This window comes from Vibrio sp. A1-b2, from assembly GCF_021726015.1.
Taxonomy (GTDB): domain Bacteria; phylum Pseudomonadota; class Gammaproteobacteria; order Enterobacterales; family Vibrionaceae; genus Vibrio; species Vibrio diazotrophicus.
The window spans coordinates 316,187-373,857 of the sequence record NZ_JAKKCI010000004.1; the positions used below are offsets into that span (position 1 = coordinate 316,187).

Sequence of the window (57,671 nt, forward strand, 5' to 3'; positions counted from 1 at the left end):
GTCAGGGAAAAGAGCGACTTCGTGCTCGCTGAACTGTTCAATTTCATGAAGCAGTTTCAGTGCTGTTTGTGGGTCAGGCACCGCTAACAATGTGTGTCCTGAATGACCATTCGCTATTTCAGCGATGGCTAATGCCAAACTGGCACCTTTCAGGTTACCTATGTGCTTTTTGTCTCCGGCAGTGGATGCCGGATTCAAAGAGAGTAGTGTATTTTTAGTCATGGAAACGCTTATGTTTTATCTCTATCCAAAGAGCGCTGACGCAGAAGTTTTTGCTGTTGATAGAGGGCTGCTTTGATCAGCAAGTCTTGGTCAGTGTCGCGTAGTAAATCGTATTTTACGGTGACGACTTTATCAGCATCGTGTTCTTCAATGCTATGGACAGTGGCGTAGCAATAAATTGCCGCTGCAGGATGTTCTATAAATAGCTTGATGCGCAGCTTAGTACCCACCACGGGTGCTTTATCGGTTAAGTAGGATAACTGGCTTGCCCCAAAAGAAGTGGTTTGGTGGCGTAGCTCTGGTTCATCTTGTTGGGACAACATGAAGGTTAATAACAGATTCAGCTTTGAGTTCTGAGTATCCAGCAACTGGACAACATGTTTAAAGTCACTGTTTTTGAGCTCCAGTTTCGCAGCATCATTGAGTTGGTCCAACTGACTGAACTCGCTGGCAACGACAAATGGCGCGGGGATCTCAGCAACGAAATGCTCATAAGAAGGAAAAACGAAATCGTCCGACATTGGCTCGACATTGATAGTGAGTGCATGATGTACAGTGAAAAATTCTTGATCTGTCATATAAGTTCCTTCTTTTCTTTGTTGATTATCGCCATACCGACCAAGTAATCAAGTTATGCCTGTCCATCGGGCGCAAATAATTGTTTTTCTCGTAAATGTTGGTTTTTCTTAGCAGAGAGAAGTTCGCGGATTGAATGTTTGTCTTCCTCATCAATAATTTGCGCTCTTACATAGATTTGGCAAAGAAAAGCTACAACCTTGGCGGGTTTATAGTTACAGTATCGGCATCTTATTTTATTGGTTTTTATTATGTTTCATCCGATATCGACCTTTATCGGCCTGCGTTATCTCAGAGGACGCTCCGGTGATAGGTTCAGTCGATTCGTGTCTTATATGTCTACTGCTGGTATTACGATAGGCGTGATGTCTCTGGTTACCGTTCTTTCCGTCATGAATGGTTTTGAAGCTCAGCTTAAAAGTCGCATTCTTGGCGTTTTGCCACAAGCCGTTGTTTCTCAAGCTCAAGATAAAACGACGCTAACAGAACAAGCTCCTGAATTTATTACTCAGCTATCTACTCAGCGTAGCCCTGAACCCATTGTCCGCAGTGAAGCGGTCATACAGAGCCCGTCTCAATTAGCTGCTGGGCTCATGGTTGGGATTGAGCCTAGTGACAAAGATCCAATCATGGATTATCTGATTGCTGGAAGTCTTTCGGCGCTTAAAGCGGGAGAGTACCAAGTGTTTTTGGGCCATACACTGGCTCGCAATCTCAACGTATCACTGCACGATAAAGTCAGATTAATGGTCACCAGTGCCAGTCAGTTCACTCCTCTGGGACGTCTTCCAAGCCAGCGCAATTTTACTGTTGCGGGAATTTTTAACACGGGTTCCGATGTTGACGGGCAATTAATGATTACCCATATCAGTGACGCCGGAAAACTGCTGAGATTTAACCAAAACACGGTATCGGGATGGCGTCTGTTTTTTGAAGACCCATTTGTCGTCGGTGAGCTTGCGAACACCAAGCTACCAGAAGGCTGGCATTGGACAGATTGGCGTGAGCAGCGTGGTGAACTTTTCCAAGCCGTAGGGATGGAAAAGAACATGATGGGCTTAATGCTTGGACTGATTGTCGGTGTAGCGGCTTTTAATATTATTTCAGCCCTGATTATGGTGGTGATGGAGAAACAGGCCGAAGTTGCGATTTTGAAAACACAGGGCATGACAGACCGCCAAGTGTTGGCGATTTTCATGGTTCAAGGAGCCAGCAGTGGTGTGATTGGTGCCATCGTAGGTGGAACCTTAGGCGTGTTGCTGGCGAGTAACCTGAATACCATCTTGGATAGCTTGGGTGTAGCTCTGTTCTCGCTGGGTGGCGAGCTGCCAGTGGTGATCAATCCAACCCAAATTTTTATTGTGGTGGTATTGGCGATATGCCTGAGTCTTCTAGCGACTTTATTCCCGTCTTACCGTGCATCATCTGTTAAACCCGCTGAGGCTTTACGTTATGAATAACCTTTTACGTTGTCACCAAGTTTGCAAAACTTACCAAGAAGGCGAACTACAAACTCAGGTATTAAAAGGCGTCAGCTTCGATATTCAGCGTGGGGAACTCGTCTCAATTATCGGTTCTTCCGGCTCGGGTAAAAGTACCCTGTTACACATTCTCGGTGCGCTTGATGATGCATCCGAAGGAAGTGTTGAGTTTCTTGGGCAAGATCTGACAAGTTTACATTCCAACAAGCAGGCGAAAATTCGCAACAAGCACCTGGGGTTTGTGTATCAGTTCCATCATTTATTGGCAGACTTTTCTGCTTTGGAAAACGTGGCTATGCCGCTTCTCATTGGTGGGATGAAAGTTTCTGAAGCGAAAGCGTCGGCGCAAGCCTTGCTGGAACGAGTAGGGCTGAGTCACCGTTTAGAGCATCGTCCTTCGGAATTGTCTGGTGGCGAACGTCAACGTGTTGCGATTGCTCGAGCATTGGTCAACAAACCTGATCTAGTGTTGGCTGATGAACCGACGGGTAACTTGGACCACACAACGGCATTGTCTATTTATGATCTGATGCGTGAACTGAACAGAGAATCAGGAACCGCTTTCCTAGTCGTCACCCACGACGGAGAACTGGCGGCGAAAATGGATCGCCAGATGCACATGAAAGATGGCTTATTGCTTGATGTGGAGGAGGCGTAGTGTTCTCTTCACTATCAATGTTTATAGGAGGCCGTTTTAGTCGTGCAAAACAGCGTAATAAAATGGTTTCCTTTATTTCTCTTTCTTCAACTATCGGTATTGCGGTGGGTGTTGCGGTGATTATTATCGGTCTCTCTGCAATGAACGGCTTTGAGCGTGAATTGCAAAACAGAGTGCTGTCTGTGATCTCACACGGCGAGTTTGAAGGTGTCCGCCAGCCGATTAATAACTGGCAGGACATCGTTAAAAAAGCTAATGAAAATTCCGAAGTAGAGGCTGCTGCGCCTTATGTGAAGATGACTGCGTTGGCAGAAAAAGGTGCTCAGCTCAAAGCCATCGAAGTTCGAGGTATTGATCCGCAGATGGAGCGAGCGGTATCCAGCCTTTCTCAATATGTGACGGATAATGCGTGGCAAGATTTTACACCTGGTCAGCAACAAGTGATTTTGGGCAAAGGCGTTGCCGATAAATTGGATGCTAAGGTTGGCGATTTCATCACCTTGATGATCCCTAGCTCTAACAGCGAAAACAGAGTTCAAGCACCAAAGCGGGTTCGAGTAAAAATTGCAGGGCTTTTGGCCTTAAATGGACAAATTGATCACAGTCTGGCACTTTTGCCGATTGAAGATGCGCAGCAATATTCAAACTTAGGCGATGCGGTTACCGGTGTTTCAATCAAAGTGCGCAATGTGCTGGCAGCAACGAATGTGGTGCGAGAAGTGGGGACGACGCTAAATGAATACGTCTACCTTCGAAGCTGGCAACAAAAGTTCGGTTTCCTTTATCGCGATATACAAATGGTACGCAGCATTATGTATTTGGTGATGGTGTTGGTGATTGGTGTTGCCAGTTTCAACATCGTTTCGACACTGATGATGGCAGTAAAAGACAGAGCCGCAGAAATCGCGATTCTTCGCACCATGGGCGCGAGCGATGGTTTGGTTAAACGCATATTTGTTTGGCAAGGCGTGTTTTCTGGTGTGCTTGGCGGTGTTGTCGGCAGTGTGTTAGGCGTGCTGGTGGCTTTAAATCTCACACCTATGGTGAAAGCTCTAGAGTCATTGATTGGCCATCAATTTTTATCTGGAGATATCTACTTTGTGGACTTCTTACCGTCGCAAGTGATTGCCGGAGATGTTTTCTTAGTGTCAGGGACTGCAATTGCCTTAAGTTTGTTGGCAACTTGGTATCCTGCCTCCAGAGCGAGTAAGCTCAATCCGGCCTCTGTTCTGAGCAGCAAATAAAACGCCAGCGTTAGCGATTTTAGCTAGACGATGGAAAAGCAAAAAAGGACCGAAAGGTCCTTTTTTCATGTTCGCGCTACATTCATTTCATTGCTGAGCAATAAGCTCATCTCAAGTTAGAACGTCCGTTATTTTCTCTTTAGGTTTTCAGGTTATTTTTGTACGTCGTCTCTGCCAGCTTCTTACTACAGAGTAACGCCATAAGCCACGAATACCGAAATAGCCAATCACTGATGCCACAACTGCGCAAACCGCGCATCCCAACAGGAACGGTGGAGCAATAGTGCCCATTTGGTGTGCCAGAAAATCCCAAGACAGTTCAAAATGAAAATTCTGTGGCGGGATATTGAGTAACCAAGCGCCAAGCTTATAGGCGATATAGAAAATAAACGGCATGGTAATTGGGTTTGTAATCCATACCAAAGCAACAGATAACGGTAGATTAACACCCAAAGCGATGGCTATACCGGCGGACATGATCATCTGACTCGGTAATGGAACAAACGCCATGAAGAGACCAACAGCAAACGCACCCGCTGCTGAGCGTCGATTAAGACACCACAAGTTAGGGTTATATAGAACATTGCCAAAAATTTTTAATGCCTTTTGACGCTTAATAACGTCATGGTTAGGCATAAATTTTTTGATGAATTTTCTTGGCATAGGGAACCATGACTCTCTTATCGAAAAATTGGACGCTTGCTTCGTTTTCGCTCACTGTTTTGTCATCGCCCTATTGGCCTTATATGCCAGATTTGGGTTTTGCGCTATTTTGCCCACTTTTTATCATTCTTAGTGTCCGATTCACTAAGCTTAGAAGATGGGGCGGAATCGTACTCGCTTTGCTAGTGATAATAACACATGGCAACGTAGTAAAAACTCAATCCAGTAGCATTTTTCAAGCAGGGCTGGATATTACCATAAAAGGAAAAGTTGACAGCTTTTTTAAACAAATAAGTTATGGATACGAAGGTTCTGTTGCCGTACATCAAATAAATGACCATGTTGTCACTACATGGCTCTCTCCTCGTATTCGCTTAATATCACCTTTGCTGTTGCAAATTGGCGATCACTTTGAATTTGCAGTTAAAGTGAAACCTGTTGTTGGCAGATTGAATGAAGTTGGATTTGATGTTGAATCCTACTCTTTAAGCCAAGGTTGGGTAGCTAGGGCATCGGTAGTTAACAATTCCCGCTTTCAGATTAGCTCCGGATTAAGTCTGCGAAACTGGATTTACGACTCGGTTCAAAAACAAATATCAGATAGCCCATTTAAGGGAATGATAACCGCCCTAATGTTCGGCGAACGCTCTGGGTTGAGCCAAACAGATTGGATGCAACTGAGAAACAGCGGGTTGATTCATCTGGTGGCGATTTCAGGTCTGCATATAGGTATTGCATTCGGGATAGGGTATGTACTTGGCCTAGGTGTATCAAGACTCCATCCTATGTTCGTGTGGTTTCCTTTTATTTTGGGTGCATCCTTCGCGATGAGCTATGCGTGGCTTGCTGGCTTTACGTTGCCGACGCAGCGAGCACTGATTATGTGTCTGCTCAATGTGCTGCTTATTGCCTTACGGATTCATGTATCTGTATCTCGACGAATTTTACTTACGCTAGCGGCAGTCTTGATGGTTGACCCGTTTGCTTCTTTAGCAAGCAGTTTCTGGCTTTCGTTTATTGCCGTTTGTATTGTGATTTATCTCTGTTCAATTACCGCACACTGGACACAGTGGTGGACGCGATTTATCGCAGGGCAGGTGATGTTGGTGTTGATGATGGCACCTGTAAGTGTTTACTTCTTTGGTGGAGTAAGCTGGGTATCAACCCTGTTCAATATGGTTTTTATTCCTTGGTTCTCTTTTCTTATCATTCCTGTACTTTTTGTGGCGGTAATTGCTACTTGCCTTGATTTCCCTTACAGCGGCGGTTTGTGGCAACTCGTCGACTTTTCGTTTCAGCCACTGGCGCATGCGCTCCCTCACGCGACTTCAGGTTGGATTAACATCAGTGAATGGCTTCTTCAGTTGATGCTGGTTTTGACACTAGTTTGGCTACTACGGATGGTTGTAAGCCGTTTTAGCCAGATCTTGCTAACGATAATTCTGATCTCAACCTTGTTGTTTAGAACTCCGTCATATGACTGGCGGATGGATGTGCTCGATGTTGGTCACGGTCTGGCTGTTTTGATCGAAAAAGACGGGAAAACCTTGCTTTACGATACGGGAAGTAGCTGGGAGAACGGCAGCTATGTTCGTTCTGTGATTGCACCGCTGCTTGCAAAAAGGGGAACAGACACGATTGATGCAGTGATATACAGCCATTTCGATGATGATCATGCCGGTGGCAAAAAGGATGTCGACCAGCTACTTCTACCTCGCAATGTGTATTCCAGTCAGTATATCGAACACGCTTTGGCATGCGTGCGAGGTGAAGAGTGGCAGTGGCAAGGTCTGCATTTCTCTGTGTTATGGCCGCCAAAGCGAGTCGAGCGAGCCTTCAATCAGCATTCATGTGTAGTCCGCGTTTCAGATATGAAGCATGCTCACAGCGTATTGCTTTCGGGGGATGTTACTGCTGTTGGTGAATGGTTACTGGCTCGAGATAATGCGATGTTGCAAAGTGATGTCATGATCGTTCCTCATCATGGCAGCAAAACCTCTTCTACACAGGCATTTATTGAGCGTGTTTCACCCCAAATAGCGATTGCATCGTTAGATAAAACGAATCGATGGAATCTTCCTCACCCTGATATCGTCGACAGGTACACCAGTTTGGGGTCTGAATGGTACGACACAGGAGAGAGCGGCCAGATAACCTTGAAATATAGAGCAGAAAGTCGTCACTTATTCACTCTTCGGCAGGATGGGATTATCCCTTGGTATAGGCAGATGCTGCGTAAAGAGGTAGAATGACGACCAATATTGAAATAAGAATAAGCACTTATATGTCACTGAATACCGACGAAACAACATGGCAAACATTTAAACGCTTGTGGACTTACATCCGCCTTTACAAAACAGGGCTATATGTCGCTGTCATTGCTTTAATTGTGAATGCCGTTTCTGATACCTACATGATTTCTCTACTGAAACCTCTTCTTGACGAAGGTTTTGGTGACGTTGAATCTAATTTCTTACAAGTAATCCCGTTTATTATTCTTGGTGTTATGGCTGTTCGAGGCCTGAGTGGATTTGTTTCTTCCTACTGCCTAAGCTGGGTTTCCGGTAATGTGGTCATGCAAATGCGCCGCGCTATTTTCCACCATTTCATGCACATGCCAGTCACTTTCTTTGATAAAGAACCAACCGGTAGCTTATTGTCACGTATTACTTACGACTCTGAACAAGTCTCTGGTGCAACTAGCCGAGCTTTAGTGAGTATCGTGCGTGAAGGTGCAAGCATTATCGGTTTACTCACACTGATGTTCTGGAACAGCTGGCAGCTTTCGTTAGTACTGATCGTTGTTGCCCCGATAGTTGCTATGGGTATCCGTTTCGTTTCTAAGCGTTTCCGCAAGATTTCTAAAAATATGCAAACCACGATGGGTGATGTTACATCGTCGGCAGAGCAGATGCTGAAAGGCCATAAAGTTGTATTGAGCTACGGTGGTCAGGCTGTAGAGCGCGAACGTTTTGATGAGGTGAGTAATCGCATGCGCCAGCAAACCATGAAGATGGTTGCGGCACAATCGATCGCTGATCCTGTTATTCAAATGATTGCGTCGTTAGCGTTAGTGACCGTGTTACTACTCGCCAGCAATGACAGCATTCGTGCTGAACTGACTCCGGGTACTTTTAGTGTTGTTTTCTCAGCGATGTTTGGTTTGATGCGCCCTTTAAAAGCGTTAACCAACGTGACATCAGAGTTCCAACGCGGTATGGCAGCAAGTGCAACACTATTCAACCTTATGGATCTTGAAACCGAACGCGACAACGGTACTTTCGAAACGGACAAGGTTCGTGGCGAGATTGCAGTGAAAGACGTAACTTTCACTTATTCTGGTAAAGAAAAACCAGCGCTATCACACGTCAGTTTTGATATCCCGCAGGGTAAAACGGTCGCTCTGGTGGGGCGCTCTGGTTCGGGTAAATCGACTATAGCGAACCTGTTTACACGTTTTTACGATGTGGACTCCGGTGTGATTGAGTTAGATGGCCATGATGTTCGTGATTTCAAACTAACTAACCTGCGTAAGCACTTCGCTTTAGTGTCGCAGAACGTGCATTTGTTCAACGATACCATTGCAAACAACATCGCTTATGCAGCAGAGGGTGAATACACCCGAGAGCAAATTGAAGAAGCTGCTCGTTTAGCTCATGCAATGGAGTTTATTAATGGTATGCAGCATGGCCTAGATACCATTATTGGTGAGAACGGAACAAGCTTATCCGGTGGTCAGCGTCAGCGTATTGCTATTGCGCGTGCACTGCTGCGTGATGCCCCAGTGTTGATTCTGGATGAGGCAACATCAGCGTTGGATACCGAATCTGAGCGTGCTATTCAAGCTGCGTTGGATGAGCTGCAAAAGAACAAAACCGTACTGGTTATTGCTCACAGACTTTCTACCATCGAACAAGCAGACGAAATCTTGGTTGTTGATGAAGGTGAAATCATTGAACGCGGTAAACACGCTGAATTGATTGAAAAAGATGGTGCTTATGCACAACTGCACCGAATTCAATTTGGTGAGTAGGCTCAAACTGTGATTGAAAAAATCTGGTTTCAACATCATCCGATTCGTTTTCTCTTATGGCCACTTTTGTGGCCATTAAGCCTTGTGTTTAAAGCGATAAGCCGCTCTCGCAGAAAGGCATTTCAATCCGGAAAGAAACAGAGCTACAAGGCACCAGTGCCTGTTGTTATCGTCGGCAATATTACTGCTGGTGGTAATGGTAAAACGCCCGTGGTTATCTGGTTGGTCGAAACGCTTCAACGCTTAGGTTATAAACCCGGTGTGGTTTCCCGAGGCTATGGAGCGAAAGCGCCTTCTTATCCGCTGATGGTCTCAGATAACACGTCGACAGCCCACTGTGGTGACGAACCCAAGCTTATTTATCAACGCACCAAAGCGCCTGTTGCCGTTGACCCCATTCGCTCTAATGCTGTGAAAGCACTGCTGAAAGAAAACATCGACATTATTATTACCGATGATGGCTTGCAGCATTACGCATTGGATCGTGATATTGAATTTGCCGTTGTTGATGGCGTGAGACGATTTGGCAATGAGCAGCTACTGCCTTTGGGTCCACTTCGTGAGCCTGTGTCGCGTTTGAAAGAAGTGGATTTTACGATTACTAACGGCGGAACCCCTCTCGCGGGTGAAGTGGCTATGACACTGCAACCTGACTTGGCGGTAAATATGGTCACGGGAGAAAGAGTGCCTGTGAACACATTGTCAAACATCGTAGCTTGGGCGGGTATTGGGCATCCTCCACGCTTTTTTAACACCTTAAAAGAGCTAGGTGCTAAACCTGTAGTAGAACACGGATTCGCTGACCACCAAGACTTTGATTCCTCACAGCTGTTTGCATTAGCAACACGTGGGGATCATGTGGTTATGACAGAAAAAGACGCTGTAAAATGTGCTGCGTTTGCCAAAGAGAACTGGTGGTATTTACCAGTCTCAGCGCAGATCTCTCATCATGATGAGCAGCATATTGTGGAAACTATTAAAGAGGTTATGGAACAGTATGGATCACCGTCTGCTTGAAATCGTTGCTTGTCCTTTATGTAAAGGCAAGTTGACTTACGATAAAGATAAACAAGAACTCATTTGTAAATTTGATCGTCTTGCTTATCCAATCAAAGAGGGCATTCCTGTTCTCCTTGAACCGGAAGCTCGTACTATGTCAATGGACGAGGGACGATAATGTCATTTACCGTTGTTATTCCTGCTCGTTATCAGTCGACGCGTTTACCGGGTAAACCGCTCGCGGATATTGGTGGTAAACCTATGATCCAATGGGTTTATGAGCAGTCTCTTTTGGCGGGTGCTGAAAGAGTGATTATCGCAACTGACGATGCTCGCGTTGAACAGGCGGTTAAAGCGTTTGGCGGTACGGTGTGTATGACTTCTCCAGACCATCAGTCAGGCACTGAGCGTTTGGCTGAAGTGGTTGCATTAATGGGCATTGAAGATGACCACATCATAGTCAATGTGCAAGGTGATGAACCCTTGATTCCACCCGCTATTGTTCGTCAGGTTGCGGATAATTTGGCGGCGAGCAACGCTCCTATGGCAACACTGGCGGTTGAAATTGATCACGAAAGTGAAGTGTTCAATCCCAATGCAGTAAAAGTGGTAACGGATAAAGACGGGTACGCACTCTACTTCAGCCGTGCAACGATTCCATGGGATCGTGATAACTTTGCTTTGCAAGACAAAACCATCTTGCAACCTTTAATGCGCCACATTGGTATCTACGCTTATCGTGCTGGTTTCATTAATACCTATATCAACTGGCAGCCTAGCCAGCTTGAGAAAATTGAATGTTTAGAGCAGCTACGTGTGCTTTGGTATGGTGAAAAAATTCACGTCGCAGTCGCGCTGGAAGCGCCTCCTGCGGGTGTCGATACTCCTGAAGATTTGGAGTTAGTACGCAGTATTGTGGCGAAGCAGTCGTAAGCAATCAGAATAAGAAAAGCCCCAGATGAGAGTCTGGGGCTTTGTTCGTTATATAGAACTATTTACTTTTACAACTACTTACTTTTTACAACTAATTGTTAGGTTAGATGTTTTAGTTGTCGCAACGATAATCACTATTCGTGATCACCTTTTTTAGGACAGGTTGCGAGGATTTCTCTTCTTCCAGTGTCTTTTACCTCCTCTAATTTGACTTCAAAACCCCATAGGCGATGCATGTGTTTTAGTACCTCCTCGTAGCTTGGGTCTAAAGGAATTCGGTCGTGGGGGACATACTGCAGTGTGATGGAACGGTCTCCACGAACGTCGACGCTGAATACTTGGATGTTCGGTTCCAAGTTACTCAGATTGTATTGAGCAGCGAGCTTCTCCCGTATCTGTTGATAGCCGCTGTCATTGTGGATGGCGGTGACTTCAATGAAGTTCTTCCTGTCGTCGTCGGCAATGGCGAACAGTTTGAAATCACGGATAAGTTTCGGTGATAAATATTGGCTGATAAAGCTTTCATCTTTGAAGTTGTGCATAGCGAAATGCACCGCTTCTAACCAGTCTGTCCCTGCCAGTTCAGGGAACCATTCGTAGTCTTCGTCGGTTGGGTTTTCACAAATTCGTTTAATATCGGTAAACATTGCAAACCCTAGCGCATAAGGGTTGATACCACTGAAATAGCGGCTGTTGTATGGCGGTTGTGCCACAACACTAGTATGGCTGTGCAGAAACTCTAGGATGAACTTGTCAGACACTAATCCTTCATCATATAAGTGATTCAAAATGGTGTAGTGCCAAAACGTAGCCCAGCCTTCATTCATTACCTGTGTTTGTTTTTGCGGATAGAAATACTGGCTAATTTTACGCACGATACGGACGATTTCACGCTGCCATGATTCAAGCAGTGGTGCGTGTTTTTCGATGAAATAGAGAATGTTCTCTTGTGGTTCACTCGGGAAACGCGGTTGGTCGTCTTCCGCTCTCGCTTTCTGTGGGACGGTGCGCCAAAGGGCATTCACCTGAGACTGCAAATACTCTTCACGTTCTTCTTGGCGCGCTTTCTCTTCGGCGATGGAAATTTTTTCTGGACGTTTGTATCTGTCGACACCGTAATTCATTAGTGCATGGCACGAATCTAATAAGCGTTCTACCTGATCAACACCATATTTCTCTTCACATCCGGCAATGTAATTTTTAGCAAACAGCAGGTAGTCAATAATTGAACTTGCGTCGGTCCATGTTTGGAATAGGTAGTTTCCTTTAAAGAAAGAGTTATGCCCGTAACAGGCGTGAGCCATGACCAACGCTTGCATGGTTACGGTGTTTTCTTCCATCAGATAGGCTATACAAGGGTCGGAGTTGATGACGATCTCGTACGCCAATCCCATTTGTCCATGCTTATAGTTTTGTTCGGTATGGATAAACTTCTTACCAAATGACCAGTGGTTGTAATTGATAGGCATACCAATACTGGAATAGGCATCCATCATTTGTTCAGAAGTGATGACTTCAATTTGGTTCTCATAGGTATCCAGTTTATAAAACTCAGCGACACGTTTTATCTCTGTGTGGTACTGCTCTAGGATGTCAAAGGTCCAATCCGGCCCATCAGGCAGAACTTTCGATTTGGTTGCGCGTTTCTTCGGCGCAGCATTTGACTTATTTTTTGTAGCATTGGTTGTCATACGCGCTCCCCCCTATGCGGTTTCCTTCTGGAATAGTTCCCTAAAGACAGGGAAAATATCCTCCACACTGCGAATGTTCTTCATAGCAAAATTACCAAAGGCTGGCTGCAGTTTTTCATATTCGTGCCATAAGGTTTGATGCGACCGACGGGTAATCTCGATATAGGCATAGTACTGACAGTAAGGTAGCAGTTGTTTGGTGAGCAACTCTTTACAGCGTGGCGAATCATCCGCCCAGTTATCACCATCGGAAGCTTGTGCACCGTAGATATTCCATTCACCAAGCGGATATCGTTCTTCAATGATCTCATGCATCAGCTTAAGTGCACTGGAAACAATGGTGCCGCCAGTTTCTTGGGAATAGAAGAATTCTTGTTCATCCACCTCTTTCGCTTGAGTATGGTGACGAATGAACACTACTTCGACGTTTTTGTATGTTCGAGTCAGGAACAGATAGAGCAATACGTAAAAGCGTTTCGCAATGTCTTTGGTGGCTTGGTCCATAGAGCCAGAGACGTCCATCAAACAGAACATAACCGCTTGGCTAGATGGAATAGGGCGTTTTTCGTAATTTTTGAAACGCAAATCGAAGGTATCAATAAAAGGCACGCTTTCAATTTTGGCGCGCAGTTCTTCAATCTCTTTTTTGATCCGTTTTTCTTCTAGAAGCAGAGCAGGTTCCGCGACTTTAATTCGTTCTAACTCTTCTTCCAATTCTTTCATTAAACGACGTTTATTGGCGGTCATCGCCGTGCGGCGTGCCAATGATTGTTGTAGCGAACGAACAATAGCAATGTTGGAAGCTGAACCCGCAGTCTGGTATCCAGCTCGATGGGTTTTCCACTCCGTTATCTTATTGATTTGGTTTTTTTCGAGATTCGGCAGTTCGAGGTCTTCGAACAGAATATCCAAATATTCGTCTTTGGAAATCTGGAATACAAATTCGTCCTCGCCTTCACCGTCTTGGTTGGCTTCTCCTTCACCTGACCCGCCGCCTTGACCACCTCCGCGAGGGCGTTCTATCTTGTCACCGCGTATGAATTGGTCATTGCCTGGGTGTACACGCTCACGCATGCCTCCCTGACCTTGATGAAAGACAGGCTCTTTGATGTCTTTATTTGGTATAGAGACATCTTCCCCAGTTTCTGTGTTCGTGATTGAACGGCGGTTTACCGCATCGGAAACCGACTCTTTAATCTGTTCTTTATAACGGCGTAAAAAGCGTTGTCGGTTCACCGCGCTTTTGTTCTTACCGTTTAATCGTCTATCGATGAATTGCGGCATGAGTCTTCCCCCGTATACGTCACCTGAATAGCTCCCCCAACGAGGCATCCTGTCCTTGGATGCCTGCTGAGTTGGATTTCAGATATACCCTTTACAACAAGTTCTGTGGGTACAGACAGTGTTTAAGAAGATTTACGTACGCGTAAATACCACTCAGACAATAGTCTTACTTGTTTTTCGGTATAACCTTTCTCCATCATGCGAGCGACAAAGTTGTCGTGTTTTTTCTGATCTTCAGAAGAGGTTTTCGCATTAAAGGAGATAACAGGTAGTAGTTCCTCAGTATTCGAGAACATTTTTTTCTCGATAACGGTGCGCAATTTTTCGTAGCTGGTCCAAGCTGGGTTGTTACCATTATTATTCGCACGTGCACGTAATACGAAGTTGACGATTTCATTTCGGAAATCCTTCGGATTACTGATCCCAGCGGTTTTTTCGATTTTCTCCAGTTCGCCGTTGAGTGAAGCTCTGTCAAACAGTTGTCCAGTTTCCGGATCGCGGTATTCCTGATCCTGAATCCAGAAATCCGCATAAGTGACGTAGCGGTCGAAAATGTTTTGGCCGTACTCAGAGTAGGACTCCAAATATGCGGTTTGAATTTCTTTACCGATGAACTCGACATAACGCGGTACTAGGTAGCCTTTCACAAACTCTAAGTAACGGTCAGCCGTTTCCTGTGGGAACTGCTCACGCTCTACTTGTTGTTCAATTACATAGAAGAGATGTACAGGGTTTGCCGATACTTCACTGTGGTCGAAGTTGAATACGCGAGAGAGAATCTTGAACGCAAAACGAGTGGAAAGCCCCGACATGCCTTCATCGACACCTGCGTAGTCACGATACTCTTGGTAGCTTTTCGCTTTTGGATCGGTGTCTTTGAGTGTTTCACCATCGTAAACCCGCATTTTCGAAAATAGCGATGAGTTTTCAGGAATTTTCAAACGCGAAAGTACGCTGAATTGAGCAAGCAGATCAAGTGTACTTGGTGCGCATGGCGCTTTGGAAAGCTCACTGTGCTCAAGCAGTTTTTGGTAAATTTTAACTTCTTCGGAAACACGCAGACAGTAAGGAACCTTGACGATATAAACACGGTCTAGGAATGCCTCATTATTTTTGTTGTTACGGAAAGCCTGCCATTCAGATTCGTTAGAGTGGGCGAGTATCATTCCGTCAAACGGTAAGGCTGAAAGACCTTCTGTACCGTTATAGTTCCCTTCTTGTGTCGCGGTGAGTAGAGGGTGAAGCACTTTGATTGGCGCTTTAAACATCTCTACGAATTCCATTAAACCTTGGTTCGCGCGGCACAATGCTCCTGAATAGCTATAAGCATCAGGATCGTCTTGAGAGAAGTGTTCTAACTGACGAATATCGACTTTACCTACCAGTGAGGAAATATCTTGGTTGTTTTCGTCACCCGGTTCGGTTTTCGCTATTGCGATTTGATCCAAGATTGAAGGGCGAACTTTAACCACTTTAAACTTGGTAATATCGCCACCAAACTCGTGTAAGCGTTTTGCTGCCCACGGTGACATGATGGATTTTACATAGCGTTTTTCGATACCGTATTCTTGTTTTAGAAGTTCTCCATCTTCGTTGACATCAAATAAGCAGAACGGGTGATCGTTCACAGGGCTGCGTTTGCCATTTGCCGAAAGGACATAAATAGGCATTTGCTGCATCAGTGCTTTGAGTTTTTCAGCAAGAGAAGACTTACCACCACCCACAGGGCCGAGTAAGTAAAGAATTTGTTTACGTTCTTCTAAGCCTTGAGCGGCGTGTTTTAAGTAAGACACGATTTGTTCTATGGCATCTTCCATACCGTAGAAGTCTTGGAAAGTTTTGTATCTGGAGATAACTCGGTTTGAAAAAATACGGCTTAATCGAGGGTGTTTTGAAGTATCTACCATCTCGGGTTCACCGATGGCGAGCAACAGGCGTTCGGCCGCATTTGCGTATGCGCTTTTGTCTTCTTTACATAGATTTAAGAACTCTTGAATTGTTAGCTCTTCATCCTTGGCTGCTTCATAGCGTGCCTGAAAGTGGTCAAAAATACTCATAGTAAGTCCCCTCTAAAAATGTCAAACAGACATACAACCGCTTTAAAACATAAATCCCTAACAATTTAAGACTAGTTTGCTATTCGCTATTTTGCTTAGAGATTATGCATTTATTTCAAATTAGTGATGATAAAAAGAAATTTCGAATTTGATATTTGCAGAAGAAATGTTTTGTGCTTGTCGCGTCAAATGTGGTTCATGAATGAGACGTTCAAACGGTTTTAAAGGTTAAAAATCACAATAGTTCTCATCTTTATTGTCAATGGGTGCATAGGTTCGTATGATGTCACTCAATGGATTGCATACCAATGGACATAACTATCACTATGAATAAGTTCTACTTTTCTGCGTTTGTTGCTCTCTCTTTGACAATGGCACTTCCTGCTCAAGCGCAACCTGATCAATGGTCGTTAGGCGTCGCAGCGGCGTATTCACCAGCGGTCTATAAAGAAACACCATCGAATCAAACGGTTATTCCTGTTATCGGCTATGAAGGCGAACACTTGTTTCTACGTGGCTTCAGTGCGGGTTACCGAGTACTGCCTATGAGTTCTCCGCAAAACTTCGTTTTCAAACTGATGTATGATCCGAGAACTCTCAAACCGGGAGACTCAGACAATGCGCAAATTCAAATGTTGGATAAGCGTTCCTCAACGATTTTAGGCGGTGTCAGTTATCAATTGAGAACTCCGGTTGGTTTACTCGAAACCTCTGCTGCGACAGACATCGGTGATACACATAATGGTTTATATGCAGAAGTAGCGTTGCGTTTCCCACTGCGTTTTAGTAACTGGGGAGTGACTCCGGGTATTGGTTACTCATACAACTCAGATAAGCTGAATAACCATCTCTATGGTGTTTCTAGTGAAGAAGCGGCACGTAGCGGATTGCCTGAGTTTGAAGCGAAGTGGGACGGCCAGTACTTTATTGGCGCGTCAGCCTACTGGAATATCATTGATACAGTGAGAGTGAACGGCAACGTTCGCTATACGAATCTGGAAGGGGATATAGAAAAAAGTCCGATCATAGAAAGTGGTATTAGTACTACCGTTTCTTTTGGTATTGCTTACCTTTTCTAAGCCCGAAATTTTGATATAAGTAAGGCGGACAGAGTCCGCCTTACTGCATTTTAAATTAGTATTTTTAACCGATGGTTAGCTCTTAACTATGCGTTAAAGATCTGACGCAGTTCATTTGCAGACAAATGGTACTGACGTGGGCAGTGACGCCATGTCGCCAGCATGCGACGATATTTGTCAGCCATTGGCATCTGACTGTTGAAATGGTGGTCGCCTTTGTCAAATTGAGGATAAAGACCTTCAGAATCGACTAAGAAGCGAACGTAGTTAACCAACTGGCCTTCTGTTGCAATGTCGTAGCCTAAGAAATTCAAACGACGTACATCAACGTCTTTTCTCGCTTCTTCACTGAGCATTTTGTGTGATTCTTGCATTGCGTGATACATCTCCATGATGTCGATAACTTCACGACATTGGGCATCACTTAAACAACCAAACTCTTTATTTAATTCACACATTTGGAGTTCATAACCGCGCTCAACAATGGTTTGCATACGCTTGTATTTTGCTGAGTTTGAAGGGTCAAGCTGAGACATTAAGAAGTATTGGTTTGAAAGAATAAGACGTTGAGCGTTAGTCATTTCCATAGCTGGCCTCACTAAAATTGATTATTTTTTTGCTGAGGTTAGGTTAACAGTAATGCATTAATCTGAAACATGATCTCAACACTGTTTTAATAGAGATAGTACATAAAATATGCAGAGGTGTGACTATTTTTTGTGATGATGATTGTAGATATAGTCCCGATCAGAGAACACTCTCAGCCACTCAGGCTTAAACACCGAAAGTATTGCCAGAGCCATACCGTTAAGCAGCCCTTCAGGGAAGGCAAGTAGAGGTACAAAGATAAGATAGTTGTCTAATATGGTTTTCCAGTCGTGGTTACCCAGATTGAGTTGATAACCCGCATTGATGGCGAGGTGTAAACTTCCGGTCAAACCGCCGTTGAAAAATCCTGCGACAAAAATGAATACAAAAATGTTGCGTGGCAGATAGTGATAGCTTAACGAGAATATGGCATAGGAGATCAAAATCGGAACCAAGCTGGAGAGCAATAAAAACTCAGGCAGACCAAACAGCGCCAGTTTCCCCACGATGACCAGAGCAAAACTGACCGGAATGGTCAGCATGAAAGCGCTTCTCCAACCGAACATCATGGTCAGTGTTGTGAGTGCTAAGAAATGGATTTGGAGACCATCTTTGACACTGGCTTGCGCTGACCAAAGTAACACAAGGGCAAACATCACGGCATAGGTCAGATGCTGAAAGGATTTTTCAGTTTTAAACTTCGGCAAAAAAGCGTGCTGTACATCTCTGAGTGAGATGGTGAAGAAGATAACAACGATAGCTAGCGCGACAAGTTCTTGTAACTGCAAAATAATCCCTCAGTGTTGAATTTATCCTTTAATGCATTTCATCGTGTGAGACAGATATTAAAATGCCAACCGGTTATGGTTGGCATTTTTAACGAATCGTCACCGAGTTTGAATCAGTATTTTACGTTTGAGTGATATTGCTCAAGGATAGATACAATTCTATCCATGGTTTCCTTACTTGGAGGCTCTACACCTTCAAGTGGGTACTCTTCTCCCATCGCTTCCCACTTGTGAGCACCAAGTTTGTGATATGGAAGCAGCTCAATCTTCTCAATGTTGTCCATATCCTTAATGAACTCACCCAGTTTATGGGCTGATTCATCATCGTCGGTATAGCCGGGAACAATCACGTAGCGCAACCAGGTTGGTTGATTAATCTTGTGCAGGTATTGAGCAAAATCGAGAGTACGTTTGTTGGATACACCCACTAAATCTTGGTGGATGTCATCATTGATCTGTTTGATATCGAGCATCACAAGATCAGAGACTTCAAGAACTTCATCGATCACAGGCGTAAATTTACGGATATAACCGTTGGTGTCTAGGCATGTGTGTATGCCCTCAGCTTTCGCCGCTCGGAAGAAGTCTCTGACAAACTCAGGTTGAAGCATGGCTTCGCCACCAGAACACGTAACACCACCGCCAGAGGCATTCATAAAATGACGGTAAGACTTCGCCTCGTTGATGATCTCTTCAACAGTAACCACTTTGCCTTCGTGTGTGTCCCAAGTGTCACGGTTGTGACAATACTTACAACGGAATAAGCAACCCTGAAGAAAAACGATGAAACGAATTCCTGGGCCATCAACCGTACCGCAAGATTCGAATGAGTGAATTCGACCAGAAGTAGACATGTGTTGCTCTCGATTGTGTAATTTAGTCGTCATTTTATTACAAATAGTGTGGATTAAATAGGATTTCCTTATTCCATTCAGAGTTGTAATAAATAGTTTAAAAAAAAATCGAAATTGCTGAAGATGGGTGTTATAAAAAAGATATAAGTGACAAAAATGTAAACGAAACATTACGACACTTTAGCCCGTAGTATCTTGAAGTCTAAAGTCACAGGATGGTGACAAGGAAGATTAGCATGGATGTACTGAAATTATCTCAGAAGCAAAAAATCACACTTTTTATTATTGTTCTATGTATTGGCTTTGTTAGCCTTGGTCTTTATACCGCAATGAGCTTGTCCGGTATGGGCTCACAATATAAGCAGAGTTCGGACATTACGTCTGGAGCATTGGCTATGCACTCAACCCAAGCCGATCTTCTTGCTTTGGCCTCCGAAAAAGAAAGTCTCACCGCAGATCAGGTTTCTCAAGCTAAGGAAAAGTTAAAAGGCTTGATGGAACATGTTCAGACAGATATCACTTTTCTTCAGCAATTAAACTTCAATGAAGAGTCTCAGCAACTGCTACAAGTCACCTCACAATTTGAACAGTCACTCTTACCTTGGATGGAGCTCAAATCTGAATTGGGTTTCAACGTCGAAGAGGGCAAACTGGGTGAGCTAAAACAACTGGCGACCACCATAGAAGCGAAAATCGCTGAAACAGGGATGGTGACCATCAACTCGGATTTCCAAGCCGTAGTCAAAGCGCAACAAAACTATCTTCTTCAGCCAAGTGAACAAAACCTAAAGCTATTTAATCGTGCTATGGCCGGCTTTATAAATATGTCGAAAAGCTACTCAATGCTTTCTCTCTATGAAAAAGAAGTGGCGAATTTCAAAGAAACTTTTTTACGTGTCAGTGAACTTTCACAATTGGTTAATGAGCAGCAAGAGCAATTGTTTACCAGTGAGTCTCAAGCGAAAAGTCTTATAGAAAACTTATCAAAGCAAATTGGTGACATTAGTGAGACATATCAGCGTCAAGCCGAGCACGCCGGAGTTCAAACTCAGTGGTCTGTGCTGGTGGCTTGTGCCGTCTTAGCGGTGATAACTATTTCGATTTTTGTCATGCTAAGTATCTCTTTGACTCGTTCACTATCGCAAACCAAAGCGGTGATGGAACGCCTGTCGCAAGGTGATTTGTCACAGCGAATGCCTATATCGAATAATCCTAATGATGAGTTTAACCAATTGGCAGTAGCGATTAACCAGAGTTGCGAACACTTAGGGGAGTTGGTCAAAGCTGTTCAGCAGCGAAGTGAAGCGTTATCAGGAGATGCGGCACAACTAAACTCTGGCATTGACGACCTTGTGAACGGGCAGTCTGATGTGTTAGGGCAAACTCAGTTATTGGCTTCTGCCACTGAAGAAGTCAGCGTTACTACTCATGAAGTGTCTAATTCTCTGGCGTTTGTTTCTGATGTGAGTAAGTCATCGACAGAGGCGGCGGAAAATGGTGCGAAAGTTATCGCGGCCGCCATTGGTTCATTAGAGGACGTCGGCAAAATTCTAAGCTCTGCGACGACTAATATTCAGCAACTGGAAGAAGCTTCGACCAAAGTTGACTCAGTCATGGATATCATCAATAGCATTGCTGAGCAAACTAACTTGTTAGCGTTAAATGCGGCTATTGAAGCTGCGCGAGCAGGGGAGCAAGGACGCGGTTTTGCGGTTGTGGCAGATGAAGTTCGAAACTTGGCTGTACGTACCGTGAATGCGGTTGCGGAAATCTCAGGGACTATCGAGACGATGAAGAAAGAGAGTGCTGAAGTTATTCAGAAGTTTGGCCAATCTGGGCAAACCATGCAGGTTGGTCAAGAGCGAGGCCATGAAGCAATGGAGGCTTTGGCTCAGATAACCAATAAAGCAGGAGAGGCGGCGCACCAGACGGAAATCATCGTCAGTTCCATCAAAGAGTTGGCGACCACTAGTCAATCCATGGCTGACAATATGACGCAAATTTCTGTGGCAATGAAAGAACTCGAAGATAACAACGAGCAGCTGCGTTCAATCAGCCGCGTTGTAGACCAACGTTCATCAGAGCTAAACTCTGATTGCCAACGCTTTAGTATTTAAGCGATAGGTATCCAACAATTGCGTCTAGAAAAACGCGTAGAAAGAAACACCGCCAGTACCATGTAGAGATTTCTTATCTTGCTTGTATTCAGAAGTATTGGCGGTTGTTGTAAAGGTAAAACCGAAGTGGCGGCTGTACCATGCAGCGCCTGCTACAGCCGTAGCTTGCCAAGGTTCTAAAGTCACTTCGTAATAACTTGCCGGATGCTCTAGGCCTTCTAGTGGTCTGTTTCCTTCAATTGTGATGTCGTTAAAACGATAGCGCCCTTCAATACCACCAAAAAGAAACCAACCATAGTCAGACGCGCCAATCATGCCCGCCTTAAATGGGTTTTCCACAGAAATTTGCGCGCTACCAAAGTTACCCGCCAAATCTTGTCCCCAACGAACCATAAATCCTGTTGCGGCATCGCTACGGTAGTTACCGATATTTACTTCTGAAATATTGGAGATTTCAAAGTCCGTGCTCATTGTGAAGCGTTGGCGAATTAAGTTGAAATGAGAAAGATAGCCGACACTGCCCACCACTTTGTCTTCAACCTGATATGCCCAGCCGTTCGGGTCATCTGATTTTGTAATGGAATGAACGATGCGTTGAGCTTCTTCAGAAAGAGAACTCTCGCCTGTGGTTCCAATCAGCAGATTAAAGCGTTGCGCCTGTTGCGGGTGCAAGCTGATGTAGCTGAATTCACCGTGTAGTAAGCCTGCATAGGGGCGTTCATTCGGTTGTGGTGTATCAAGCGTGATATCTGAAGGTGTCCACATTTTGTGACCAACACTGATTTCCCATTTATCTAAGCTGGCTGCGCCCCAAACGGAAAGACTAAGTGGCCTTGACCACCAGTTTGGACGAACGGCGCCAGACGTGTAAGAGAGGAAAAGGCCACTGGTGTAGTCTTGGTCTATCCCGTAAATACCATCGTTATCAACGTTGAGAGTTACAGTCGGCGTTTGAGCAGCAAGAGCAGAAAAACTGCATGTTAATAAAAGGAAAAAGCGGGATACGGACATTTGATTACAGCTCGAATACAACAGAGCCGTGAGTTTAACTGATTGAAAAGGCTAAGACGAGTAATGATAAATGTTGGATTTAAATATTTGAGTCTCATTAAGCATTATTAACGCTTTGATAAATTTACTGAATAAATAAAAAGCCCCCGCAAAAGCGAGGGCTTGTAGCTCATTATTTAAGCGAAGTCTTACATAGACTCAGTAAATGTACGAGCGATAACGTCAGCTTGTTGTTCAGCAGTCAGAGAGTTGAAACGAACAGCGTAACCAGATACACGGATAGTTAGCTGAGGGTATTTCTCTGGGTGTTTAACAGCGTCAAGTAGCGTGTCGCGGTTAAGCACGTTAACGTTTAGGTGTTGACCACCTTCTAGTTTGCCAGCTTCGTGGTGGAAGTAACCATCCATTAGGCCTGCAAGGTTAGCACGTTGGCTTGCTTCTTCTTTACCTAATGCGTTAGGAACGATAGAGAAGGTGTAAGAGATACCATCTTGAGCGTCAGCAAACGGTAGTTTCGCTACTGAAGTCAATGATGCTACAGCACCTTTCTCGTCACGACCGTGCATTGGGTTTGCACCAGGTGCAAATGGAGTACCAGTACGACGACCGTCAGGAGTATTACCAGTCTTCTTACCGTATACCACGTTTGAAGTGATAGTAAGGATAGACTGAGTAGGAATCGCATTACGGTAAGTCTTAAGCTCACGGATCTTGTTCATGAATACAGATACAAGTTCACAAGCGATATCATCTACGCGAGAATCGTTGTTACCGAATTTAGGGTAATCGCCTTCGATTTCGAAGTCGATTGCTAGACCATCTTCGTCACGAATTGGTTTAACTTTCGCATATTTGATTGCAGATAGTGAGTCAGCTGCAACAGATAGACCAGCGATACCACATGCCATAGTACGGATAACGTCACGGTCATGTAGAGCCATTAGAGACGCTTCGTAGCTGTACTTGTCGTGCATGAAGTGGATAGCGTTTAGTGCAGTCACATACTGCTTAGCTAGCCAATCCATGAAGTGGTCCATTTTTTCCCAAAGTTCGTTGTAATCTAGGTATTCACCAGAGATCTTGTCCATTTTTGGACCAACTTGGATTTTCAGTTTCTCATCGATACCGCCGTTGATGGTGTAAAGCATCGTTTTAGCAAGGTTCGCACGAGCACCGAAGAACTGCATTTGTTTACCAACAACCATTGGTGATACACAACATGCAATTGCGTAATCGTCAGAGTTCATGTCTGGACGCATTAGGTCATCGTTTTCGTACTGGATAGAAGAAGTATCAATAGATACTTTTGCGCAGAAACGTTTGAAACCGTCTGGTAGCGCTTCAGACCAAAGAACAGTGATGTTTGGCTCTGGAGAAGGACCCATAGTGTATAGGCTGTTTAGGAAACGGAAGTTAGAACGCGTTACTAGCGTACGACCGTCAAGACCCATACCACCCATTGATTCTGTTGCCCAAATTGGGTCGCCAGAGAATAGCTCATCGTACTCAGGAGTACGTAGGAAACGAACCATACGTAGTTTCATTACGAAGTGGTCGATCATTTCTTGAGCTTGAGCTTCTGTGAGCTTACCTGCAGCGATATCACGCTCGATGTACACGTCTAGGAACGTAGAAGTACGACCTAGAGACATTGCAGCACCGTTTTGAGACTTAACAGCAGCTAGGTAGCCGAAGTAAGTCCATTGGATTGCTTCTTGAGCAGTTTCAGCTGGACGAGAAATATCGCAGCCGTATTTCGCAGCCATTTTTTTGATTTGACCAAGAGCGCGGTGTTGCTCAGCAATTTCTTCACGAAGTTGCATAGTCATATGAAGGTCTTCACCGTTCTCAAAACGCTCTTGTAGAGACGTGAATTGAGCCAGTTTGTCCTTCATTAGGAAGTCGATACCGTATAGTGCAACACGACGGTAGTCACCGATGATACGACCACGGCCGTATGCGTCAGGAAGACCTGTTAGTACACCAGATTTACGACATGCAAGGATGTCTGGAGTGTAGATATCGAAAACACCAGCGTTGTGAGTTTTACGGTATTCTGTGTAGATTTTAGAAACCATAGGATCAAGTTCACGATCATATGCTTTGCATGAACCTTCAACCATACGGATACCACCGTTAGGGATGATTGCACGCTTAAGTGGAGCGTCAGTTTGAAGACCAACGATAGTTTCTAGATCTTTTTCGATGTAGCCTGCATCGTGAGCAGTGATGGTAGAGATAACTGAAGTGTCAAAATCCACAGGAGCGTGAGTAGAGTTCTCCTGTTTGATGCCTTCCATTACCTTAGCCCAAAGCGTTTTAGTCGCTTCAGTTCCTTCAGAAACTAGGAAAGATTCGTCACCCTCGTATGGAGTGTAGTTCTTTTGAATGAAATCACGAACGTTTACTTCATTTTGCCACTCACCTGCAGCAAAACCTTCCCAAGCTTTAGCAAATTGCTCTGCCATGACATACCTACCTTTTTAGTAGAAAAAACACGTACTGTTTCGCCGTTGAGCCAGCTATCTCTTTAGTTAAAGAGAGGCAGTACACTCTATTTAATAACAATATGTATAGTTCATAATCTCAGACTAATACTATAGATATTGTTACTTGTTCTTACAGTGAAATGTCCGTTTGATGAAATTACATTACACTAAAAAAAAATTGCAAAACTTAAACTAAATCAATAAAAGTTGAAAAAGCCAATAATAAAAGAGGGTAGCGTTTTGCGCTACCCATCTAAATTTTAACCTATTAGCTTATAACCAAGCTTTAAGACCATATTGAGCTTCTAGCATACCAACTGCAAGCATAGCAACAAGACAGATAATAAACACGGTTACAGGGATAACAATTTTATCCATGAATGACAAACGTGAAGCACGTTCTTTGTCACCGATTAGACCGTTGTTGTCTAGGAACATGGTTAGAGCCCAAGCCAATACTGGGTTCGCAACAATAGAAGCGAAGATACAGATACCAGCCGCTTGTGAGTCTTTAGTATCGCGAACCATTTGCATACCTGCTTCTAGTAGAGGTAGAGACACACCTACTAGTAGCGCAACACGCATTACTGGTGGCCATACTGCAACGTCCATTGGGAAACCAAGTACCGCAACAGTCATTACGATCAGACCAAGAAGAATTGCACCAGCAGGAATTGGACGTTTAGCGATAGCCGCAGGGATCATGTAAGTACCCCAAGATGAAGTGATGTTACCACCACCTACTGCAGTACCAACCATTTGGCGGAATGAACACATAGTCATAGTGTCATCTACGTCCATTAGTACTTTTTCAGTACCTCTAGGGTAGTTCATCTCTTGGAAAATACGGTGACCAAGGAAGTCTGGTGACCACATTGCCACTGCAAGAATTGCGAATGGTAGAGATGCGATGAAGTGTTCCATGTTAGGAAGACCTAACATCCAACCTTCTTCAGTGCTGCCCCACCAGTAAACTGGGTTAAGGTTTGGAAGGCCCATTTGTGTTTCGAATTTGATGTCGAAACCTGCGCCGAATAGCAATGCGATAGCTAGACCAGTAAACGCACACACAGGGATTGCAAGCCAACGCTTGTTGATTTTCGCTAGGTAAGCGTAAATAGCAACGGTCACACCAAGTACAACTAAACCGACATAACCCATGCTTCCCGCGGCTACGTCTGCGGATTGTAAACTCACAGCCCAAGCTTGGATGGAGTTAATCTGACTGATTGTACCCGTTAAACCTAAGAAGATAAGTAAACCGCCAGCAGTGCCTTCAGAAGTGAGGTTAACAAGCTTAGAACCACCTTTGAAAAAGCTAAGTAGCAGACCAAAGACACCGATAAGCAATGCTAATGCAAGAGGGTGAGCACCGGCTAGAGCGATAGTACCGATAAGCGGAATCATCGGACCGTGGTTACCTGCTAAGTTTGCTTTAGGGTTGAATACACCAGAAGCAAGCACACAGAATAAGAGTGCAGGAATCAACATTTCCACACGAGCGACTTCGATGGCGAACTCTTTCGTTAGATGAACGTGATCCCAGGCTTGAGTTAAACCTTCCGCCCAAGACATCATAACTGCTGAGTACATCGCGATGATGCCGATAGTACCAGCAAGAGCAGGAACGAAATCTTCTAGTTCGAAACGGAAATCGCGACCCGGCAAGTTTAAACCAAAGCGGCGAGGCTTCATGATTTGTAGTTCATGATCTAAGTAATCTGAACGGCTGTCGAACTCAGACGCTGGACGATGAAGCTCACTGTAGCTCTTAGTCTCGATATCTGAATCAGAATGCGCTTTATTCACTGCTTCTGACATAGATTCCTCATTATATAAAGTTATTAATTCTGAATTGAATTCTGCTTAAGTGTCCGCAATAGCGAAAGTTTCGGCTGAATATGTAACACGTTTCTATTGTGCTTTATAGCATAGCCAACGAAATAATAATGGGCATTAGAATAGCCTTATAAGTGGTGGCGAGTTTAACGTGCTAACCCTTTATAGTGATTGATCTTGATCACTTTAGTTTGGGAAATGAAAGAAAACTACATCGTCATAATAAAATCAGGCAGATAGTGGTTTTTATGGTTGAAATTAATTTTCAAAGTGTGATGTTTATTACCCCTTTTGAACTTGCCAAAACGTGAAAACCTATGCGTGGTGGTTATGATTCAAAGTTTGCTATAAGTCTTGCTTTTAGCATTTTTGTTAAATTGGCTTGGTTGTGTTTAATAGGGGGAGAGTGTTTTAATATGCGTGCTTTGAAGAAGAAATAGCCATTTTATGAATTAATACTCACATAAAATAACTAAATATTTCATTTTTGTAGGTTAATAATTTGTTGCATGTTATAGCGTCGAGTGATACTTTGTAGCGAAATTGAGCTGGAATGCTCTGCAGTGTCATAAAATACAGGGAGTTAAAGCGCATGAATGAAGTACCAGCGCTCGATATAAAACAACTGCACAAAACATTTGGCCAGAATGAAGTTCTGAAAGGCATTTCACTTCAAGCACATAAAGGGGATGTTATCTCTATTATAGGCTCCTCCGGTTCTGGCAAAAGTACCTTTCTACGTTGCATCAATTTACTCGAAACACCGACAGATGGCGAAATCTGGGTTAATGGTGAATTGATTCAAATGAAAAAGAACCGTCAAGGTGTCTCTCTTCCTGCCAATGAAAAACAAGTGCAGCGTATCCGTTCGCGCTTAGCTATGGTTTTTCAAGGATTCAACCTCTGGTCACACATGACAGTGCTGGAAAACGTGATTGAAGCACCTGTTCACGTTTTAGGTGTTCCTAAAGCTCAAGCAATAGAAAATGCTGAACTACTATTGAAGAAAGTGGGTCTTTACGAGCGAAAAGATTACTACCCTGGGCACCTCTCTGGAGGTCAGCAACAACGCGCTGCAATTGCAAGAGCGCTCGCTGTTGAACCAGAAGTATTATTGTTTGACGAGCCAACATCCGCTCTTGACCCCGAGTTAGTGGGAGAAGTGCTGGGAGTTATGCGCTCGTTAGCTGAAGAAGGGCGAACCATGTTAGTGGTTACTCATGAAATGGCTTTTGCTCGTGACGTTTCTAATCACGTATTGTTTTTGCATCAAGGAGTGGTGGAAGAGCAAGGTGATCCTAAAAAGCTGTTTAGTAATCCGGATTCAGAGCGTCTTAAGCAGTTTATCTCTTCAATCTATTAATATCTTTCGGCCCTTCGGTTTCTTAAAGATGGGCTGAGAAAACTAAAGTAAAAATAAAACACAACAATCACAGGAGTATGGAAATGAAAAAGTGGTTATTAGTTGCGGCAATAGCTGCTACAGCTGCGACCGGTGTTGCCCAAGCGAAAGAGTGGAAAACTGTACGCTTCGGTATTGAAGGCGCTTACCCTCCGTTTAGCTGGACAGAATCAGATGGTTCTCTGAAAGGCTTTGACGTTGATATGGCAAACGCGCTTTGTGAAGAGATGGCAGTAAAATGCCAAATCGTTGCTCAAGACTGGGATGGTATTATTCCTTCTCTACTTGCTCGTAAATACGACGCAATCATCGCAGCGATGTCTATCACTGAAGAGCGCAAGAAGAAAGTCGATTTCACTAGTAAATATGCACTGATTCCTAACAAATTTATCGCTAAGAAAGGTGCGGGTTTAGACTTCTCTAAAGAAGGTCTTAAAGGCGTTAAAATTGGTGTGCAACGAGCAACCACTCACGACAAGTACCTGACTGACAACTACGGTGATTCTGTAGAAATCGTTCGTTACGGTTCGTTCGATGAAGCTTACCTTGATCTTGCAAATGGTCGTATTGCTTCTGTTCTAGGTGATGCGTCTGCACTAGAAGATGGCGTACTAAACAAACCAGGTGGCGAAGGCTATGAATTCGTTGGCCCTTCGTTGACTGATCCTAAATGGTTCGGTGACGGTTTTGGTATTGCAGTTCGTAAACAAGATAAAGACCTGACTGAAAAGCTAAATGGCGCTATCGCTTCACTTCGTGAAAAAGGCGTTTATCAACAAATCGCTGCCAAATACTTCAAATACGACGTATACGGCGATTAATAAGCCTCAAATGTCTCTGTCGTGCTGAACGACAGAGACGTAACAATAATAAAGGCATTCTTGGTTGTTGGTTCCTAGTTCGTAGCAGTACCCAGCAGCCAAGCTTTAAGGACTAGGAAGTTTTTATGCTGGATCTACAGGGATATGAAGCCTCTATCGCAAAGGGGGCTGTACTCACCATTGAAGTTGCAATACTTTCACTATTGTTAGCCGTTGTGCTTGGCATGTTAGGCGCTCTAGCGAAGTTATCTCCTTACGCTTGGGCTAAGGGTATCGCGACTCTTTACACCACCATTATTCGTGGCATCCCAGACCTTGTTCTGATGATGCTGATTTTCTTCGGTGGCCAAATCTTATTAAATAACAGTCTTTACTCAATCAACGAATCTCTAAATAACTGGCTTGGTACTGCCGATGAATGGGTTCAGTATGTGCCTGATTACATCGATGTGAGCCCATTTATTGCTGGTGTATTAACGATAGGGTTTATCTTTGGTGCATACATGGCAGAAACCTTTCGCGGCGCAATCATGGCGGTGGATAAAGGCGAAATGGAGGCGGCTAAAGCTTATGGTATGAGCGCTGTATTGTCGTTCAGACGCATACTTCTACCGCAAATGATTCGTCACGCGCTACCGGGGTTTGGTAACAACTGGCTTGTACTGCTGAAAACGACTGCGCTGGTTTCTATCATCGGTTTAGAAGATATGGTTCGCATGAGTTCATTGGCTGCTGGCTCGACGAAAATGCCATTTACCTTCTACATGACGGTTGCAGTCATATTCCTTGTTTTTACCAGCATTTCGACCGGCCTGCTTAAGCTAGTTGAGCGTAAATTTAGTATTCATACGAGGTAGATATGGACTTTTCACTGATTATTGAAAGCCTTCCAATTTACTTTCAAGGCTTATGGACAACAGTATGGTTAGTGTCTCTATCTCTGATCATCGGTATATGTATTGCAATTCCTTTAGCTATAGCACGTAACAGTAAAAACTATGCGCTGAATTTGCCTTCTTGGGGCTACATCTATTTCTTCCGAGGTACGCCATTACTGGTGCAGCTATATCTGATTTACTACGGTATGGATCAGTTTTTCCCTGTAAAAGGAACCCTTTGGGAAAATGCGTGGTTCTGTGCTTTGGTGGCGTTTATTCTCAACACTTCTGCCTACACCGCAGAGATTGTGCGTGGTGCAATTAATGGCCTACCAAAAGGCGAAGTGGAAGCGGCTAAAGCTTACGGTATGAGTGTATTCCAAACTTATCGCCGAATTATTCTGCCAAGTGCGCTTCGTCGTGCATTGCCGGCTTACAGTAACGAAGTGATTTTTATGATTCACGGCAGTGCAGTGGCAGGTATCGTTACCATTATGGATTTAACGGGTGCTGCACGTTTGGTAAATTCACGTTATTACGCACCATTTGAATCATTCTTAACAGCTGGTCTGTTCTATATGAGCTTAACCTTCATTGTACTTTGGTGCTTTAAAGGTGCTGAAAAACGTTTCTTGCGCTATTTGCGTCCACTTAGCTAACGTTTCTGAACAACTACAGATGTGGTTTAGGCATGAAATAAACAAAGCCCCTGAGTAGGGGCTTTGTCATATTAGGAAAGAGATATCACTGGGATGATTAGTTGAACACCGACCAGATAGGTGCGTGGTCAGAAGGTTTGTCGATGCCGCGAAGTTCATAGTCGATATCCGCCTCAACACATTTTTGAGCCAGCGATGGCGTAGCCAAAATGACATCAATCCGCAGACCTCGGTTGTCATCAAAGCCACGAGAACGGTAATCAAACCACGAGAACTTATCATCAACGCTTGGGTGAAGTTTACGGAATGTGTCTTCGAAGCCCCAATCCGTGAGTGTTTTTAGCCACTCGCGTTCCTCTGGTTGGAATGAACATTTACCGGTTTGTAGCCAACGCTTGCGGTTGGCCTCGCCAATGCCGATATCTGAATCGATTGGGCTGATGTTAATGTCACCCATAACAATAAGCTGTTCATCACTGCTATGGTGCTCAGTTAAATACGTCATTAAATCTTTATAAAACTGGCGCTTGTATGGGTATTTAATTTCATGTCCGATATTGTCGCCTTGCGGGAAGTAGCCGTTAAGAACAGTCACTTTTTCGCCGTTGTCATCCAAGAATGTCGCCATGATCATACGCTTTTGATGATCTTCGTTGTCGGTAGGAAAACCTTTCTTAACTTCAATAGGTTCTTTCTTGCAGAGCATAGCCACACCGTAATGTGCCTTTTGCCCGTGAAAATAGACGTGATAACCCATGGCTTCGACATCTTCGATAGGGAAGACTTCATCGTGAACTTTGATTTCTTGTAAGCCGATAACATCAGGCTGATGTTTATCAATCAGTGCTTTGAGTTGGTGAAGCCTTGCTCGTAACCCATTGATGTTAAAGCTGATAACTTTCATTGGTTAGTCCTTAATTTGATGTTTATTAAGTCGTTACTAATTGAATTGATTACATAAAAAGGTAACAACGAACGAGATTGATGTTACCACTTAGCTTGAACAGAACAAACCGAAGAACTCGCTCAAACTGATTGTGTCCGAAAATGGTGAGTTTTGTGTCAGATTTGTATTGATATATCGATAGATTGTGGTCTAATTTCGAGTTATCTCATTCGATTATATGAGTTTAAACGCTAGCATAAGGATGTTGTATGCGAACATTATCAGTTCAGTGGAAAATTACACTGTTGGCAGGTTTTTGCCTGCTCGTAACCTCGTTATCTCTTATCGGGTTCTCGGTTTACAATGCTGTGACTAATCAGCAGGTCATTAAAAATCAGAGCGCTGAATCCGTTATCAATAAGTCTCAACAATTACTGAAAACCCGCGCACAGTTAAATTCTACTGAAATATCGGAATATCTCAGTGAAGCGATTTATCGTTCAGAAATGCTCTCTTCAACGGCTTTATTCCTAAAGAAAAACTCGGAAGACAACTTCGGTGAAAGTGAAGCGCTACGCACAGCGCTTAACGAAATGGTTCGTAAATCAGTACTAGATTTCCCAACTATCGAAGGTGCCTACCTAGTATTCAAACCTAACGCTCTCGATTCTGAAGACAGTAACTATGTGAATGCCGATTATGTTGGTTCCAACGATATCGGACGTTTCGCTCCGTATTGGCGATCTGCCGATGATGGTCAGAATGCAGTAAATGAAGTTTTAACTGAGAAACAGCTGTCTGATAACGAAAATAGCGAGCGTTTTTCCTGCCCGATTAATGACGGAAACGCTTGTGTCACTTCGCCACGACTAATTAGCCAAGGAACAGAGCAGTTTTTGGCGACTTCTATTTCAGTTCCAATCGTGGTTGATGAAGAAGTAATTGGCTTTTACGGAATCGATTTAAAATTAGATCCTTTGTTGGTTGTCGCGAAAGACTCTGATAGCAGCTTATTTAATGGTGAAGGCAAAATTTTCATTATTAGTTTGGACGGAACACTTATCGCCAGTGATGATCAAGCTCTGACTATTGGACAACCATTTGGCGGCTCAAGCGTTTCTAAAGACAAGGTTTCAAGGCTTTTGTCTGGTAAAAAAGTCGAATCATTGTGGAGTGAAGATGGGCAATGGATGACGGTGTTTGCACCGATTACCGTTGCTAATCAGACTTGGGGCGTGATATTCGAGATGCCCCGTAGCAGTGTTCTTAAAGATGCAGACGAACTCGATAGCGTAATTACTGCGCAAGTAGAAAGTGGCGTAAAAGTAGAATTGCTTGCTGGGTTATTATTTGCTGTTTTGGGGTTAACGGTGATTGCTTACACAGCGTCACGCATAGTAAAGCCAATTCGTGAAGTCGTCGTGCGTTTGAATGACATTGCTGATGGTGAAGGCGACTTAACTCAGCGTTTAGATGTTCAATCGCAAGATGAAATCGGTCAGTTGGCTCACGGGTTCAATAAGTTTCTAGACAAACTGCAATCCACAATAAGGCAAGTGATTGAAACCACTCATTCAGTTGCGGACACCACTGAGCAGGCAAAGATCACCGCTGGTGAGACAAGACGTAGCAGTGAAGCGCAGTTTAGAGAAGTCGACCTTGTTGCTACCGCCTCTGAAGAGATGACGCAGACAGCGAGCTTAGTTGTCCAGAATGCAGAAAATGCGGTACATGCAGCAGAGCAAGCAAATGAGTCTGCTCGTATCGGTCAGGAAGTGATTAAAACTTCGGAAGCTGAGATGCTCAACTTGGTCAATACCATGAACCGCGCCGTGCCTATTGTTGAAGATCTAGCGCGTAACAACGTCAATATCACTGATATTCTTGAGGTGATTGAAGGCATTTCAGAACAGACGAACTTACTCGCACTCAATGCTGCTATTGAAGCGGCTCGGGCAGGAGAGCAAGGAAGAGGCTTTGCAGTGGTTGCAGATGAAGTTCGCAACCTTGCTAGTCGGACACAGGCGTCGGTTGGTGAAATCCGAACAGTGATCGAGAAAGTTGAAAAAGGCACCCGTGATGTGGTGAACGCTATCCAAGAAGGCAACAGTTTGGCGAATGGGACGGCGTCGCATGTACAGCAAGCCGTGTCTGAGCTGAACAAGATTTTCGATGCCATCTCAGCGATTAACGATATGAACTCTCAGATTGTGAAAGCCGCAGAAGAACAGCAAACGGTTTCCGCTGAAGTGAATCAAAACGTGGCGAATATTCGGGATCTGAGTGCTCAGATACTAGAGCAGGCTGGGGAATCTGAAGCTGTAGGTGCAGAAATTAGCTCACTCTCAAAACAGCAGCAAGCACTGGTGAATCAGTTTAAAGTGAGTTAATAGCTTCTAAGTAGTTTATTTTAATAAAGAAGAGCGCGAATTAAGCGCTCTTTTCCTTATCTAACTTAGCCTGAAAATCGGACTTTACGATTTCTAACGCTGCGAGAGCAACTTTGGTGTCGACGTTATTGGATTCCAGAAGATAAATAAGATCAACGGCAAGTTTGATTTCATCCGGTGCATTTTCTAAAGAGGAGCTGGTGTCGTTCATTTATTGATTCTTCTCTCTAAAGGTAATCTGTTTTTCAATTTTTGTTTTCGCTTCCTGACAGCGTTTAAGCCTCTGTTCCGCTGCGAGCAACGCTTGCTGAGCACTTGTTTTATCAGCACCAAACGTGCCCTCAACTGCCATTTGCTTATCTTGAACTAGGAGCATCAGTCTTCGTTCCCAGTCTTGGTGCTGTGCAAGATCCTGATACAAATCGCTGATGGGCTTTCTTGTGTCTCTGTAATGCTTTGGCTCTTTCTTACGAATAGCTTGGGTCGACATTTCGCGCTGAATCGCGCCAATCTGCGCAAGCAGACGTTCTGTAAGATATTCTGCCCGAGGTTGAGTCAGCTTTCCCGCTTTTTGCTCTCGGAGAATGGCATTCAATGTGCTTTCTGTTTCTATAACACACGGAGTTAAAAGCTTACCGTGACAGTGGAACAAGGTGTCATCAAACAAAGGGCGATAGTGTTCACCTCGAGTTCGGTCAATCAGTGCAGCAGTTGATTTAAGTTCTTCAATGATCGAATTTAATCTGGATAAGTCTTTCATAGCGTCACAAACCAAGCGTCATAAGCAAGTTTTACCGCAAGTATACTGACTACAGTGACAAATACAGGGCGAATAAATTTAGCACCAAAACGAATCGCGGAATGCGCTCCGACAAAAGCACCAGCCATCAAACAAACGCCCATGGTTAAACCGAGTACCCAGTCAATATGGCCTAAAATCGCGAAGGTGATCAACGACGTCAGGTTGCTGGTGAAATTCATTGCTTTAGCTAAACCTGATGCCAGCAGGATGTTTAAGCGATAAAGCGCCATGGAGCTCACTGTCCAGAATGCCCCTGTTCCTGGACCAGCTAGGCCATCGTAAAACCCTAAGCCAAAACCTTGTAGATATTGCTTAGTATTGAATTTCTTACATCCGGCAGGCATTTCATTTTGTACCGTTGTAGGAGCTTTGTGCCAAACGGTATAAATTGCAGCAGCAAGAATGATTAACGGGAGCACTTTTTGTAACCAGTCGGTACTGATAGCGTCAACGACAAGGGTACCCACAGTTGCACCGATTAGAGTCATCACGAACGCACGCAGCCAGTACTTCGGCTTAAAGAGCTTCTTTCGGTAATAAGTAAATGCAGCAGTGGAGGATGCAAAAGTCGCTGCAAGTTTATTTGTACCCAGCGCAATATGTGGAGGCAACCCTAAAGACAGCAATGTAGGGACAGTTAGCATGCCACCACCACCGGCAACCGCGTCTATAAATCCAGCAATAAAAGCCACAAAAGCCAACACGACCAACATGGTTGGTTCGACAAGTTCAATCAAAAATACGTTCCTGATTTCTATTTTTTAAGTGATAAGTAGGGGAGGATAAACCCAAACTATTGGGGCTGCAGTCAAGCAGCAAGCGAATGAGACCTCATGAACATAGTTTACTTTTTCTTTAATGATAGTGATTGGCGCGAATAAACAGCGTCAATTCCCTTGTGGTATAAGGCAACAAAGGAACTAGCACGTCTATTAATGCTCGATGGTTCGTTTAAACGGTGGAAGGGAGTCCAACAACGCCTTTCCGTATCGTTTTGATACCACTCTGCGATCAAGTATCACGACTCTACCAGAATCCTGCTCTTTACGCAGCAAACGTCCTACAGATTGAATCAGCTTTTTACTTGCTTCTGGTACCGATATTTGTAAAAACGGATTACCGCCACGATGCTCAATATACTCAGCGTGTGCCTGCTCTACAGGTGAGGTTGGAACAGCAAACGGTATCTTGGTAATAATTAGGTTTTCTAATAAGTCACCCGGTAAGTCTAATCCTTCCGAAAAACTTCCCGTACCAAACAACACGCTTGTTTTTCCGCACTGCACGAGCATTTTATGTTTTTTTAGAATTTCTCCGCGAGATTTTTCACCTTGAATCTGAAGCGTCCAACCCTTTTGAGAGATGGTTGAGGACAACTTATCCGCGACTTCTTTCATCTGCCAATAAGAAGCAAACAAAACAAGGTTGGCTTTATCAGCAACTAGATACTCTTTTACTTTATCGGCAAGATAAGGAGTAAAATCTTTCGCTGGTGGTTCAAGTTTCATTGCAGGAATCAACAGTTCTCCCTGCTCTATATAGTTAAACGGTGACGCCAGTGAGAGAAATTGAACACCGTCTTCAGATTTCTCACTGATACCTGCTTGACGGCAGAAAAAACTGAACGAGTTGAGAGCCCGTAATGTTGCTGATACCAGAATAGCACCGATACAACGACTCCAAATTTGTTGATCAAGCTGCCAACCGATTTCTAAAGGAGAAACGTGAACGGTAAAGTCGCCTTCACGTTCAGTATGGGTTTGTAGCCAACGAGCCAGCGGTGCGCCTTTTTCTCGTTTAGGTTCAGCCATTAGGTTCCATACTTGGTATAAATTGTCTAAACGTTGAATATAGAAACCCAGCTCAGTCAGTGCAGGCTCAGCTAAGCGCGAAGCCAGTTCTCCTTCCTTTACTTTTTCTGCTATCAAATCTGCAATTTTCGCAACACTTTGATTAGCCTTCTGGCTCTGGCGTTTTAGATGCTTTGATTCTTCTTCCAGCCACTGAGGCAAATCGCCGTGCTCAAAGCGATAAATGTTTTCTTCAAAAGAAGCGGGATCAAAGCGCTGGGGCAGTTGGCTTAATCCCGGAATTAACTCTTGGATTGCGGTTTGTGCTTCATCTAAAAAGCGAGATGCCCGTTTTGCTTCAGCGAGATTGCTCAATTTAGGTAAAGATCGGTTGAGACTTTCAAGCCAAGAGGCTGCCCCTTTTAACGAAGTTGCGGCTGAAGCGTGATCCCTAGCAACATGAGGAAGGTGGTGTGCTTCGTCGAAGATATAAATTGTGTTTTCAGGCTCAGGTAAAATAACACCGCCACCTAATTCGGCATCTGCCATCACTAAACTGTGGTTTGCAATAATCACATCCGCTTTATCAAGTTCTGAACGTGCTTTTTGGAATGGACAGTGTCTGTGTGCCGGAAAGCTGCCATTACAGCTGTGTTTGTCGCTGACAATAGAATTCCAGATTTCGTCACTGATCGTTTTAGGCCAGGAATCTCTGTCTCCGTCCCATTTTCCTCTATTAAAGGCGTCATGCATGGCCTCTAACATGTTGATGTCAGCAGCCTTGGGCTTCGTTTCAAACATTGCGAGTTGAGCACCATCAGCGCCTGAAGCTGCGGCCAACTTTTCAGCACAGCAATAGCGCTGGCGACCTTTAGCAATAATAAAAGTAAAAGTTTGGTCAGTGATTCGTCTATATAGAGGCAAATCTTTATGAATCAGCTGTTCTTGCAATGCAACCGTGGCGGTGGATACCACAACTTTACGATTATTGGAGATCGCGACAGGAATCACTCCCATTAGATAGGCGAGTGATTTACCAATTCCGGTGCCAGCTTCGGCAACCATCATTCGGGTCGACTTGTGATAACTACCACACAATGTCTTTGCAATTTCTGCAACAAGAAAGTTTTGCGCTCGGCGAGGAACGAAATTATCGAGCTGATTTTGCAGGTTTTGGTAACTACTGCGGATCGATTGTTGGATTTTTTTTGTAAGCATAACGAGCCCTGCGTGACGGGAATCGCATGTTAGCACAGTTTACAAATCCTACGTAGCTCACGAATTTGCATCATTTTAAAAGGAATATAGATCTCCTTCACAAAAAAAAACTGAACCTTCAGGAACTTAAATTTAATTCACAAAATAAAAAATATAAAACTTTACAATATTGATAACGAGTTTATTTAATTCTAATTAATGGGTTTTTAAATGTATAATTTAGAATTAAATTCTAATTTATCTGTTTGCGAAACGTTTACATTTTTATGAATATTTCAATGCATCCTGTTCGATAAATGTTCATTTTTTAGATTAAGCTAATGATTTAAAATGATTTTATTTATTTTTATGCGACCAATTTAGAGTATTTGACACGCAGGATATTCTTTTGCAATCTAAACCTCGAAATTTAGTGGCGGTAGGAACTAACCGAAGAGTTGGTCACTACCATCAAAAATAAAAGGGAACCGGATAAGGATTTCCCAAATTTAAGAAAAGGCAGTGGATTACTATGAAAAAGACTCTATTAGCACTAGCTGTATTTGCAGCAGCAGGTTCAGCACAAGCTATTGAACTATACAACCAAGACGGTGTAACTGTTGCTCTTAAAGGCGACATCGAAGTTCGTTACAAAAAAACTTTCGATAAACAAGATAACCTAAAGCAAGAAATCGATGATGCTGACGTAGGTTTTGATACTCGTTACCAAGTAAACGACGATCTACAAATCGGTGGTTACATTGAATATTCAGGTGATACAAGTGACCGTGCTCAAGGTAAAGTAGCTAACGGCAACACTTACGTAGGTTTCTACTCTAAGTCCTTAGGTTCTCTAAAATTTGGTCGTCTAGACACTGTTCTTGATGACGCGGGTATCGGTAGCGATTACCTATTTGGTCTAGATGAGTTCTTCAATAACCTTCAAACTGGTGGTGAAGAAGCTGTACGTTACGATTTGGATCTAGGTTCAGTTTACTTTGGTGCTGGTTGGATTCAAGACCACTATGAACAAAGACCTTCAAGTGCTGATCACCATTACGACCTAAAACTAGGCGCGCGTGTAGCTGATTTCGATTTTACTGGTTACTATGCAGAAACTGGTCTTGATGCTTCAACTGAAACAGAGAAGCTAGCAGGTTTAGAAGCTCGTTTTGGCGGTATTGAAAATGTGAAGCTATCAGCAGCATACTACAACGTATCTGGTACTAAAGAATCTCAAACATTTGCTCTTGCTGCTGATCTAATGGTAGACAAGTGGAAATTTGCAACAGCAGTGGCATCAACTGATTTTGATGCTGCAGCTAACGAAGATTTCGTTCAATGGTTTGTAAACGCTGGTTACGGTATTGCTCCAAACACTACTCTATACGCAGAAGTTGGTGGCAATGATAAAACCAATACTGAAGTTGGTTACGGCTTTGGTGTTAAAGCTACATTCTAATTTAGTTGTGTAGATTGTAAGTATTAGTAAAGCCACCTCTGGGTGGCTTTTGTTATTAGAAGAAGAAAGATAAATTATTTAGTAGTTTCTATTCTAATTGCTGTTATATATTTGACCCAAATTGTTGCAAAGGAATTTAGTATGAAACAATGGTTGTTTTTAACTGCGCTGGGTATGAGTTTTACGGTTAGTGCTGTAACGCTCCAGCCAGAACCGGGTCTTTCGGTATTGTTTATTGATGGTAATGAAACTAAATCATCGGTTGGAGAGCAGGAAATTGGCTCTGGTGAAGTTGAACTGATCGTCCGTATGGACAAGCAAGTTGGCAGAGGTAGTTCAAATAACGTGTTTACTTCATCACCTTACGTGGTGAAATTTGTCGTCACAGATGAATTGGTCAAGATGAAATTGCCACAGGCTCGCAGTATGACGGAAGCAGAGAAGGCCTTTAGCAGCAATGAACCACAGTGGGTTATATTACAAGATGGCAAAGCAACTAAATATCAACAAGAGTTGTTACCTCCGAAAGACGGTTTGTTCCCTTATCTTGGTCTAAATTCACTGGTTGCTGATTATTATAGTGCTAAGAACAATGCTGTCACTAAAGAGCAGGCAGTAGCTTTGAATACATCTGCAGATAATAATGTATCTGAGGCTAAAACTATTCAATCTGTCTCTAATATAGTCCAGCTTAAAGCATGGTACCTAAAATCATCAACCGAAGAGCGTAAAGCTTTCCGCCGTTGGATGATTGATCAAGAGTAATTTAAAGCGCCAGTCTAGAGACTGGCGTTTGCTTTTACAGCGTTTTGGTATTTGTTGTCGAGTAAAACGAAGCGGGTAGATTTAGCCGCAGCACTTTTTATACTTCTTACCACTGCCACATAGACACGGGTCATTGCGGCCGATTTTCTTAGCTTCAGAAGACTTTGGAAACTCGCCATCTATGTAGAACCATAAGCCTTCTTCACGGACAAAGCGCGAACGCTCTTCTAAACACAGCTCTTTGCCTTGGTCTTTCAAATACGCTTTGAAATGGACAAAGCCTTCGTTGGCAGTTGCCCCATTTTCGCTGTTGATCACTTCTAATCTGCACCAATCACTATTGATAGAATCTGCAATCGCTGCTCGGTCGCTTTCAGCGTTGCAAGACGGGTGATAGGTATTCACAACGAAATCGACTAAGCCGAGTACATGGGCGCTATAGCGAGATCGCATCAGTTGCTCTGGAGTGTGAGCATTAATATGGTCGTTGTGGATAGGTTGGCAGCATTCCGAATAGGGTAGTGAACTACCACAGTAGCAATTGTTCATATAGATGATAGGTATAAAAATGGCCTCAAATTGAAGCCAAGTTTAGGGATGTGCGGAGGGAAAGTCTATATATCGACTTGCAGTAGATCTGCACTCCATTGAAGAGCTTCATCATAACACTGACTTAACACCTCATCGCTGAGTTCTAAACTGATTCCCAACTCAGAAACTTGTTCCCAATCTGCGTGCTCATAGGCTTTTGACAGTGATAAAATTTTACCTAATGCGCCTTCACCTTTGGTTAACGCCAGTTTCACCGCTTCGTCGATGGGAATGAGCTCAACGATACTTTCTAGAGGCTGATCCAACAGACAGTCGAGCAACGAAAACATTCCTGTAAGGAATGCAAGATCTGCATCACTGCGTTGTCCGCTTTTGCACCATGCTAATTGACAAAAACGAGCGCGTTGAATGGAAAGGCCATAGAGATAGTTAGGCTTAGAGCTGTCAGTTGATGCAATGGCCACTAGAGAAATAAACTGACGCAGGCGTTGTTCACCTAAATACACCAGTGCTTGCTTAAATGACTGGATCTTTGAGCTAACGATAGCTGAAGCATTAACAAAAGTGAGCAGCTTATAGGATAGCGAGAGATCTCGTGCTATCAAGGATTCTAATTCCTTGTAGTCTATCTCTTCTTTCGCTATCTCTTTACACAACTGGACTATGGTTAAAAACGTTGGCTGCAAAGCTTTGCGTTGGATGATCTCAGGCTTACTAAAGAAATAACCTTGAAAATAGTCAAACCCAGCTTTTTTCGCTTGCTCAAATTCATCATAGGTTTCAACTTTCTCGGCCAAAAACTTAATTTTTGAACCTCGCAGTTTACTGATAAATAGACCCGCTTTTGCGATTGGAACAATGCGAATATCAAATTTGATGAAAGAGACATAAGGTAAAAATGGTTGCCATTCTTTACTTGGTACAAAGTCATCTAGCGCGATTCTATAACCTTGTTTAGCCATCTTTTTAATCGCGTCTAAAAGCTCTGATGTAGGCTCACAATCTTCTAGAACTTCAACCACTAAACTGTCTGACGGGAAGAGCGTAGGGACAAGGTTCACTAAGCTCTGATAAGGGAAGTTTACAAAGCCAACGTGATTACCCAATGTCTGATAGTGGGTCGAAAGGAAATGATCCGAAAGTAGCCTGCTGGTTGCTTTATCGGGGTCAATTTCTGGAAAAGTGTTCTTCGGCCCGTCTCTGAATAGCAGTTCATAACCGAAAGTTTTTCGGTCACTATCTAATATAGGCTGTCTAGCGATATATGAGTACTTCAAGGCTTTACCCTAACTCCATTTTTGGTGTGCCAATTATATCAATATAAAATCGATTTATTGTGCACATACTCAAATCCCTCTGCGACATCGATCACCAATTTCATGATGCAAATTTTTTGTTTTGCAGTTCATATCCATGGTCTGAATAAACAAGTATAGAGCCTTGTGTGTACCAATCACCTAAAACAATGCGAGTCTTTTCTTCACCTGATACTGAAATCTTATGGATGTTTGGGCGATGAGTATGACCGTGAATCATGGTATTTACCTGATGCTTTTCCATCACAGCCAAAACTTCGCTGGGGGTTACATCCATAATAGACATTGATTTGTTGCTTTTGTCGCTGCTGGTATCAGATTGGATTTTTCTTACAATTCGAGTTTTGATGAAGAAAGGTAGGCGATTGAAAACCCACTGTAACCACGGTTTATGCACTTTCTCTCTGAATGCTAAATAGCGGACGTCTTCTGTGCATAATGTATCGCCATGAAGTACCACGACTTTTTCACCGTAAAGATCAACAACCTGTTCTTCTTCGAGCAGAGTTACGCCAGTTTGTTTTGCAAATCTCTTTCCAACAAGAAAATCACGGTTGCCGTGTGAGAAGAATACTGGAACGCCTTTGCTAATTAGCGTTTTAAATTCGCTTTTAATCTGCTCGGCAAAGTTGGTGGGATCATCATCCCCAATCCAAAAATCGAAAAGATCACCTAGTACATAGAGTGCGTCTGCCTTAATGGCGTCTTCACGCATAAAAGAGATAAAACAATCGGTAATATCTGGGCGCTTAGGAGTGAGATGGAGATCTGAAATAAATAATGTATGCATAGGAAGAGTATTTTATGTTGAGTGATAGGCAGTGGAGCGCATTTCGCGCTCCACTTTAAAGATTACTCTTCGATAGTTGTGCCAGTAATGACAACATCTTCTAGTGGTACGTCTTGGTGCATACCGTAAGAGCCAGTGCTTACACCTTTAATTTTGTTTACTACATCCATGCCTTCTACAACTTCAGCAAAAACACAGTAACCCCAACCATCTAAGCTTTCTGAACGGAAGTCTAGGAATGTGTTGTTGTTTACGTTGATGAAGAATTGAGAACTTGCAGAGTGTGGTTCCATAGTACGAGCCATTGCAAGCGTGCCTACTTTGTTGCTTAGGCCGTTGTTTGCTTCGTTACGGATAGGTGCGCGAGTCTCTTTTTCACGTAGACCAGAAGTCATACCGCCACCTTGGATCATGAAGCCGTCGATAACACGGTGGAAAAGAGTGTTGTCGTAGAAACCATCACGGCAGTACTGTAAAAAGTTTGCGCTAGTTTCTGGCGCTTGCTCTGTATTCAGCTGAACTTTAATGTCACCAAAGTTTGTATGAAGGGTGATCATGTGCATTACCTTTGCTTGTTTTGTATGAGTATTGGATTTTAGCTTAACTTTTTGCTCATTCAAAACATCAAATGGATGACCTAGCGATAACAGAGTTGTTATACTGCACAACTATTTTGGTTTTAACGGTAATTAGATAGAGATCATGCTGAAAATATATAACTCACTAACAAAACAGAAAGAGGAATTTAAACCCATTACTGCTGGTAAAGTCGGCATGTATGTCTGTGGAGTGACCATATATGATCTTTGTCATATCGGACATGGCCGTACATTCGTTTCATTTGATGTTGTTGCGCGTTACCTTCGTTACTTGGGTTACGATTTAACATTCGTTCGTAATATCACTGACATCGACGACAAAATCATTAAGCGCGCTTCTGAGAATAAAGAGTCATGTGAATCACTGACTGAACGCCTGATTCAAGAAATGTACACAGACTTTGATGCGCTAAACATCAAACGCCCTGATATTGAACCTCGTGCAACGGCTTATATCCAAGAAATCATTGAACTGGTTGAACGTTTAATTGAGCGTGGCTTTGCTTATGTTGCGGACAACGGTGACGTGATGTTCGAAGTAAGCAAATATGATGAATACGGTAAGTTGTCTCGCCAAGATCTAGACCAACTGCAAGCCGGCGCTCGTGTTGATATCGAAACAGCAAAACGTAGCCCATTAGACTTTGTACTTTGGAAAATGTCTAAGCCGGGAGAACCAACTTGGGAATCGCCATGGGGACCGGGTCGCCCAGGTTGGCATATTGAGTGTTCAGCGATGAACTCTTCAATCTTAGGTAATCATTTCGATATTCACGGTGGTGGTTCTGACCTTATGTTCCCACACCATGAAAATGAAATTGCACAGTCTTGTTGTGCGCACGGTACTCAATATGTAAATACGTGGATGCACAGTGGCATGGTGATGGTAGACAGAGAGAAAATGTCGAAATCACTAGGCAATTTCTTTACCATTCGTGATGTATTGAACCACTACGACCAAGAAACGGTACGCTACTTCTTGATGTCGGGTCATTACCGTAGTCAGCTGAACTACAGCGAAGAGAACCTGAACCAATCGCGTGCTTCTCTTGAGCGTTTATATACTGCACTTCGTGGTTTAGACATGAACGCAGCCGCGGCGGGTGGTGAAGAGTATGTTAGCCGCTTTACTGCTGCGATGAATGACGACTTCAATACACCTGAAGCTTATTCTGTTCTGTTTGATATGGCTCGCGAAGTGAACCGTCTTAAGAACGAAGATATGGCTCACGCAAGCGCTCTTGGCGCATTAATGCGTGAACTTGCTGATGTGATTGGTATTTTGTACCAAGACCCAGAAGTTTTCCTAAAAGGTGGTCAAGGTGACGATGATGAAGCGGCAGAAATTGAAGCTTTGATTAAGCTACGTAATGACTCTCGCGCTGCGAAAGATTGGGCAAATGCGGATTTGGCTCGCGACAAGTTAAACGAAATGGGTATCGTTCTAGAAGACGGTCCAGCAGGAACAACTTGGCGTCGTAAATAATTCGTTTTAGGTTTTAGATCGTGGGCGTAAGCCCACTTTCTTTATCTAGAATATTTTCGTTTTCTAGATTCTTTTTGTGTTCTTCAAACTTAAATGGCACTGAATGTCGATTATTTTAGGGATTGACCCCGGCTCCCGCATAACGGGCTATGGCGTAATCAAACAACAAGGTAGGCACCTCTATTATTTAGGCAGTGGCTGCATTCGCACCTCAGAGAAAGATCTTCCCACGCGCCTAAAGCAAATCTATGCAGGTGTCACCGAAATCATTACCCAGTTTCAACCCGATGTATTTGCTATCGAGCAAGTGTTTATGGCGAAGAACGCTGACTCAGCACTTAAGTTAGGGCAGGCGAGAGGTAGTGCTATTGTTGCAGCAGTAAATGCAGACCTTCCGGTTTACGAGTATGCAGCACGTCTAGTTAAACAAGCGGTTGTCGGCACTGGTGGTGCAGATAAATCCCAAGTTCAGCATATGGTTCAACAAATGTTGAAGTTACCTGCAAAGCCACAAGCGGACGCCGCCGATGCATTGGGTGTTGCTATTTGTCACGCCAATACCAATAAAACATTGGTAGCTCTGGCTGGTAAAGCAACAGGGGCTAGAAAAGGGCGCTACCGATAGGTTTGAACTCTCCGTAACACAAAAGAAGTGTGAGAATTTCCTTACCTATCTTTTACTGGCTATATATCCAGTTATTTATTATTATCTTTGCCATTACAAATTTCCCAACCAAAGGAATCTCAAGTGATTGGACGTCTTCGTGGCACTCTTATAGAAAAGCAACCACCAGAACTATTAATTGAAGTTGGCGGCATTGGTTATGAAGTGCAAATGCCAATGAGTTGTTTCTATGAACTACCAAACATCGGTGAAGAAGCCATCATTTATACCCACTTTGTTGTCAGAGAAGATGCGCAGCTTCTTTACGGTTTTAATACTGTTAGCGAACGAGCACTCTTCCGTGAAGTCATTAAAGCAAATGGAGTGGGACCTAAAATGGGCTTGGGTATTCTGTCTGGTATGACTGCATCTCAATTTGTCTCTTGTGTTGAGAGAGAAGATATTTCAACTCTAGTTAAACTGCCAGGGGTCGGTAAGAAGACGGCCGAGCGTCTAGTGGTTGAAATGAAAGACCGATTGAAAGGCTGGGGGGCAGGAGATCTGTTTACGCCCGCAACTGACGCTGCTCCAATCGATTCTCGACCGAATGTACAAGAGCAAGGTGCAGAAGATGAAGCGGTAAGCGCTCTGCTCTCACTAGGCTACAAAGCACCACAAGCGGCTAAAGTCGTGTCTCAAGTTGCTAAACCAGGAATGACCAGTGAGCAACTTATCCGTGAAGCATTGAAATCCATGGTTTAGAATGTTTGGTTTATTGCGGACGTGTTTTATCTTAGAAGTGTTGATACATAAGAACGACGAAGAGCAGACGTTAGGAAACTATATATGATTGAAGCTGATCGCCTCATTGCTCCAATGAACCCTTCATTTAAAGATGAAGAGGTGATTGATCGTGCGATTCGTCCTAAGAAATTGGCCGATTATCAAGGTCAGGATCACGTTCGTGATCAAATGGAAATTTTTATCAAAGCTGCGCAAATGCGTAGTGAAGCTCTCGACCATCTGCTGATATTCGGCCCTCCCGGGTTGGGTAAGACCACACTAGCAAATATTGTTGCTAATGAGATGGAGGTGAATATCCGCACCACTTCTGGTCCTGTGCTTGAAAAGGCGGGTGACTTAGCGGCACTGCTCACCAATTTGGAAGAGAACGATGTGCTCTTCATTGATGAGATTCATCGCCTCAGTCCTATGGTTGAAGAAGTTCTGTATCCGGCGATGGAAGACTATCAACTGGATATCATGATCGGTGAAGGCCCTGCGGCTCGTTCTATCAAAATAGATTTGCCTCCATTTACGTTAATCGGGGCAACAACCAGAGCGGGTTCCCTGACCTCTCCGCTAAGAGACCGTTTTGGTATTGTTCAACGCCTCGAATATTACAAAATTGCTGACTTGCAACATATTGTTCAGCGCAGTGCCAACTGTCTAGGTTTGTCTATGGATGGAGAAGGTGCATTAGAAATTGCCCGTCGAGCACGAGGAACACCTCGTATTGCTAACCGTTTATTACGTCGTGTCCGAGATTATGCGGAAGTGAAGGGTAACGGGCACATATGTGATGACACCGCAGACAAAGCATTGAATATGCTGGATGTCGATAATCAGGGCTTTGACTACATGGATAGAAAGCTGCTTCTCGCCATTATGGAGAAGTTTTCTGGCGGCCCTGTTGGTCTTGATAATCTTGCAGCGGCAATAGGTGAAGAGAAAGATACCATCGAAGATGTTATAGAACCGTATCTAATTCAACAAGGTTATTTACAAAGAACACCACGTGGACGTATTGCTACTGACCGCGCCTATCTGCATTTCGGTTTGGATAAATAAAGTTACAATTGTGTTTGATTAATTTGTAGTCATACGCTTTGTGATCGATATCACAATTCAAAAATCTTAAAAGGTTATAAAGGGTTATCAAAGTTTGTGTGCTTGTTAATCCTTTGTTCTTCAAAACTCCCTTCTTCTGATTATTTTTACCTAATGCTAACAATAAAGTTCACTTTCTGTTGATCTGGGACATTTTGTTGTTCTGTTGTCTAAAATTCACGCAGTTAATTTGATTTAAGTCAAAGCGCTTTTCTCTGAGAAATCTTTTGAAACGTAGGTTTTTTCTCAGTAGTATTAGCTCAAGCTATATTAGCTGTTACTTAACAATTAACTAACCACAAAAGTACATAAATGCAACAACTAGCTGTTAAATAGCAACATGTTGGCGTTATTCTTAACAGGTATTGTGTTGTTGTAATATGTCATAAGGTGTCATTCAGCCGGCACAAAGGAGTTACTATGATTGACGTAGTTGATCTGTCGCGGTTGCAGTTCGCACTGACAGCGATGTATCACTTCTTGTTTGTTCCATTGACCCTCGGTATGGCTTTTTTACTAGCCATCATGGAGTCTCTATATGTAATGACTGACAAGCAGATCTACAAGGACATGACTAAGTTCTGGGGTAAGCTTTTCGGTATCAACTTCGCATTGGGTGTGGCAACAGGCCTGACAATGGAATTCCAGTTTGGTACCAACTGGTCTTATTACTCTCACTACGTAGGCGACATTTTTGGTGCACCTCTTGCTATCGAAGCCTTAGTAGCCTTTTTCCTAGAATCCACCTTTGTTGGTTTGTTCTTCTTTGGATGGGACCGATTAACCAAGCGTCAACACTTGGCGGTTACGTGGTTAGTAGCACTAGGTTCAAACTTCTCTGCACTTTGGATCTTGATCGCTAACGGCTGGATGCAAAACCCTGTTGGTGCTGAATTCAACTTCGAAACCATGCGTATGGAAATGGTGAGTTTCGCTGAAGTTGTATTTAACCCTGTAGCTCAGGTTAAGTTTGTTCATACCGTGGCTTCTGGTTACACAACGGGTGCAATGTTCATTCTTGGTATCAGTTCGTACTACCTATTGAAAGGACGTGACGTTGCTTTCGCTCGTCGTTCTTTTGCCATTGCTTCTTCTTTCGGTATGGCGGCAATTTTGTCTGTAATCGTACTGGGTGACGAATCTGGTTATGAAGTTGGTGAGGTTCAGAAAGTGAAGCTGGCTGCTATCGAAGCAGAATGGCACACAGAACCAGCTCCTGCAGCGTTCACCATGTTTGGTCTTCCAAACCAAGAAACCATGCATACTGATTACGCCGTTAAGATCCCATATGTAATGGGCATCATCGCGACTCGTTCATTTGATACTGAAGTAAAAGGTCTACGTGACCTTCGTGATGAGCACGTTGATCGTATTCGTAACGGTATGTATGCGTATGAACTTCTAGAAAAACTTCGTGCTGGTGATAAATCATCAGAAAACATGATGGCATTTGATGAAGTGAAAAATGACCTAGGTTATGGCTTGCTGCTTAAACGCTACACTGACAAAGTCACTGATGCGACTGAAGATCAAATTCAGGCAGCGGCAGATGACTCAATTCCAACAGTATGGCCTCTATTCTGGTCATTCCGTGTGATGGTGGGTGTTGGCTTTATCATGCTGTTTGTTTTTGGTATGGCATTCGTACAGACATGTCGTCAAAAAATCGAACAGAAACCTTGGGTTCTCAAAGCGGCACTGTTTAGTATCCCGCTACCTTGGATTGCAATTGAAGCTGGTTGGTTTGTGGCTGAATATGGTCGTCAACCATGGGCTGTTGGTGAAATCTTACCAACCAACGTCGCCGCTTCTGCGTTAAGTGCGGGTGAAATCTGGACGTCTCTGTTCGCGATTTTGGCTCTGTACACAATATTCCTGATTGCTGAAGTATATCTAATGGTTAAGTTTGCTCGTAAAGGCCCTAGTAGCCTGAAAACTGGTCGTTACCATTTTGAGCAAGACGCTAACTCTGTAGAAGACAAAGTTAGTCGCCAAGTAGAAGCATAAGCAAGGAGAGAACACATGTTTGATTATGAAATCTTGCGACTAATCTGGTGGGTACTAATTGGTGTATTGCTGGTTGGTTTCGCAATTACAGATGGCTTTGACATGGGCGTTGGTGCTCTTGTCCCTGTTATCGGCAAAAGCGACAATGAACGTCGCGTAATGATTAACTCTATCGCTCCTCACTGGGATGGTAACCAAGTTTGGTTGATCACAGCGGGTGGTGCTTTGTTTGCGGCATGGCCTTTGGTTTACGCAACGTCGTTCTCTGGTTTTTACCTAGCGATGATTGTGACTTTGGCGGCGCTTTGGTTACGTCCGCTTGGTCTTGATTACCGTTCAAAAATTGAAGAACCAAAATGGCGTAATGCATGGGATATCTGTATCTCAATCAGTGGTTTTGTTCCGCCAATCATTTTTGGTGTGGCATTTGGTAACTTGCTACAAGGCGTACCGTTCCAACTGAACGAGTTCTTGATGCCAACTTACCATGGTTCATTCTTTGGTCTGCTAAATCCCTTTGCACTTCTATGTGGTCTGGTCAGCTTGTTTATGATCCTTCTACAAGGCGCTTCTTGGCTACAAATGAAGACCACAGATGCAGTTCATTCACGTGCGCGTGGAGTAGCGCAGCTTATGGGTCTGTTAACGACGGTTGCATTTGTTGCGGCGGGCTTCTGGGTTCAAGGTATTGAAGGCTATGTTATTGCTGGTGGCATTGATGGCAATGCAGTGTCTAACCCTCTAAACAAAGAAGTCGTGCGTGAAGTGGGTGCTTGGATGAACAACTTTGAGCAATACCCGTTAATGTGGGCTGCGCCTGCATTAGGTGTGGTAATGCCACTACTTGCCGCTTTAGCTTCTCGTTTTGAGAAAGGTGGCTTTGCGTTCTTAGCTTCAAGCTTAGGTAACGCGGGTGTTATCTTTACTGCTGGTTTGGCTATGTTCCCATTTGTAATGCCATCAAGCTTAGATCCGAAGAGCAGCTTAACCATGTGGGATTCTACATCGAGTGAACTGACTCTGAATCTAATGACGGGTGTCGCATTTGTAATGGTGCCAATTATTCTGGCTTACACTTCATGGACTTACTACAAGATGTTTGGTCGTCTTGACAACAAGTTCATTGAAGAAAACAAGAACTCACTTTACTAAGGAGCAAACATTATGTGGTACTTTGCATGGATTTTAGGCGTATTACTCGCTTGTGCATTTGGCATCATCAATGCTCTTTGGCTAGAGCACACTGAAATGATGGATAAAGATAGTGAATAACTTGTCGACTCAGGTTGCCAAGTTCCACTCTCCAATGGATAAAGCCTTATTCAAGGCTTTATCCTTAGTTCTGGGTTTCTACCATCTGTTTTCTATTATGTGGAACCCAGAATCTTACGCTGACAGCATTGGTGGTTTTAATGCCATTGTAGCTCCATTGATCATTTGGGCGATGTGCTCGAGCATGGTGTATGGCGTAGGGTTTAAACCACGTTTTTGGGTTTGGCAGCTATTGTTTAGCCCTTACATTTCACTTCCGATACTGATTATATTCACTGGGATACGACTTCTCGCTTAAGTGATTGAATTTTCAGTTGGTGAAGAATTAGACGAATTAGCGCTTTCTCTTTGAGGTAGCGCTAATTTTTTTGACACTCTGTTACGAATTACCTCATTCCCCCTTGTACTATCGACAATGAGTTGCGTTATAGTAAAACCTCATTCGGTAAATCAATTAATCCAAAATTATGAAAGCGTTTCATTGGCCAATCACCATTTACTACGAAGATACGGATGCAGGTGGTGTCGTTTATCATTCGAACTACCTCAAATTTTTTGAAAGGGCTCGCACTGAAATGCTGCGTGCAATTGGTGTATCTCAACAAGTTTTGTTGGAACAACGCATAGGATTTGTTGTCAGACATGCCGACATCGATTTTATACAAGGTGCTCGCTTGGACGATCAACTCAATGTTGTCACGACTATTTCTGAACTAAAGAAAGCATCGCTAATATTCTGTCAGGAGCTCGTCAATCCTGATAACAAGGTGTTGTGTAAAGCAATAGTTAAGGTAGCATGTATCGACAATGAGAAGATGAGACCTAAGGCCATGCCTCAATTAATTATTTCGGAGTTAACCAACAGTGCAAGCTGATATTTCAATTCTCGACCTTTTCCTTCAGGCCAGTTTGTTAGTCAAAATGGTCATGCTGATCCTTTTGGGAATGTCGATTGTTTCGTGGGCGATGATCATCAAGCGTTATAAAATTTTGTCAAAAGCCACAAAAGACGCTGAGGCGTTTGAAGATAAGTTTTGGTCAGGTACAGATTTAGCTGTTCTTTATCAAGATGTGAAAAAGCGCAAAGACGAAATCATGGGCACAGAAGAAATCTTCTATTCAGGTTTCACTGAATTTGCTCGTCTACGTAAAACGAACTCTGACTCACCTGACTTTGTGATGGAAGGTACTGGTCGAGCAATGCGCGTATCTGTGGCACGTGAAGTAGAAGAGTTAGAAGCAAACTTACCATTTCTAGCAACAGTAGGCTCAATTAGTCCTTATATCGGATTGTTTGGTACGGTGTGGGGTATTATGCATGCGTTCATTGCGTTAGGCGCAGTAAAGCAAGCCACATTAGCAATGGTTGCGCCGGGTATCGCTGAAGCACTAGTTGCGACCGCAATGGGTCTGTTTGCTGCAATTCCAGCGGTAATGGCATACAACCGTTTGAGTAATACGGTTGGCAAGTTAGAGCACTCTTACGCAACGTTTTCTGAAGAATTCCATAGCATTTTACACCGCCAAGCAATGGCGGGTAGGGAATAATCAATGGCCGGTTATCAGCCAAAAAAGCGTAAACTCACTGCTGAAATCAACGTTGTACCTTACATCGACGTTATGTTGGTGTTGCTCATCATCTTCATGGTTACATCACCATTTGTTACGCAAGGCGTCGATGTAGAGTTACCTAAAACATCAACGGCTAAACCAGCGTCTGAGATGGCTGGTGATAGTGATGCGAGCTTTATCATTGTAGAAATTGATAAAGAAGGTAACTTAGGCTTGAGCGTCAACAATGAAGAGGTGCAGCGAGGACTGTCGCTACAAGATATTATCGTCAGAGTGAAAGCAGAACTATCACTTAAGCCAAACTCTCCGGTTGCCGTAGGTGGTGATGCTGCCACACCGTATGCAGAAGTGGTACTTGTGTTAGATGAATTAAGTCGAGCCGGTATACCAAAAGTCGGGTTGTTAACGGATATCAAGGAATAGGCTTAACATCGTTCATGAAAGATCATAAGTCGAAAAAGAATTCATATACCAAGCCGATAGCGATTTCTGTCGGCCTTCATGCAGTTTTGATTGCCGCTTTGCTTTGGGGGACAGACTTTACCATGTCTAAACCTGAACCTTCTGGCCAAATGGTGCAAGCGGTAGTGATCGACCCAAATTTGGTCAAGCAGCAAGCTGATAAAATCCGTAGTCAACGCGAAGCCGCATCTAAAAAAGAGCAAGAGCGTTTGGATAAGCTGCGTAGAGAAAGCGAGCAGTTAGAAAAGAATCGCAAAGCGGAAGAAGAACGCATTCGTAAGCTGAAAGAGCAGCAAGCCAAAGAAGCTAAAGCAGCGAGAGATGCAGAGAAGCGTCGTCAAGAGCAAGAAGAGCAGCAAAAGATTGCTGCAGAAAAAGCGCGCGTAGCAAAAGAACAAGCTGCTAAAGCAGAAGCAGAACGAAAAACCAAAGAAGAAGCGGCTAAGAAAGCGGAGGCTGAACGTGTAGCGAAAGAGGCCGCGGCAGCGAAAGCAGAGCAAGAAAGAGTAGCGAAGGAAAAAGCGGCTCAGGAAGCTCAAGAAAAAGCCCGTCGTGAACGTGAGGCTGCGCAGAAAGCAGAACAAGAAAGAATCGCGAAAGAAAAAGCGGCAAAAGAAGCGGCTGAAAAAGCGAGACTAGAGAAAGAACGAGCAGAAAAAGCAAGGCTAGAGCGTTTGGAACAGGAAAAAGCACTGAACAGTATCTTTTCAGGCTTAGAAAGTGAAGCTCAGCAAAACACCTCGGCTCGTTCACAATATGTAATGAGTGAAGCGGAACGTTGGGGGGCAATATATACCCAGATGATTCAGCAAAATTTGTTACTGGAAGACAGTTTTAAAGGAAAAGAATGTAAGGTGAACTTGCGTTTAATTCCAACGGGCGCAGGCGCAATAGTGGGTGAGTTATCGGTTATGAACGGTGATTCGCGCCTATGTTCTGCGACAAGACGTGCAGTAGCGCAAGTTGGAACATTTCCATTACCGAAAGACGATTCTGACGTAGTCGAAAAACTGAAAAATATTAATTTAACCGTAGTACCAGAGTAAAAAGGATAAAGCTTGTGTTTAAGCGATTGATTTTAGGATGTGTACTTGTCATCACAAGTAGTCTGCAATTTGCCAATGCAGCGTTGGAGCTGGTTATTACCGACGGTATTAACTCTGCGCGCCCAATTGCCATTGTTCCATTCAAATGGGAAGGTTCCGCTCCGTTACCACAAGACGTTTCGGCTGTTATTTCATCAGACCTACAAAGAAGTGGGAAATTCAGCCCAATTCCTACAAGCAAAATGCCGCAAACTCCGTACACTGAAACACAAGTGAAGTTTGATGCTTGGACCAGTATCGGTGTCGATGCGCTGCTTACAGGAAGCATTACCCAAAATGCTGAAGGTAACTATGTTATCAATTATCAACTAGTAGACGTTGTGCGTGGGCAACTGACTCAGGGGCAAGGTAAAGCGTTGAGTTCAGATGGCCAGTTGGTTCTTTCTAAAGATCATGTACTGTTCAACAAGGTTGCGACCGTACCTGCGAAACGACTACGTGAATACGCGCATCGAATTTCAGATCTTGTCTATGAACAACTCACTGGAGAAAAAGGTGCGTTTTTAACTCGTATTGCCTATGTGGTCGTGAACGATAAAGATCCTTACCCATACCAATTACGTGTTGCAGATTACGACGGTTACAACGAAAGACTGGTTCTTCGTTCTAAGCAGCCTCTTATGTCGCCTTCATGGTCACCGGATGGTAAAACACTGGCTTACGTTAGTTTCCAAAATGGTCAGGCAGAAATTTATCTGATGAACATTTACACCGGAACTCGTGAAAAAGTGACGTCATACCCACGTCATAATGGGGCACCAAAATTTTCTCCTGACGGAAAACAGTTGGCGTTAGTACTGTCTAAAACAGGCAGTCTACAAGTGTATACCTTGGACTTAGCTTCCCGTAAGCTGACGCAAATAACGAGTGGTCGCTCAAATAACACGGAGCCATTTTGGCATCCGAATGGTGAATCGCTCATATTTACATCAGATCGGGGTGGTAAACCACAGATATATCAAGTAAATTTGTCAGACCGTGCAACGACGCGTTTGACTTGGCAGGGCAGCCAAAATTTAGGCGGTCAGATTACTCCGGATGGTCGATTCCTCGTAATGGTGAATCGTTCAAACTCTGGCTTTAACCTGGCAAAACAAGATTTGGAAACGGGATCAGTACAAGTTCTTACAAAAACTTTGCTTGATGAGTCTCCAAGTATTGCGCCGAATGGTGGTATGGTTATATACAGTTCCATCTACAACAAGACCAACGTATTGTCGATGGTCTCAATAGACGGAAGATTTAAAGCTAGATTACCGGCAACCAACGGACGTGTACGCGCTCCTGCCTGGTCTCCGTTCTTATAGCGAAAAATACAAAATAAAGGAAAACAAGATGCAACTTAATAAAGTTCTTAAAGGGCTACTAATTGCGCTACCAGTACTAGCAGTGACAGCTTGTAGTTCAAGTGATGACGCAGCAAGCAACGCTGGTTCAGAAACAACTAACCAATCAACTTCAGGTTCAGCTAACCAAGTTGACACAACTGTTGTTTCTCCAATGGATCAAAACGGTCAGCTTTCTGAGCAAGAGCTTAAAGAGCAAGCTCTACGTGAAACTTCAACAATTTACTTCGCATTCGATAACGCAACTATCGCTGGCGACTACGAAGAAATGCTAGCGGCTCACGCAGCTTACCTAAGCAAAATGCCAAGCCTTAAAGTAACTATCGAAGGTCACGCTGATGAGCGCGGTACACCAGAGTACAACATCGCACTAGGTGAGCGTCGTGCACAAGCAGTAGCTAAATACCTAGAAGCACTAGGTGTTCAAGCTGACCAAATCTCTATCGTTAGCTACGGTGAAGAGAAGCCTCTTCTTCTTGGCCAATCTGACGAAGTATATGCTAAGAACCGCCGCGCAGTTCTAGTATACTAAATCGGGGATGAACCTCATGTTCAGTAACTTAAAGCGCCTGATCACGCTTACGTTACTGGCAAGTGCAGCGAACAGTTCGTTCGCTGCACCAGCTCCAGTATCTGATCTCAGCAATAATTCATCTAGCCAAGCCTCTTCTACTCGAGCAGCTTCTTCAGAATCTGAAGTTCAGCGATTAGAACGTCTGCTTGAAACTCGTGCGCGTCTTCAAGTGCAAATGCAGCAGCAGCTAGACACCATGGCTCTCGAAATCAATGAATTACGTGGGCAGATAGAAAAAAATAACTACGATATGCAGCAGATGTTACAACGCCAAAGGGAGTTGTTTGTCGAGCTTGACCGTGTTCGTGGTGAAATGAAAAAGCCTGCACCTGCGGCGGCTGCATCTAACGATGAAGACGTTCCTCAAGGTACATTCAGCAGTGATGCAGATGAACAAGCGGCTTATCAAAATGCCGTAGACCTAATTCTGAAGAAACGTGACTACGCTGGTGCGATAGCCGCCTTCCAACAATTCCAAAAAGATTATCCAAACTCGAACTTTGCACCAAATGCGCATTATTGGTTGGGGCAACTGTACTTCGCTAAGAAACAAGATAAAGAAGCTGCGACCAGTTTTGCTGCAGTAGTTTCTTACAAAGAATCTAACAAGCGAGCAGATGCTTTAGTGAAGTTAGGCGATATTGCTAAACGAAACAATAATGAAGCTCAGGCTAAAAAGTACTATCAACAAGTGGTTGATGAATACCCAACCAGTGCTTCAGCGAAAGTCGCTAGTGAAAATCTGAAGTAATAAAGCAGATGATAGGAAAGAGGTTGCCAAACGGCAGCCTCTTTTTTCTTTCACTTTTAGCTAAAGCGACGGATATCGCTCTTGAGCCAGCAAATTTACTGTCGCTGCGCAAAAGAATCATTTTTGCCTATCTATTCTATGTCGGTGTACAATGCCCGAATTAAAGGAAGTTGCATAGAGCATGAGCAATGAGCCATATATTAGATAAAATCGATACGGTTTACCCATTCCCTCCAAAACCGATTCCATTATCGGCGGAAGAGAAGCAAACCTACCTTGCGAGTATTAAAGAGCTGCTAAAAGAGAAAGACGCAGTTTTAATCGCGCATTACTACACCGACCCAGAAATCCAGGCCCTTGCGGAAGAAACAGGCGGCTTTGTTGGTGATTCTCTGGAAATGGCAAAATTTGGTAACCGCCACCCAGCAAGCACATTGATTATCGCTGGCGTACGTTTCATGGGCGAGTCTGCGAAGATTCTCACGCCAGAAAAACGTATTTTAATGCCAACGCTAGAAGCAGAATGCTCGCTTGATCTAGGCTGTCCTGCTGACAAATTTTCTGAGTTTTGCGATGCGCACCCAGACCATACTGTGGTTGTATACGCGAACACTTCTGCTGCTGTAAAAGCGCGAGCTGATTGGGTAGTGACATCAAGTATTGCTCTTGAGATCGTAGAGCAACTTGAATCAGAAGATAAGAAAATCATCTGGGGACCAGACCGCCATCTTGGCTCTTATATCGCTAACAAAACTGGCGCAGACATGCTGCTTTGGCAAGGCGAATGTGTGGTACACGATGAGTTTTCAGCAGATGCGCTGAAGAAGATGAAAAGCCTCTATCCAGAGGCGGCAATTTTGGTGCACCCAGAATCACCTTCAAGTGTTGTCGAACTGGCTGATGCAGTAGGTTCTACAAGTCAGTTGATCAAAGCTGCCAAAGAACTCCCTCATCAGAAAATGATTGTCGCAACAGACAAAGGCATTTTCTTCAAGATGCAGCAGTTGGTTCCTGAGAAAGAGCTAATTGAAGCGCCAACAGCAGGTGCAGGTGCGACTTGTCGTAGTTGTGCGCATTGTCCTTGGATGGCAATGAACGGTTTAAAAGCGATTGAAAAAGCGTTAAAAGATGGTGGACGCGAACACGAAATTTTTGTTGATGAAGAGTTACGTGTTAAGTCTTTGATCCCACTAAATCGTATGTTGGATTTCGCAGAGCAGCTTAATATCAAAGTAAAAGGCAACGCTTAAGCGCGGCTAGCAACGAATTGACACGCCAATCAAAATGAAAGAAGCCAGCATAATGCTGGCTTCTTTTTTTCTCATAGAAGATGAGTACTACTGTGCCTCAGCAAGAGCAACACCGCGCTGAGTTAAGCCACATAGCATGACTGGTATTGCAGCGTAGATCTCTTCAAACTGATCTAAGCCTTCCATACCTTGCTCATTTAAAGTCGTCAGCGCTGTTTCTGGATCGTAAAGCATGCTGAGAGAAAGAAGAACGCCGCCCAGTAGGGCATTATCTTGGCTCTCTTCTGGCATTAGCACTTCCCAGTCATCGCGGGCAAGCTGCCAACCCTGCAATACACCTTCACAGAAATCACGTACTGAATCGGTAACGATTTCTTCTTCGTCAAGGTCATAACCTTCAGGCCAAACCCAAGTACCTTCTAAAAATGAAGAGCGA

55 protein-coding genes (2 of these 55 running past the window's edge) are annotated in these 57,671 nt (G+C 43.7%); 33 read left to right on the forward strand and 22 right to left on the reverse strand.

Annotated elements, in window-relative coordinates; translation table 11 throughout:
* Window positions 1-222: the beginning of a transcription-repair coupling factor gene (mfd, locus tag L3V23_RS11530; protein ID WP_237292366.1), read on the reverse strand. 3,240 nt of this gene lie to the left of the window's left edge; only the first 222 of its 3,462 coding nucleotides appear in the window; the start codon lies at window positions 220-222; its stop codon lies beyond the left edge, outside the window.
* An 8-nt stretch (window positions 223-230) separates the two neighbouring features.
* The gene (locus tag L3V23_RS11535; protein WP_102953890.1) at window positions 231-800 is read right to left on the reverse strand and encodes a PilZ domain-containing protein; all 570 of its coding nucleotides are present in this window, start codon (window positions 798-800) and stop codon (window positions 231-233) included.
* 249 nt (window positions 801-1,049) lie between these two features.
* On the opposite strand from L3V23_RS11535, the gene lolC reads away from it, so the two are divergent.
* Genes lolC through lolE form a run of 3 tightly spaced genes read left to right on the forward strand, consistent with a single transcriptional unit; the run spans window position 1,050 to window position 4,181 of the window.
* The gene (lolC, locus tag L3V23_RS11540) at window positions 1,050-2,258 is read left to right on the forward strand and encodes a lipoprotein-releasing ABC transporter permease subunit LolC (protein WP_180980280.1); all 1,209 of its coding nucleotides are present in this window, start codon (window positions 1,050-1,052) and stop codon (window positions 2,256-2,258) included.
* The gene (gene lolD / locus L3V23_RS11545; RefSeq protein WP_102965541.1) at window positions 2,251-2,937 is read left to right on the forward strand and encodes a lipoprotein-releasing ABC transporter ATP-binding protein LolD; all 687 of its coding nucleotides are present in this window, start codon (window positions 2,251-2,253) and stop codon (window positions 2,935-2,937) included. The genes lolC and lolD overlap by 8 nt, the downstream gene beginning before the upstream one ends.
* Window positions 2,937-4,181: a lipoprotein-releasing ABC transporter permease subunit LolE gene (gene lolE, locus L3V23_RS11550; protein WP_102965542.1), complete on the forward strand. Its 1,245-nt coding sequence runs from the start codon at window positions 2,937-2,939 to the stop codon at window positions 4,179-4,181. The genes lolD and lolE overlap by 1 nt, the downstream gene beginning before the upstream one ends.
* 147 nt (window positions 4,182-4,328) lie before the next feature.
* Here the strand turns inward: lolE and L3V23_RS11555 are convergent, their stop codons facing one another.
* Window positions 4,329-4,844: a DUF2062 domain-containing protein gene (locus L3V23_RS11555; protein ID WP_102962690.1), complete on the reverse strand. Its 516-nt coding sequence runs from the start codon at window positions 4,842-4,844 to the stop codon at window positions 4,329-4,331.
* Between the two features lie 8 nt (window positions 4,845-4,852).
* Between L3V23_RS11555 and L3V23_RS11560 the strand changes: the two genes are divergently transcribed.
* From L3V23_RS11560 to kdsB, 5 genes are read left to right on the forward strand one after another with little or no spacing between them, the layout of a single operon-like run.
* Window positions 4,853-7,096 carry a DNA internalization-related competence protein ComEC/Rec2 gene (locus tag L3V23_RS11560; RefSeq protein WP_102965543.1) on the forward strand — a complete coding sequence of 748 codons (2,244 nt, stop codon included), beginning with the start codon at window positions 4,853-4,855 and terminating at the stop codon, window positions 7,094-7,096.
* Between the two features lie 32 nt (window positions 7,097-7,128).
* Window positions 7,129-8,877 carry a lipid A ABC transporter ATP-binding protein/permease MsbA gene (msbA, locus tag L3V23_RS11565; RefSeq protein WP_102953908.1) on the forward strand — a complete coding sequence of 583 codons (1,749 nt, stop codon included), beginning with the start codon at window positions 7,129-7,131 and terminating at the stop codon, window positions 8,875-8,877.
* A gap of 9 nt (window positions 8,878-8,886) precedes the next feature.
* Window positions 8,887-9,894, forward strand: a complete 1,008-nt coding sequence (gene lpxK / locus L3V23_RS11570) for a tetraacyldisaccharide 4'-kinase (RefSeq protein WP_102965544.1) — start codon at window positions 8,887-8,889, stop codon at window positions 9,892-9,894.
* Complete coding sequence (locus L3V23_RS11575; protein ID WP_102940655.1) at window positions 9,875-10,054, forward strand: Trm112 family protein; 180 nt, start codon at window positions 9,875-9,877, stop codon at window positions 10,052-10,054. The genes lpxK and L3V23_RS11575 overlap by 20 nt, the downstream gene beginning before the upstream one ends.
* Entirely contained in the window at window positions 10,054-10,809 is a 756-nt protein-coding gene (gene kdsB, locus L3V23_RS11580) for a 3-deoxy-manno-octulosonate cytidylyltransferase (RefSeq protein WP_102965545.1), read from the forward strand. The genes L3V23_RS11575 and kdsB overlap by 1 nt, the downstream gene beginning before the upstream one ends.
* A gap of 134 nt (window positions 10,810-10,943) precedes the next feature.
* Here kdsB and L3V23_RS11585 read toward each other — a convergent pair whose 3' ends face one another.
* From L3V23_RS11585 to L3V23_RS11595, 3 genes are all read right to left on the reverse strand, one after another.
* Window positions 10,944-12,500, reverse strand: coding sequence for a SpoVR family protein (locus L3V23_RS11585; RefSeq protein ID WP_042486699.1), 1,557 nt, complete (start codon window positions 12,498-12,500; stop codon window positions 10,944-10,946).
* 12 nt (window positions 12,501-12,512) lie between these two features.
* The gene (locus L3V23_RS11590; RefSeq protein WP_102965546.1) at window positions 12,513-13,784 is read right to left on the reverse strand and encodes a YeaH/YhbH family protein; all 1,272 of its coding nucleotides are present in this window, start codon (window positions 13,782-13,784) and stop codon (window positions 12,513-12,515) included.
* A 122-nt stretch (window positions 13,785-13,906) separates the two neighbouring features.
* The gene (locus tag L3V23_RS11595; RefSeq protein WP_042486692.1) at window positions 13,907-15,841 is read right to left on the reverse strand and encodes a PrkA family serine protein kinase; all 1,935 of its coding nucleotides are present in this window, start codon (window positions 15,839-15,841) and stop codon (window positions 13,907-13,909) included.
* Between the two features lie 371 nt (window positions 15,842-16,212).
* Between L3V23_RS11595 and L3V23_RS11600 the strand changes: the two genes are divergently transcribed.
* Window positions 16,213-16,920: a MipA/OmpV family protein gene (locus L3V23_RS11600; RefSeq protein WP_237292403.1), complete on the forward strand. Its 708-nt coding sequence runs from the start codon at window positions 16,213-16,215 to the stop codon at window positions 16,918-16,920.
* 86 nt (window positions 16,921-17,006) lie between these two features.
* Here the strand turns inward: L3V23_RS11600 and L3V23_RS11605 are convergent, their stop codons facing one another.
* The 3 genes from L3V23_RS11605 to pflA form a co-directional block, all read right to left on the reverse strand.
* Window positions 17,007-17,507 carry a YfbU family protein gene (locus tag L3V23_RS11605; RefSeq protein WP_102940650.1) on the reverse strand — a complete coding sequence of 167 codons (501 nt, stop codon included), beginning with the start codon at window positions 17,505-17,507 and terminating at the stop codon, window positions 17,007-17,009.
* 123 nt (window positions 17,508-17,630) lie between these two features.
* The gene (locus L3V23_RS11610) at window positions 17,631-18,296 is read right to left on the reverse strand and encodes an energy-coupling factor ABC transporter permease (RefSeq protein ID WP_102965547.1); all 666 of its coding nucleotides are present in this window, start codon (window positions 18,294-18,296) and stop codon (window positions 17,631-17,633) included.
* Window positions 18,297-18,409: 113 nt separating this feature from the next.
* Complete coding sequence (pflA, locus tag L3V23_RS11615) at window positions 18,410-19,150, reverse strand: pyruvate formate lyase 1-activating protein (protein ID WP_042486918.1); 741 nt, start codon at window positions 19,148-19,150, stop codon at window positions 18,410-18,412.
* Window positions 19,151-19,386: 236 nt separating this feature from the next.
* Between pflA and L3V23_RS11620 the strand changes: the two genes are divergently transcribed.
* Entirely contained in the window at window positions 19,387-21,267 is a 1,881-nt protein-coding gene (locus L3V23_RS11620; RefSeq protein WP_102965548.1) for a methyl-accepting chemotaxis protein, read from the forward strand.
* 24 nt (window positions 21,268-21,291) lie between these two features.
* On the opposite strand, the gene L3V23_RS11625 is transcribed toward L3V23_RS11620, so the two are convergent.
* The 3 genes from L3V23_RS11625 to L3V23_RS11635 all read right to left on the reverse strand — a co-directional run bounded on the left by L3V23_RS11625 (window position 21,292) and on the right by L3V23_RS11635 (window position 26,588).
* Entirely contained in the window at window positions 21,292-22,278 is a 987-nt protein-coding gene (locus L3V23_RS11625; protein ID WP_102965549.1) for a lipid A-modifier LpxR family protein, read from the reverse strand.
* 188 nt (window positions 22,279-22,466) lie between these two features.
* The gene (pflB, locus tag L3V23_RS11630) at window positions 22,467-24,746 is read right to left on the reverse strand and encodes a formate C-acetyltransferase (protein ID WP_102965550.1); all 2,280 of its coding nucleotides are present in this window, start codon (window positions 24,744-24,746) and stop codon (window positions 22,467-22,469) included.
* 294 nt (window positions 24,747-25,040) lie between these two features.
* Window positions 25,041-26,588 (reverse strand): DUF3360 family protein, encoded by a 1,548-nt coding sequence (locus L3V23_RS11635; protein WP_042486675.1) that lies wholly within the window; start codon window positions 26,586-26,588, stop codon window positions 25,041-25,043.
* Between the two features lie 610 nt (window positions 26,589-27,198).
* Here L3V23_RS11635 and L3V23_RS11640 point away from each other — a divergent pair.
* From L3V23_RS11640 to L3V23_RS11655, 4 genes are all read left to right on the forward strand, one after another.
* The gene (locus L3V23_RS11640; protein WP_042486672.1) at window positions 27,199-27,969 is read left to right on the forward strand and encodes an ABC transporter ATP-binding protein; all 771 of its coding nucleotides are present in this window, start codon (window positions 27,199-27,201) and stop codon (window positions 27,967-27,969) included.
* A gap of 83 nt (window positions 27,970-28,052) precedes the next feature.
* The gene (locus L3V23_RS11645; protein WP_042486669.1) at window positions 28,053-28,829 is read left to right on the forward strand and encodes an ABC transporter substrate-binding protein; all 777 of its coding nucleotides are present in this window, start codon (window positions 28,053-28,055) and stop codon (window positions 28,827-28,829) included.
* Window positions 28,830-28,954: 125 nt separating this feature from the next.
* A complete protein-coding gene (locus tag L3V23_RS11650) occupies window positions 28,955-29,686 on the forward strand; it encodes an ABC transporter permease (RefSeq protein ID WP_042486666.1) in 732 nt (243 codons plus the stop codon).
* Window positions 29,687-29,688: 2 nt separating this feature from the next.
* A complete protein-coding gene (locus L3V23_RS11655; protein WP_042486663.1) occupies window positions 29,689-30,366 on the forward strand; it encodes an ABC transporter permease in 678 nt (225 codons plus the stop codon).
* A 97-nt stretch (window positions 30,367-30,463) separates the two neighbouring features.
* On the opposite strand, the gene xthA is transcribed toward L3V23_RS11655, so the two are convergent.
* Window positions 30,464-31,270, reverse strand: a complete 807-nt coding sequence (gene xthA, locus L3V23_RS11660) for an exodeoxyribonuclease III (protein ID WP_102965551.1) — start codon at window positions 31,268-31,270, stop codon at window positions 30,464-30,466.
* Window positions 31,271-31,521: 251 nt separating this feature from the next.
* Between xthA and L3V23_RS11665 the strand changes: the two genes are divergently transcribed.
* Window positions 31,522-33,642 carry a methyl-accepting chemotaxis protein gene (locus tag L3V23_RS11665; protein WP_102965552.1) on the forward strand — a complete coding sequence of 707 codons (2,121 nt, stop codon included), beginning with the start codon at window positions 31,522-31,524 and terminating at the stop codon, window positions 33,640-33,642.
* Window positions 33,643-33,682: 40 nt separating this feature from the next.
* On the opposite strand, the gene rsmS is transcribed toward L3V23_RS11665, so the two are convergent.
* The 4 genes from rsmS to dinG all read right to left on the reverse strand — a co-directional run bounded on the left by rsmS (window position 33,683) and on the right by dinG (window position 37,452).
* Complete coding sequence (rsmS, locus tag L3V23_RS11670; protein ID WP_102965553.1) at window positions 33,683-33,853, reverse strand: pleiotropic regulatory protein RsmS; 171 nt, start codon at window positions 33,851-33,853, stop codon at window positions 33,683-33,685.
* A complete protein-coding gene (locus L3V23_RS11675) occupies window positions 33,854-34,402 on the reverse strand; it encodes a primosomal replication protein (RefSeq protein ID WP_102965554.1) in 549 nt (182 codons plus the stop codon).
* Entirely contained in the window at window positions 34,399-35,178 is a 780-nt protein-coding gene (locus tag L3V23_RS11680; protein ID WP_102965613.1) for a TSUP family transporter, read from the reverse strand. The genes L3V23_RS11675 and L3V23_RS11680 overlap by 4 nt, the downstream gene beginning before the upstream one ends.
* Before the next feature lie 198 nt (window positions 35,179-35,376).
* Window positions 35,377-37,452, reverse strand: a complete 2,076-nt coding sequence (dinG, locus tag L3V23_RS11685; protein ID WP_102965555.1) for an ATP-dependent DNA helicase DinG — start codon at window positions 37,450-37,452, stop codon at window positions 35,377-35,379.
* A gap of 511 nt (window positions 37,453-37,963) precedes the next feature.
* On the opposite strand from dinG, the gene L3V23_RS11690 reads away from it, so the two are divergent.
* Both L3V23_RS11690 and L3V23_RS11695 read left to right on the forward strand, forming a co-directional pair.
* On the forward strand, window positions 37,964-38,893 hold the full coding sequence (locus L3V23_RS11690) for a porin (protein ID WP_102965556.1): 930 nt from the start codon (window positions 37,964-37,966) through the stop codon (window positions 38,891-38,893).
* A gap of 141 nt (window positions 38,894-39,034) precedes the next feature.
* Window positions 39,035-39,658 (forward strand): DUF2057 family protein, encoded by a 624-nt coding sequence (locus L3V23_RS11695; protein ID WP_102965557.1) that lies wholly within the window; start codon window positions 39,035-39,037, stop codon window positions 39,656-39,658.
* Between the two features lie 81 nt (window positions 39,659-39,739).
* Here the strand turns inward: L3V23_RS11695 and L3V23_RS11700 are convergent, their stop codons facing one another.
* From L3V23_RS11700 to L3V23_RS11715, 4 genes are all read right to left on the reverse strand, one after another.
* Entirely contained in the window at window positions 39,740-40,207 is a 468-nt protein-coding gene (locus L3V23_RS11700) for a YchJ family protein (protein WP_102965558.1), read from the reverse strand.
* Between the two features lie 65 nt (window positions 40,208-40,272).
* On the reverse strand, window positions 40,273-41,487 hold the full coding sequence (locus L3V23_RS11705; RefSeq protein ID WP_102965559.1) for an EAL and HDOD domain-containing protein: 1,215 nt from the start codon (window positions 41,485-41,487) through the stop codon (window positions 40,273-40,275).
* 100 nt (window positions 41,488-41,587) lie between these two features.
* On the reverse strand, window positions 41,588-42,316 hold the full coding sequence (lpxH, locus tag L3V23_RS11710) for a UDP-2,3-diacylglucosamine diphosphatase (RefSeq protein ID WP_102965560.1): 729 nt from the start codon (window positions 42,314-42,316) through the stop codon (window positions 41,588-41,590).
* Window positions 42,317-42,378: 62 nt separating this feature from the next.
* A complete protein-coding gene (locus tag L3V23_RS11715) occupies window positions 42,379-42,873 on the reverse strand; it encodes a peptidylprolyl isomerase (RefSeq protein WP_042486635.1) in 495 nt (164 codons plus the stop codon).
* Between the two features lie 145 nt (window positions 42,874-43,018).
* Between L3V23_RS11715 and cysS the strand changes: the two genes are divergently transcribed.
* The 16 genes from cysS (at window position 43,019) to nadA (ending at window position 57,235) form a co-directional block, all read left to right on the forward strand.
* A complete protein-coding gene (cysS, locus tag L3V23_RS11720; protein ID WP_102965561.1) occupies window positions 43,019-44,401 on the forward strand; it encodes a cysteine--tRNA ligase in 1,383 nt (460 codons plus the stop codon).
* A 103-nt stretch (window positions 44,402-44,504) separates the two neighbouring features.
* Window positions 44,505-45,026 (forward strand): crossover junction endodeoxyribonuclease RuvC, encoded by a 522-nt coding sequence (gene ruvC, locus L3V23_RS11725; protein ID WP_102954752.1) that lies wholly within the window; start codon window positions 44,505-44,507, stop codon window positions 45,024-45,026.
* Between the two features lie 123 nt (window positions 45,027-45,149).
* Complete coding sequence (gene ruvA, locus L3V23_RS11730) at window positions 45,150-45,767, forward strand: Holliday junction branch migration protein RuvA (RefSeq protein WP_042486627.1); 618 nt, start codon at window positions 45,150-45,152, stop codon at window positions 45,765-45,767.
* An 84-nt stretch (window positions 45,768-45,851) separates the two neighbouring features.
* Window positions 45,852-46,856, forward strand: a complete 1,005-nt coding sequence (gene ruvB / locus L3V23_RS11735) for a Holliday junction branch migration DNA helicase RuvB (protein ID WP_042486624.1) — start codon at window positions 45,852-45,854, stop codon at window positions 46,854-46,856.
* A gap of 459 nt (window positions 46,857-47,315) precedes the next feature.
* Entirely contained in the window at window positions 47,316-48,902 is a 1,587-nt protein-coding gene (gene cydA / locus L3V23_RS11740; RefSeq protein WP_042486621.1) for a cytochrome ubiquinol oxidase subunit I, read from the forward strand.
* 15 nt (window positions 48,903-48,917) lie between these two features.
* Complete coding sequence (cydB, locus tag L3V23_RS11745; protein ID WP_102965562.1) at window positions 48,918-50,054, forward strand: cytochrome d ubiquinol oxidase subunit II; 1,137 nt, start codon at window positions 48,918-48,920, stop codon at window positions 50,052-50,054.
* A gap of 12 nt (window positions 50,055-50,066) precedes the next feature.
* Window positions 50,067-50,174: a cytochrome bd-I oxidase subunit CydX gene (gene cydX, locus L3V23_RS11750; protein ID WP_000270285.1), complete on the forward strand. Its 108-nt coding sequence runs from the start codon at window positions 50,067-50,069 to the stop codon at window positions 50,172-50,174.
* Window positions 50,167-50,472 (forward strand): cyd operon protein YbgE, encoded by a 306-nt coding sequence (ybgE, locus tag L3V23_RS11755; RefSeq protein ID WP_102965563.1) that lies wholly within the window; start codon window positions 50,167-50,169, stop codon window positions 50,470-50,472. The genes cydX and ybgE overlap by 8 nt, the downstream gene beginning before the upstream one ends.
* Before the next feature lie 169 nt (window positions 50,473-50,641).
* Window positions 50,642-51,049 (forward strand): tol-pal system-associated acyl-CoA thioesterase, encoded by a 408-nt coding sequence (gene ybgC / locus L3V23_RS11760; RefSeq protein WP_102940625.1) that lies wholly within the window; start codon window positions 50,642-50,644, stop codon window positions 51,047-51,049.
* The gene (gene tolQ / locus L3V23_RS11765) at window positions 51,039-51,722 is read left to right on the forward strand and encodes a protein TolQ (protein WP_042486608.1); all 684 of its coding nucleotides are present in this window, start codon (window positions 51,039-51,041) and stop codon (window positions 51,720-51,722) included. Before ybgC ends, tolQ begins: the two co-directional genes overlap by 11 nt.
* 3 nt (window positions 51,723-51,725) lie before the next feature.
* Window positions 51,726-52,169 carry a protein TolR gene (tolR, locus tag L3V23_RS11770; RefSeq protein ID WP_102954755.1) on the forward strand — a complete coding sequence of 148 codons (444 nt, stop codon included), beginning with the start codon at window positions 51,726-51,728 and terminating at the stop codon, window positions 52,167-52,169.
* 14 nt (window positions 52,170-52,183) lie between these two features.
* Entirely contained in the window at window positions 52,184-53,254 is a 1,071-nt protein-coding gene (gene tolA / locus L3V23_RS11775) for a cell envelope integrity protein TolA (protein WP_102965564.1), read from the forward strand.
* Between the two features lie 14 nt (window positions 53,255-53,268).
* Window positions 53,269-54,621: a Tol-Pal system beta propeller repeat protein TolB gene (tolB, locus tag L3V23_RS11780; RefSeq protein WP_042486599.1), complete on the forward strand. Its 1,353-nt coding sequence runs from the start codon at window positions 53,269-53,271 to the stop codon at window positions 54,619-54,621.
* Between the two features lie 28 nt (window positions 54,622-54,649).
* Entirely contained in the window at window positions 54,650-55,192 is a 543-nt protein-coding gene (pal, locus tag L3V23_RS11785; RefSeq protein WP_042486596.1) for a peptidoglycan-associated lipoprotein Pal, read from the forward strand.
* A 16-nt stretch (window positions 55,193-55,208) separates the two neighbouring features.
* Window positions 55,209-55,985 (forward strand): tol-pal system protein YbgF, encoded by a 777-nt coding sequence (gene ybgF / locus L3V23_RS11790; protein WP_102965566.1) that lies wholly within the window; start codon window positions 55,209-55,211, stop codon window positions 55,983-55,985.
* Window positions 55,986-56,173: 188 nt separating this feature from the next.
* Complete coding sequence (gene nadA, locus L3V23_RS11795) at window positions 56,174-57,235, forward strand: quinolinate synthase NadA (RefSeq protein ID WP_102954759.1); 1,062 nt, start codon at window positions 56,174-56,176, stop codon at window positions 57,233-57,235.
* Between the two features lie 87 nt (window positions 57,236-57,322).
* Here the strand turns inward: nadA and L3V23_RS11800 are convergent, their stop codons facing one another.
* Window positions 57,323-57,671, reverse strand: partial view of a UPF0149 family protein gene (locus tag L3V23_RS11800; RefSeq protein WP_171137578.1) — the 3' portion only. 224 nt of this gene lie beyond the right edge of the window; the window shows 349 of its 573 coding nt (coding positions 225-573); the start codon falls outside the window, past its right edge; it ends in the stop codon at window positions 57,323-57,325.

What these genes read in the sequence shown, in the direction of transcription:
- pflA (WP_042486918.1), bottom strand. Translation starts at nt 19,150, where the DNA reads ATGTCTACTTCTGGTCGAATTCACTCATTCGAATCTTGCGGTACGGTT.
- cysS (WP_102965561.1), top strand. Translation starts at nt 43,019, where the DNA reads ATGCTGAAAATATATAACTCACTAACAAAACAGAAAGAGGAATTTAAA.
- msbA (WP_102953908.1), top strand. Translation starts at nt 7,129, where the DNA reads ATGTCACTGAATACCGACGAAACAACATGGCAAACATTTAAACGCTTG.
- L3V23_RS11650 (WP_042486666.1), top strand. Translation starts at nt 28,955, where the DNA reads ATGCTGGATCTACAGGGATATGAAGCCTCTATCGCAAAGGGGGCTGTA.
- L3V23_RS11665 (WP_102965552.1), top strand. Translation starts at nt 31,522, where the DNA reads ATGCGAACATTATCAGTTCAGTGGAAAATTACACTGTTGGCAGGTTTT.
- L3V23_RS11575 (WP_102940655.1), top strand. Translation starts at nt 9,875, where the DNA reads ATGGATCACCGTCTGCTTGAAATCGTTGCTTGTCCTTTATGTAAAGGC.
- L3V23_RS11640 (WP_042486672.1), top strand. Translation starts at nt 27,199, where the DNA reads ATGAATGAAGTACCAGCGCTCGATATAAAACAACTGCACAAAACATTT.
- rsmS (WP_102965553.1), bottom strand. Translation starts at nt 33,853, where the DNA reads ATGAACGACACCAGCTCCTCTTTAGAAAATGCACCGGATGAAATCAAA.
- L3V23_RS11620 (WP_102965548.1), top strand. Translation starts at nt 19,387, where the DNA reads ATGGATGTACTGAAATTATCTCAGAAGCAAAAAATCACACTTTTTATT.
- lolC (WP_180980280.1), top strand. Translation starts at nt 1,050, where the DNA reads ATGTTTCATCCGATATCGACCTTTATCGGCCTGCGTTATCTCAGAGGA.
- L3V23_RS11655 (WP_042486663.1), top strand. Translation starts at nt 29,689, where the DNA reads ATGGACTTTTCACTGATTATTGAAAGCCTTCCAATTTACTTTCAAGGC.
- ybgC (WP_102940625.1), top strand. Translation starts at nt 50,642, where the DNA reads ATGAAAGCGTTTCATTGGCCAATCACCATTTACTACGAAGATACGGAT.
- L3V23_RS11595 (WP_042486692.1), bottom strand. Translation starts at nt 15,841, where the DNA reads ATGAGTATTTTTGACCACTTTCAGGCACGCTATGAAGCAGCCAAGGAT.
- L3V23_RS11715 (WP_042486635.1), bottom strand. Translation starts at nt 42,873, where the DNA reads ATGATCACCCTTCATACAAACTTTGGTGACATTAAAGTTCAGCTGAAT.
- L3V23_RS11605 (WP_102940650.1), bottom strand. Translation starts at nt 17,507, where the DNA reads ATGGAAATGACTAACGCTCAACGTCTTATTCTTTCAAACCAATACTTC.
- cydX (WP_000270285.1), top strand. Translation starts at nt 50,067, where the DNA reads ATGTGGTACTTTGCATGGATTTTAGGCGTATTACTCGCTTGTGCATTT.
- L3V23_RS11560 (WP_102965543.1), top strand. Translation starts at nt 4,853, where the DNA reads ATGACTCTCTTATCGAAAAATTGGACGCTTGCTTCGTTTTCGCTCACT.
- tolR (WP_102954755.1), top strand. Translation starts at nt 51,726, where the DNA reads ATGGCCGGTTATCAGCCAAAAAAGCGTAAACTCACTGCTGAAATCAAC.
- kdsB (WP_102965545.1), top strand. Translation starts at nt 10,054, where the DNA reads ATGTCATTTACCGTTGTTATTCCTGCTCGTTATCAGTCGACGCGTTTA.
- L3V23_RS11690 (WP_102965556.1), top strand. Translation starts at nt 37,964, where the DNA reads ATGAAAAAGACTCTATTAGCACTAGCTGTATTTGCAGCAGCAGGTTCA.
- L3V23_RS11645 (WP_042486669.1), top strand. Translation starts at nt 28,053, where the DNA reads ATGAAAAAGTGGTTATTAGTTGCGGCAATAGCTGCTACAGCTGCGACC.
- L3V23_RS11700 (WP_102965558.1), bottom strand. Translation starts at nt 40,207, where the DNA reads ATGAACAATTGCTACTGTGGTAGTTCACTACCCTATTCGGAATGCTGC.
- pal (WP_042486596.1), top strand. Translation starts at nt 54,650, where the DNA reads ATGCAACTTAATAAAGTTCTTAAAGGGCTACTAATTGCGCTACCAGTA.
- L3V23_RS11625 (WP_102965549.1), bottom strand. Translation starts at nt 22,278, where the DNA reads ATGTCCGTATCCCGCTTTTTCCTTTTATTAACATGCAGTTTTTCTGCT.
- xthA (WP_102965551.1), bottom strand. Translation starts at nt 31,270, where the DNA reads ATGAAAGTTATCAGCTTTAACATCAATGGGTTACGAGCAAGGCTTCAC.
- pflB (WP_102965550.1), bottom strand. Translation starts at nt 24,746, where the DNA reads ATGGCAGAGCAATTTGCTAAAGCTTGGGAAGGTTTTGCTGCAGGTGAG.
- L3V23_RS11590 (WP_102965546.1), bottom strand. Translation starts at nt 13,784, where the DNA reads ATGCCGCAATTCATCGATAGACGATTAAACGGTAAGAACAAAAGCGCG.
- lpxH (WP_102965560.1), bottom strand. Translation starts at nt 42,316, where the DNA reads ATGCATACATTATTTATTTCAGATCTCCATCTCACTCCTAAGCGCCCA.
- L3V23_RS11675 (WP_102965554.1), bottom strand. Translation starts at nt 34,402, where the DNA reads ATGAAAGACTTATCCAGATTAAATTCGATCATTGAAGAACTTAAATCA.
- L3V23_RS11695 (WP_102965557.1), top strand. Translation starts at nt 39,035, where the DNA reads ATGAAACAATGGTTGTTTTTAACTGCGCTGGGTATGAGTTTTACGGTT.
- L3V23_RS11635 (WP_042486675.1), bottom strand. Translation starts at nt 26,588, where the DNA reads ATGTCAGAAGCAGTGAATAAAGCGCATTCTGATTCAGATATCGAGACT.
- ruvC (WP_102954752.1), top strand. Translation starts at nt 44,505, where the DNA reads ATGTCGATTATTTTAGGGATTGACCCCGGCTCCCGCATAACGGGCTAT.
- dinG (WP_102965555.1), bottom strand. Translation starts at nt 37,452, where the DNA reads ATGCTTACAAAAAAAATCCAACAATCGATCCGCAGTAGTTACCAAAAC.
- ybgF (WP_102965566.1), top strand. Translation starts at nt 55,209, where the DNA reads ATGTTCAGTAACTTAAAGCGCCTGATCACGCTTACGTTACTGGCAAGT.
- L3V23_RS11585 (WP_042486699.1), bottom strand. Translation starts at nt 12,500, where the DNA reads ATGACAACCAATGCTACAAAAAATAAGTCAAATGCTGCGCCGAAGAAA.
- L3V23_RS11555 (WP_102962690.1), bottom strand. Translation starts at nt 4,844, where the DNA reads ATGCCAAGAAAATTCATCAAAAAATTTATGCCTAACCATGACGTTATT.
- tolA (WP_102965564.1), top strand. Translation starts at nt 52,184, where the DNA reads ATGAAAGATCATAAGTCGAAAAAGAATTCATATACCAAGCCGATAGCG.
- nadA (WP_102954759.1), top strand. Translation starts at nt 56,174, where the DNA reads ATGAGCCATATATTAGATAAAATCGATACGGTTTACCCATTCCCTCCA.
- cydA (WP_042486621.1), top strand. Translation starts at nt 47,316, where the DNA reads ATGATTGACGTAGTTGATCTGTCGCGGTTGCAGTTCGCACTGACAGCG.
- cydB (WP_102965562.1), top strand. Translation starts at nt 48,918, where the DNA reads ATGTTTGATTATGAAATCTTGCGACTAATCTGGTGGGTACTAATTGGT.
- lolD (WP_102965541.1), top strand. Translation starts at nt 2,251, where the DNA reads ATGAATAACCTTTTACGTTGTCACCAAGTTTGCAAAACTTACCAAGAA.
- ruvB (WP_042486624.1), top strand. Translation starts at nt 45,852, where the DNA reads ATGATTGAAGCTGATCGCCTCATTGCTCCAATGAACCCTTCATTTAAA.
- L3V23_RS11600 (WP_237292403.1), top strand. Translation starts at nt 16,213, where the DNA reads ATGGCACTTCCTGCTCAAGCGCAACCTGATCAATGGTCGTTAGGCGTC.
- L3V23_RS11535 (WP_102953890.1), bottom strand. Translation starts at nt 800, where the DNA reads ATGACAGATCAAGAATTTTTCACTGTACATCATGCACTCACTATCAAT.